At 74.4% G+C, this 57,671-nt stretch carries 47 protein-coding genes, 2 tRNA genes and 1 pseudogene (1 of these 50 running past the window's edge); 30 read left to right on the top strand and 20 right to left on the bottom strand.

All coding sequences use genetic code 11. The features are described 5' to 3' along the window. Both ACI79K_RS12255 and ACI79K_RS12250 read right to left on the bottom strand, forming a co-directional pair. Positions 1-528, bottom strand: partial view of a glycosyltransferase family 4 protein gene (locus ACI79K_RS12255; RefSeq protein WP_456599821.1) — the 5' portion only. 582 nt of this gene lie to the left of the window's left edge; 528 of the gene's 1,110 nt are visible here — the first part of the coding sequence; its start codon is at positions 526-528; its stop codon lies beyond the left edge, outside the window. A 10-nt stretch (positions 529-538) separates the two neighbouring features. Next, the gene (locus tag ACI79K_RS12250; RefSeq protein WP_456599820.1) at positions 539-1,432 is read right to left on the bottom strand and encodes an ATP-grasp fold amidoligase family protein; all 894 of its coding nucleotides are present in this window, start codon (positions 1,430-1,432) and stop codon (positions 539-541) included. A gap of 193 nt (positions 1,433-1,625) precedes the next feature. Between ACI79K_RS12250 and ACI79K_RS12245 the strand changes: the two genes are divergently transcribed. Further along, positions 1,626-2,432 carry an arsenate reductase/protein-tyrosine-phosphatase family protein gene (locus ACI79K_RS12245; RefSeq protein WP_456599819.1) on the top strand — a complete coding sequence of 269 codons (807 nt, stop codon included), beginning with the start codon at positions 1,626-1,628 and terminating at the stop codon, positions 2,430-2,432. On the opposite strand, the gene ACI79K_RS12240 is transcribed toward ACI79K_RS12245, so the two are convergent. Further along, positions 2,429-2,599: a hypothetical protein gene (locus ACI79K_RS12240; protein WP_456588369.1), complete on the bottom strand. Its 171-nt coding sequence runs from the start codon at positions 2,597-2,599 to the stop codon at positions 2,429-2,431. The genes ACI79K_RS12245 and ACI79K_RS12240 overlap by 4 nt on opposite strands. Before the next feature lie 205 nt (positions 2,600-2,804). Here ACI79K_RS12240 and ACI79K_RS12235 point away from each other — a divergent pair, with 205 nt between their 5' ends. After that, positions 2,805-4,067, top strand: a complete 1,263-nt coding sequence (locus ACI79K_RS12235; RefSeq protein WP_456599818.1) for a hypothetical protein — start codon at positions 2,805-2,807, stop codon at positions 4,065-4,067. Between the two features lie 57 nt (positions 4,068-4,124). Here the strand turns inward: ACI79K_RS12235 and ACI79K_RS12230 are convergent, their stop codons facing one another. Together ACI79K_RS12230 and ACI79K_RS12225 are read right to left on the bottom strand one after the other, a co-directional pair. Then, a complete protein-coding gene (locus ACI79K_RS12230; RefSeq protein ID WP_456599817.1) occupies positions 4,125-5,630 on the bottom strand; it encodes a sugar transferase in 1,506 nt (501 codons plus the stop codon). 149 nt (positions 5,631-5,779) lie between these two features. Next, entirely contained in the window at positions 5,780-7,072 is a 1,293-nt protein-coding gene (locus tag ACI79K_RS12225; RefSeq protein WP_456599816.1) for a hypothetical protein, read from the bottom strand. Between the two features lie 325 nt (positions 7,073-7,397). Between ACI79K_RS12225 and rfbB the strand changes: the two genes are divergently transcribed. The 3 genes from rfbB to ACI79K_RS12210 all read left to right on the top strand — a co-directional run bounded on the left by rfbB (position 7,398) and on the right by ACI79K_RS12210 (position 10,165). Next, on the top strand, positions 7,398-8,393 hold the full coding sequence (gene rfbB, locus ACI79K_RS12220; RefSeq protein ID WP_456599815.1) for a dTDP-glucose 4,6-dehydratase: 996 nt from the start codon (positions 7,398-7,400) through the stop codon (positions 8,391-8,393). Continuing rightward, positions 8,390-9,232, top strand: coding sequence for an SDR family oxidoreductase (locus ACI79K_RS12215; protein ID WP_456599814.1), 843 nt, complete (start codon positions 8,390-8,392; stop codon positions 9,230-9,232). The genes rfbB and ACI79K_RS12215 overlap by 4 nt, the downstream gene beginning before the upstream one ends. A gap of 75 nt (positions 9,233-9,307) precedes the next feature. Beyond that, positions 9,308-10,165: a hypothetical protein gene (locus ACI79K_RS12210; RefSeq protein WP_456599813.1), complete on the top strand. Its 858-nt coding sequence runs from the start codon at positions 9,308-9,310 to the stop codon at positions 10,163-10,165. A 16-nt stretch (positions 10,166-10,181) separates the two neighbouring features. Here the strand turns inward: ACI79K_RS12210 and ACI79K_RS12205 are convergent, their stop codons facing one another. Continuing rightward, the gene (locus ACI79K_RS12205; RefSeq protein WP_456588376.1) at positions 10,182-10,355 is read right to left on the bottom strand and encodes a hypothetical protein; all 174 of its coding nucleotides are present in this window, start codon (positions 10,353-10,355) and stop codon (positions 10,182-10,184) included. Positions 10,356-10,546: 191 nt separating this feature from the next. Beyond that, positions 10,547-10,744, bottom strand: a complete 198-nt coding sequence (locus ACI79K_RS12200; RefSeq protein WP_456599812.1) for a hypothetical protein — start codon at positions 10,742-10,744, stop codon at positions 10,547-10,549. A 243-nt stretch (positions 10,745-10,987) separates the two neighbouring features. Here ACI79K_RS12200 and galE point away from each other — a divergent pair, with 243 nt between their 5' ends. Continuing rightward, positions 10,988-11,980 carry a UDP-glucose 4-epimerase GalE gene (galE, locus tag ACI79K_RS12195; protein ID WP_456599811.1) on the top strand — a complete coding sequence of 331 codons (993 nt, stop codon included), beginning with the start codon at positions 10,988-10,990 and terminating at the stop codon, positions 11,978-11,980. A 3-nt stretch (positions 11,981-11,983) separates the two neighbouring features. Here galE and ACI79K_RS12190 read toward each other — a convergent pair whose 3' ends face one another. Both ACI79K_RS12190 and ACI79K_RS12185 read right to left on the bottom strand, forming a co-directional pair. Beyond that, entirely contained in the window at positions 11,984-13,234 is a 1,251-nt protein-coding gene (locus ACI79K_RS12190; protein ID WP_456588379.1) for a glycosyltransferase, read from the bottom strand. Further along, positions 13,231-14,334, bottom strand: a complete 1,104-nt coding sequence (locus ACI79K_RS12185; RefSeq protein ID WP_456588380.1) for an isocitrate/isopropylmalate dehydrogenase family protein — start codon at positions 14,332-14,334, stop codon at positions 13,231-13,233. The genes ACI79K_RS12190 and ACI79K_RS12185 overlap by 4 nt, the downstream gene beginning before the upstream one ends. A gap of 142 nt (positions 14,335-14,476) precedes the next feature. Between ACI79K_RS12185 and ACI79K_RS12180 the strand changes: the two genes are divergently transcribed. Continuing rightward, positions 14,477-15,211: an RraA family protein gene (locus ACI79K_RS12180; protein WP_456588381.1), complete on the top strand. Its 735-nt coding sequence runs from the start codon at positions 14,477-14,479 to the stop codon at positions 15,209-15,211. Next, positions 15,204-16,421: a carboxylate--amine ligase gene (locus ACI79K_RS12175; protein WP_456599810.1), complete on the top strand. Its 1,218-nt coding sequence runs from the start codon at positions 15,204-15,206 to the stop codon at positions 16,419-16,421. The genes ACI79K_RS12180 and ACI79K_RS12175 overlap by 8 nt, the downstream gene beginning before the upstream one ends. Before the next feature lie 30 nt (positions 16,422-16,451). Here the strand turns inward: ACI79K_RS12175 and ACI79K_RS12170 are convergent, their stop codons facing one another. Both ACI79K_RS12170 and ACI79K_RS12165 read right to left on the bottom strand, forming a co-directional pair. Continuing rightward, entirely contained in the window at positions 16,452-17,630 is a 1,179-nt protein-coding gene (locus ACI79K_RS12170) for a hypothetical protein (protein ID WP_456599809.1), read from the bottom strand. Further along, positions 17,627-19,075 (bottom strand): oligosaccharide flippase family protein, encoded by a 1,449-nt coding sequence (locus tag ACI79K_RS12165; RefSeq protein ID WP_456599808.1) that lies wholly within the window; start codon positions 19,073-19,075, stop codon positions 17,627-17,629. The genes ACI79K_RS12170 and ACI79K_RS12165 overlap by 4 nt, the downstream gene beginning before the upstream one ends. Before the next feature lie 643 nt (positions 19,076-19,718). On the opposite strand from ACI79K_RS12165, the gene ACI79K_RS12160 reads away from it, so the two are divergent. From ACI79K_RS12160 to ACI79K_RS12115, 10 genes and pseudogenes are all read left to right on the top strand, one after another. Continuing rightward, the gene (locus tag ACI79K_RS12160; RefSeq protein ID WP_456599807.1) at positions 19,719-21,182 is read left to right on the top strand and encodes a sugar transferase; all 1,464 of its coding nucleotides are present in this window, start codon (positions 19,719-19,721) and stop codon (positions 21,180-21,182) included. A 168-nt stretch (positions 21,183-21,350) separates the two neighbouring features. Next, positions 21,351-22,580: a glycosyltransferase family 4 protein gene (locus ACI79K_RS12155; RefSeq protein WP_456599806.1), complete on the top strand. Its 1,230-nt coding sequence runs from the start codon at positions 21,351-21,353 to the stop codon at positions 22,578-22,580. 2 nt (positions 22,581-22,582) lie between these two features. Continuing rightward, positions 22,583-23,785 carry a glycosyltransferase gene (locus tag ACI79K_RS12150; protein ID WP_456599805.1) on the top strand — a complete coding sequence of 401 codons (1,203 nt, stop codon included), beginning with the start codon at positions 22,583-22,585 and terminating at the stop codon, positions 23,783-23,785. After that, entirely contained in the window at positions 23,782-24,726 is a 945-nt protein-coding gene (locus ACI79K_RS12145; protein ID WP_456599804.1) for a polysaccharide deacetylase family protein, read from the top strand. Before ACI79K_RS12150 ends, ACI79K_RS12145 begins: the two co-directional genes overlap by 4 nt. A 471-nt stretch (positions 24,727-25,197) precedes the next feature. Then, positions 25,198-26,844 (top strand): malectin domain-containing carbohydrate-binding protein, encoded by a 1,647-nt coding sequence (locus tag ACI79K_RS12140; protein WP_456588389.1) that lies wholly within the window; start codon positions 25,198-25,200, stop codon positions 26,842-26,844. Between the two features lie 331 nt (positions 26,845-27,175). Further along, positions 27,176-28,432: pseudogene (locus tag ACI79K_RS12135) on the top strand (IS110 family transposase). A 178-nt stretch (positions 28,433-28,610) separates the two neighbouring features. Then, positions 28,611-29,711: a glycosyltransferase family 2 protein gene (locus ACI79K_RS12130; RefSeq protein WP_456588390.1), complete on the top strand. Its 1,101-nt coding sequence runs from the start codon at positions 28,611-28,613 to the stop codon at positions 29,709-29,711. A gap of 35 nt (positions 29,712-29,746) precedes the next feature. Beyond that, complete coding sequence (locus tag ACI79K_RS12125) at positions 29,747-30,718, top strand: hypothetical protein (protein ID WP_456588391.1); 972 nt, start codon at positions 29,747-29,749, stop codon at positions 30,716-30,718. A 248-nt stretch (positions 30,719-30,966) separates the two neighbouring features. Next, a complete protein-coding gene (locus tag ACI79K_RS12120; RefSeq protein WP_456599803.1) occupies positions 30,967-31,608 on the top strand; it encodes a hypothetical protein in 642 nt (213 codons plus the stop codon). Then, positions 31,605-33,815, top strand: coding sequence for an O-antigen ligase family protein (locus tag ACI79K_RS12115; protein ID WP_456599802.1), 2,211 nt, complete (start codon positions 31,605-31,607; stop codon positions 33,813-33,815). The genes ACI79K_RS12120 and ACI79K_RS12115 overlap by 4 nt, the downstream gene beginning before the upstream one ends. Positions 33,816-33,871: 56 nt before the next feature. Here ACI79K_RS12115 and ACI79K_RS12110 read toward each other — a convergent pair whose 3' ends face one another. The 4 genes from ACI79K_RS12110 to ACI79K_RS12095 all read right to left on the bottom strand — a co-directional run bounded on the left by ACI79K_RS12110 (position 33,872) and on the right by ACI79K_RS12095 (position 38,848). Beyond that, the gene (locus ACI79K_RS12110; RefSeq protein WP_456588394.1) at positions 33,872-35,068 is read right to left on the bottom strand and encodes a glycosyltransferase family 4 protein; all 1,197 of its coding nucleotides are present in this window, start codon (positions 35,066-35,068) and stop codon (positions 33,872-33,874) included. Between the two features lie 1,819 nt (positions 35,069-36,887). Further along, complete coding sequence (locus ACI79K_RS12105; protein WP_456599862.1) at positions 36,888-37,937, bottom strand: PHP domain-containing protein; 1,050 nt, start codon at positions 37,935-37,937, stop codon at positions 36,888-36,890. Further along, the gene (locus tag ACI79K_RS12100; RefSeq protein WP_456588395.1) at positions 37,934-38,506 is read right to left on the bottom strand and encodes a DoxX family protein; all 573 of its coding nucleotides are present in this window, start codon (positions 38,504-38,506) and stop codon (positions 37,934-37,936) included. The genes ACI79K_RS12105 and ACI79K_RS12100 overlap by 4 nt, the downstream gene beginning before the upstream one ends. A gap of 159 nt (positions 38,507-38,665) precedes the next feature. Then, complete coding sequence (locus ACI79K_RS12095; RefSeq protein ID WP_456588396.1) at positions 38,666-38,848, bottom strand: hypothetical protein; 183 nt, start codon at positions 38,846-38,848, stop codon at positions 38,666-38,668. A gap of 103 nt (positions 38,849-38,951) precedes the next feature. On the opposite strand from ACI79K_RS12095, the gene ACI79K_RS12090 reads away from it, so the two are divergent. Continuing rightward, on the top strand, positions 38,952-39,284 hold the full coding sequence (locus tag ACI79K_RS12090; RefSeq protein WP_456599801.1) for a hypothetical protein: 333 nt from the start codon (positions 38,952-38,954) through the stop codon (positions 39,282-39,284). Between the two features lie 9 nt (positions 39,285-39,293). Here ACI79K_RS12090 and ACI79K_RS12085 read toward each other — a convergent pair whose 3' ends face one another. The 4 genes from ACI79K_RS12085 to ACI79K_RS12070 form a co-directional block, all read right to left on the bottom strand. Continuing rightward, positions 39,294-39,956, bottom strand: a complete 663-nt coding sequence (locus ACI79K_RS12085; RefSeq protein ID WP_456588398.1) for a potassium channel family protein — start codon at positions 39,954-39,956, stop codon at positions 39,294-39,296. Beyond that, positions 39,949-41,319, bottom strand: coding sequence for a TrkH family potassium uptake protein (locus tag ACI79K_RS12080; RefSeq protein WP_456588399.1), 1,371 nt, complete (start codon positions 41,317-41,319; stop codon positions 39,949-39,951). Before ACI79K_RS12080 ends, ACI79K_RS12085 begins: the two co-directional genes overlap by 8 nt. Before the next feature lie 107 nt (positions 41,320-41,426). After that, on the bottom strand, positions 41,427-41,945 hold the full coding sequence (locus tag ACI79K_RS12075; protein ID WP_456599800.1) for a phosphatase PAP2 family protein: 519 nt from the start codon (positions 41,943-41,945) through the stop codon (positions 41,427-41,429). Between the two features lie 119 nt (positions 41,946-42,064). Continuing rightward, a complete protein-coding gene (locus ACI79K_RS12070) occupies positions 42,065-42,595 on the bottom strand; it encodes a CGNR zinc finger domain-containing protein (protein WP_456599799.1) in 531 nt (176 codons plus the stop codon). A gap of 103 nt (positions 42,596-42,698) precedes the next feature. Between ACI79K_RS12070 and ACI79K_RS12065 the strand changes: the two genes are divergently transcribed. The 6 genes from ACI79K_RS12065 to ACI79K_RS12040 all read left to right on the top strand — a co-directional run bounded on the left by ACI79K_RS12065 (position 42,699) and on the right by ACI79K_RS12040 (position 50,186). Beyond that, positions 42,699-43,898, top strand: a complete 1,200-nt coding sequence (locus tag ACI79K_RS12065) for an MFS transporter (protein ID WP_456588402.1) — start codon at positions 42,699-42,701, stop codon at positions 43,896-43,898. Positions 43,899-44,058: 160 nt separating this feature from the next. Beyond that, positions 44,059-44,147, top strand: a tRNA-Ser gene (locus ACI79K_RS12060). A 20-nt stretch (positions 44,148-44,167) separates the two neighbouring features. Beyond that, positions 44,168-44,240 (top strand) — tRNA-Arg (locus ACI79K_RS12055). Positions 44,241-44,396: 156 nt separating this feature from the next. Further along, entirely contained in the window at positions 44,397-44,876 is a 480-nt protein-coding gene (locus tag ACI79K_RS12050) for a hypothetical protein (protein WP_456588412.1), read from the top strand. Between the two features lie 168 nt (positions 44,877-45,044). Further along, on the top strand, positions 45,045-47,282 hold the full coding sequence (locus ACI79K_RS12045; protein ID WP_456599798.1) for an MMPL family transporter: 2,238 nt from the start codon (positions 45,045-45,047) through the stop codon (positions 47,280-47,282). A gap of 225 nt (positions 47,283-47,507) precedes the next feature. Continuing rightward, complete coding sequence (locus ACI79K_RS12040; RefSeq protein WP_456599797.1) at positions 47,508-50,186, top strand: transglycosylase domain-containing protein; 2,679 nt, start codon at positions 47,508-47,510, stop codon at positions 50,184-50,186. 149 nt (positions 50,187-50,335) lie between these two features. Here the strand turns inward: ACI79K_RS12040 and ACI79K_RS12035 are convergent, their stop codons facing one another. Beyond that, complete coding sequence (locus ACI79K_RS12035) at positions 50,336-51,616, bottom strand: alpha-hydroxy-acid oxidizing protein (protein WP_456599796.1); 1,281 nt, start codon at positions 51,614-51,616, stop codon at positions 50,336-50,338. Between the two features lie 320 nt (positions 51,617-51,936). On the opposite strand from ACI79K_RS12035, the gene ACI79K_RS12030 reads away from it, so the two are divergent. From ACI79K_RS12030 to ACI79K_RS12010, 5 genes are all read left to right on the top strand, one after another. Then, positions 51,937-53,100 carry a hypothetical protein gene (locus tag ACI79K_RS12030; RefSeq protein ID WP_456599795.1) on the top strand — a complete coding sequence of 388 codons (1,164 nt, stop codon included), beginning with the start codon at positions 51,937-51,939 and terminating at the stop codon, positions 53,098-53,100. Positions 53,101-53,239: 139 nt separating this feature from the next. After that, positions 53,240-53,641, top strand: coding sequence for a MarR family winged helix-turn-helix transcriptional regulator (locus ACI79K_RS12025; protein WP_456597043.1), 402 nt, complete (start codon positions 53,240-53,242; stop codon positions 53,639-53,641). 97 nt (positions 53,642-53,738) lie between these two features. Continuing rightward, a complete protein-coding gene (locus ACI79K_RS12020; RefSeq protein WP_456599794.1) occupies positions 53,739-55,289 on the top strand; it encodes an acetolactate synthase large subunit in 1,551 nt (516 codons plus the stop codon). A 124-nt stretch (positions 55,290-55,413) separates the two neighbouring features. Then, positions 55,414-56,403, top strand: coding sequence for a tripartite tricarboxylate transporter substrate binding protein (locus ACI79K_RS12015; protein WP_456599793.1), 990 nt, complete (start codon positions 55,414-55,416; stop codon positions 56,401-56,403). A gap of 42 nt (positions 56,404-56,445) precedes the next feature. After that, complete coding sequence (locus tag ACI79K_RS12010; RefSeq protein WP_456599792.1) at positions 56,446-57,450, top strand: tripartite tricarboxylate transporter substrate binding protein; 1,005 nt, start codon at positions 56,446-56,448, stop codon at positions 57,448-57,450. Positions 57,451-57,671: the final 221 nt, after the last annotated feature.

Here is a 57,671-nt window from a genome sequence, read left to right as displayed (position 1 = left end):
GTCCGCCACGCCGTTGTGCACGACGTGCACCCGCGCGGCGGGAACGCCCAGCTCCTCGGAGACCAGCCGGGCCCACGGCTTGCCCAGGACCACCACGAACGCCGCGCGCTGGAAGAACTGCCCGACCCGGCGCTTCGCGGCCGGCGAGAGCGTCGCGAGGAAGTCCCGGTACCCGGCGCCGTGCAGGTGGATGCCGTAGGGCAGGCCGCGCAGCGCGCACGCCCGCGCGATCGCCAGCTTGCGCCAGGTGCTGCCGCGGCTGGCCACGTGCAGGTGGACGACGTCGGCGCGCGCCGTGCCGGCCGTCAGCAGGCTGCGGGCGAACGCCACGGCCCGCCGCGGAGCGGGGCCGATCCCGCCGGAGTCCACGACCCGCAGCTGAACGGGGGTGGCACTGAGCCGGTTCTGGGTCTCCAGCTCGGCGACGACCGAGGCCATGCCGCCGGGCTGCCCGCCGGTCGGGCCGACGCTCAGGACCCGGAGCGCGCCGTCGTCGTGGTGGCCGGGGCCCGTCGTTCCGTTCCGCATCGTGCCCGGCTCACCGGCCCGAGACGTCGTCGAGGGCGGGCAGCGTCCACTGGTCCCCGAGCCAGGCGTCGAAGCTGGGCGGCTCGAACGGCAGCACACCCCCGCCCGGGTAGGGGGTGAACTCGCTGAACCAGATGGTGCCGTCGACGTTGTAGAGGTCGACCCGCATGAAGTCGAAGTCGCGGCCGAGCACCTCCGCCGCGTGGTTCAGCTCGTCCAGGTTCTCCGGCGGCGGGCCGGGCTCGCCGCTGCCCAGGGCGGTCGCCACGTGCAGTGGTTCCCAGTCGGCCGTGTAGAAGGTGCGCGAGTGCTGCTTGGTGAACCGGCCCGTATCGACCGACACCGCGGCGATCTTGCCGTCGAAGACCAGGTACTTGTAGTCGTCGGGCGGCGTCACGCCGTCGCCGATGGCCTCCTCGATGACGTACAGGGGGCGCGCCTCGCTGTACGCCCACTCGCCGAGCAGGACGCTCTGGTCGTCGCGCAGCCAGGTCCTCGTCTCCGCGATCGTCCGCGCGTCGACCGTTTCCTTCTCGCTGCCGAAGCGCACCAGGCCGCTGCGGTGGTTGGGCTTGAGCACCCAGGGTCGGTCGAACATCCGGCCGGCCACCTCGGTGAGATTCGTGCCCGACCAGAAGGTCTCGGGCACCGAGATGCCGGCCTCCTCCTGCACCTGGGCCGCGTGCTCCTTCATCGCCAGCTTGTCGCAGGTCCAGGCCAGCAGCGGGCGTCGGTCGTGGAGGATGCGCCAGTTGATCTTCTCGCCGAACGTCTGCGGATCGCGGAGCCGGGGCAGCCGCCCGTGCCCGGCCAGGTACAGGTATCGCCGCCGGAGAGGGAGGGGCAGGAGGCCGGCGACCCTGCGGTGAGCCGGCTGGAAAACGTGTCGGAGGCTCTCGTTCAAGCCGCTCCGGGGCATCCTGACCCCTTCTGGTGTGAGACGTGGGCACGCCGGCTGGTGTCGGTTCCCGGCGCGCCGTCCGACGTCCGGTGTCGCGGGCGAGCCTAGTACCCGGGGTTCCGGACGGACCTCCCGCGCAGCGCAACCACCCCATCGGAGGTGTCGGGGGACGGCCCGCACCGCCCACACTGGTGCCGTGCCCGACCAGCATCCGCCCGCGAACCCCGTCACCGTCCTGCTGGTGTGCACCGGGAACATCTGCCGGTCGGCCCTGGGGCAGGGGCTGGGGCGGGCCTACCTGCGCGAACTCCTCGGGCCGGAGGTGTCCGACCTCCGGCTGGTCAGCGCGGGTACGCGCGCGGTCGCCGGATCGCGGATGCACCCGCACAGCGCGCTGGTCCTGTCCGGGCTGGGTGGGGACCCCGAGGGGTTCGTGGCCCGTCAGCTGGAGCCCGGGATGGTCGCCGAGGCCGACCTGGTCCTCACCCTCACCCGCGACCACCGCCGCGACGTGCTGGGGCTCGTGCCCCGGGCCCTGGTGCGCACCTTCACCCTGCGGGAGGCCGCGGCGCTGCTCGACGCCCTCGACGACCGGCGGCCCGCGGGAGGCGGCTTCGCCGACCGGGTCCGCGCGCTGGTCGCCGCCCTGGCCGCGGCGCGCCCCGGGCGCAGCGGCGGGGAGGAAGACGACATCGCCGACCCGATCGGCCGCCCCCTGCAGGGTCACGAGGAGATGGGGCAGGCGGTGGCCGAGGCGCTGCTGCCGGTGCTGGCCGCGCTGGCCTCCCTGCACCCGTCCCTGCACGACGCGGCCGTGCCCGATCCCCGGGGGGGCGCCGCGCACGTCGACCGCGGCGGTGCCCATGCGGTCGACGGCCGGCCGTCCGGCGACGAGGGCCCGACCGCGGGCGGCTCCGCACCGGCGGCGGATCGGCCCGGGCGTCCCGTGCGGCGTTCGTTCGGCGTCCTGGGCTTCCGCCGGCGCGCCGGCTCCGGTTCCTAGCGCGGGGTGATCGGGGAGGTCGTCCACTCCGCGGGCACGAAGTCCGGCACCGGCGGGGTGCCCGGAGTCTGCCGGCGGTCGGCCACGCGGACCGCCCGGCCGATGACGAGCGCCAGGAGGCCGGCCAGCGTCATCCAGGCGGTCGCGAGGACCAGCAGCCATGTCATGGGACCTTCCTAGGCGGACCGCTGCGAGCGGGCCGGGTCCGACGCGGGCAGAACCTGCCGAAGATTCTTCTCGCCGCATGTGCGGGTGTCCGCGCAGGTCGGGCCGCGAGTCGCTTAGCAGAACCGGGGGCGGCTCGGCGCGAAGCCCGAGAAATTCACTCGAACGGGCTTGGCGTTACGTAATCGTGACGCTACCTTCTGTCGCGTGTCACGAACCGCTTACCGACAGTGGCGAAACCACCGGCCCCGCCGCAGGCGTCTCTCCCGACGTCGGCTGGCGCAGCTCTCCCTCGCCCTGGTCGGCATCCTCCCGCTCAGCTACCCACTCGTGCAGAACCAGGGGGCCGACGTCGTCGCGAGCCAGTCCCCGCAGCCCGCGGAGACCCGGGACTCCCGCCCCGCCGCACAGCCCCCCGTCGGTGCCCCGCCGGCCGTCGACACCCCCGCCCCCGCCGGCACCCAGGCGCAGGCTCCGGTCCCGAACGAGCAGCCGGCCCCGGTCGCCGATTCCCGGACCGGCACGCGGCCCACCGGCCCGACGACCACGGCTCCCACCGCGCCTGCCCCGGCTCCCGCGCCCACGCAGCCCGCGACCACCCCCGCGAAGCCCGTCGCCGCTCCCGCGAGCGGCGCCCTCAGCTGGGCCCCGCCGGCCGGCTGGCAGAACTACCCGGTCACCAACGTCACCCCGAGCAACTCGGTCACGACCATCGGGGCCCGGGGCGGCGACGTCCTGGTCAAGCTGCCCGCCGACCGCCCGGCCGGGCCGATCACCATCGCCAACTGCCGCAACGCCGTCATCATGGGCGGGCAGATCACCGTCGCGCCCACCGCCCGCTTCGGCAACGACGACCAGCGCGCCATCTACGTGCACAAGTGCACCGGCACCGTGCACATCGAGGGCGTCCTCATCAACGGCAACGTCCCGGGCTCCCAGGCGGACGGCATCGCCGTGAACGCCCCCGAGGCCACCGTGCAGATCCAGAACGTCCGCATGGAGGCCCTGCGCGGCACCTACTCGGTGAACCACGCCGACGTCTTCCAGCCGTGGGGCGGGGTGCGCGAGTACCGGATCGACCGGCTCAGCGGCACGACCAACTACCAGGGCATCCAGGTCCGCCAGGACCTCGGCGCCATCGGCAAGGGCACCATCCGGAACACCAACGTCGGCAGCTCCGAGGTGAACCCGATCGAGCGGGGCGGGCAGTTCATCCGCATCGACTGCAACACCTACCCGCTGGCCCTCGAGAACGTCTACCTCGACCCGCGCTCCGGCCGGGACATGGGCTACAGCGTGTGGCCGCAGACCGATGACCGCAGCTGCCCCGCGAAGATCAGCAACGGCGTCGTCTCGTGGCCGTCGATCGGGAACCTGACCGGCACCCTCACGCAGGGCAAGCCCGCGTCGGGTGACTTCGTCCCGGCCGGCTCCGTCGGCATCGGGTACGTCAGCCCCGGTTATCGCTGACCCGACGGTGGGGGGCGGGTGCCGCGCGAGACGCGCGGCGCCCGCCCCTTCGGCGTCTCAGTACGCACCGCGACCGGTGAGGACCGCCCCCACCGTCCTCCACAGGATCATCAGGTCCAGCATCAGGGACCAGTTCTCCACGTAGTGGATGTCCAGCCGCACCGAGTCGGTCCAGGACAGGTCGGACCTGCCGCTCACCTGCCACAGCCCGGTCAGGCCGGGCTTGACCACCAGCCGGCGGTGCATCTCCACCCCGTACCGCTCGACCTCCGAGGGCAGCGGCGGGCGGGGGCCGACCATCGACATCTCCCCGCGGAGGATGTTGATCAGCTGAGGCAGCTCGTCGACCGAGTACCGCCGCAGGACCCGGCCCACCCGCGTCACCCGCGGGTCGCGCCGCATCTTGAACAGCACGCCGTTGCCGTCGTTCACCGGGGCCAGGCGGGTGACCAGGCGGTCGGCCCCGACGTGCATGCTCCGGAACTTCAGCATCGGGAACCGGTGCCCGTCGCGGCCCACCCGCACCTGGCGGTAGAACACCGGCCCCGGGCTGTCGAGCTTGACGGCCAGGCCGGCGACGACGAGGACCGGGGCCAGCAGCAGCAGGAGCAGGACGGCGCAGAACCGGTCGAAGGACTCCTTCACCAGCCGGTGGAGGCCGCGCAGCTCGGGCCGCTCCATCTGCAGCAGCGAGAGCCCGCACACCGGGCGCACCCGGATGCGCGGACCGGCGACCTCGGAGACCGACGGCGCGAGCAGCAGGTCGGCCTGCGTCTTCTCCAGCTCCCAGCCCAGCCGGCGCAGCGCCGCACCGTCCAGCTCCGGGCACGGCAGGACGGCCACGGTGTCCACCTCGTACCGCTCGACGACGTCGACCACCTCGTCGAGGCCGCCGAGCACCGGCAGACCGACGGAGCCGCCGCGGGTGCCGGAGCGCGGGGGCAGGCAGCAGCCGATGACGGAGTAGCCCTGGTCGACCTCCCGGTGCAGCTGCTCCCGGAGCGCGGCCACGCCGTTGCGGTGGCCGACGAGCAGCGTCGTCTGCTGGAAGCGGCCGCGGGCCCGCTGCCGGCGCAGCCACGACCGGTGCGCCTGGCGGTGGGCGAGGGTGAGCGCGGTGGCCAGCGGCAGGGCGACGACGACGAAACCGCGGGCGACCTCCAGCTTCAGGCCCCACGAGACCGTGCCCACCAGGGCCAGCAGCAGCGCGGCGGCGAAGAAGACGCGGCGGAACTCCTCCGGCCCCTCCCACAGGTAGCGGCTCTCGTAGCTGCGGGCGACCACCATGGCGAACAGCCAGACGCCGGGCAGGGCGACGGCGATGGCCAGGGACGCGTTGGTGGCACCGATGTCCGGCGGGTGGAAGCGGGCGAGCAGACCGCTGCCGGCGGCGACGGACGCGCAGACGGCGTCCCACACGACCAGGCGGCGGACGTAGGGACCGCGCCAGGCGCGGCGGGCGGCGGTGCCCGCCCCGCGCAGCCGGTCGGCCCGCGTGAGCCGTAGAGGCGGCGCGGCACGGTGGTGGGTGAGGTGTTCGGACGGAATGGCTTCACTGCTCATCGGGCGAGTTCCCTGCGGTGCGAACGGCGATCCGGCACCCGGTGGGGAGAGAGGCACACCGGGGGCGGGACGCGCGTGCGGAGTCGTGGACTGTTCGACGAGCCGATCGACGGACCGGCGGGGCGGGCGAAGAGGGGAGCGTGCGCCCGTCAGTCGGGGCTGGCGCCCGGCTCCTCGACGCGGCCGAGGAGGGCGGCGTCGTTCCCGCGAGCGGTCCGGATCGAGCCGGCGAGAGATGCGGGGAAGCCCGCGTCGAGCACCGCGAGCACGCAGTCCGCGTGGTCGGTGTGGCCGGCGCCGAACCCACCGCTGCCGGACGCGGTGGCCGACGCAGGGCCGCCCGGGCCGCTCGCGGGCACCGGTGCGACCGGCGCCGCCGGAGGGCCGTGCTGGCCCGGCGGGCGCACCGGTGCCGGTGGCGGGGCCGGGGGCGGCGGGCCGGGGGGCTGCGGGGTCGCGGTGAGGGTCGGTGTGACCGGCTGGGTGGTGCCGGCCCCGCGCGCGGACGGGGACGCGGAGGCCGCCGCCCCCGTCGTGGTCGTCTCCGCGGCGGCGGGGAGGCACGGGGGCGCGGTGGCGTCCGGCGTCGGCGCGCCCTGCGGCAGCACCGGCCGCGGCTCCGCCGGCGAGGCGGCCGGGAGCGGGGTGTCGGCGGGCTCGGTGCGGGCGCGCTCCGTGCCGGGTCCGGCCTCGGTGGGCTCGGTGTCGCTGGGCTCGCTCTCGGTGCGTTCGCCCTCGGTGGGTCCGCCGGGCTCCCCGTCGGTCGGCGCGCCGTCGATGGGTTCGCTGTCCGGCGGCGCCTGGTCGGCGGGCGCGGGGTCGATGGGTTCGCTGTCCGGCGGCGCCTGGTCGGTGGGCGCGGGGTCGATGGGTTCGCTGTCCGGCGGCGCCTGGTCGGCGGGCGCGGGGTCGATGGGTTCGCTGTCCGGCGGCGCCTGGTCGGTGGGCGCGGGGTCGATGGGTTCGCTGTCCGGCGGCGCCTGGTCGATGGGCGCGGGGTCGGCGGGCGCGGGGTCGGCCGCAGGCGGGGTGACGTCCGGGTCCGCCGGTGGCGGCGTCGGCACCACGGGCGGGACGCCGGTGCCGTCGCCGTCGGTCGGGGTGGTCGGCGTCGGCCCGGGCACGGCTGGGGTCTCGGGAGTCGCCGGGGGCCCGGTCGGCGGGGGGTCCGCCGGGACGTCGGGCGGGGGGTCCGCGGGGACGTCGGGCTGCGGTCCCCCGGGGCCGGGCGGCGCGACCACAGAGGTGTCGCCCTCCGTGTGGCCGGCGGAGTCGGCCTGCGCCGCGTCGGCGGAGACGGCGAACAGCAGCCAGGCGCCCAGGAACAGCAGGGCGGCCATCAGCAGGCGGCGCGGCCACGCCCCGCGCCCGAGGAGGGCGGCGTGCGGTGCGCCGAGGGCGTGCGGCGCCGACAGCGCTCCCGCCGCCCGGCCGATGGACACGCGCCTCCCCCTGTTCCTCGTCTCGTAGGACACCTTCGGCCCAACACCGGGTGAGGGGAACCGGGATCGGGTGGCGCGCCGGTTAACAGCCATCGCGTGCGGCCCGGCCTCACTGTCGGTCACGTGACCGATCGGTATCGCGGTCACGGGCCGAGGTCCGGTGCGAGCGGGCGCCCCCCTCGATCGGGGTTGCCGAGGCCGGGAAGCGGCGATGCGCACCCCCCGGGCCGACTACCGTGATGGCCTGGACGACGGCCCGCGCGGCGCGGGCACCGGGCGGGGTCCTCGTCCGGCTCGCGGATCCACGGCGGAGGTTCAGCAGGCGATGCGCATGCTCGTCACCGGGGGTGCCGGCTTCATCGGCGCGAACTTCGTGCACCAGACGCTGCGCGAGCACCCCGAGTACGAGGTCACCGTGCTCGACGCGCTGACCTACGCGGGGAACGAGGCCTCCCTGGCGCCCGTCCGCGACGACATCGAGTTCGTCCACGGCTCGGTCGCCGACGCGGACCTGGTCGACCGGCTGGTGGCCCGCTGCGACGTCGTCGTCCACTTCGCGGCCGAGAGCCACAACGACAACTCGCTGCGCGACCCCTCGCCGTTCCTGCAGACCAACGTCGTCGGCACGTTCACGCTGCTCGAGGCGGTGCGCCGGCACGGCGTCCGCTACCACCACATCTCCACCGACGAGGTCTACGGCGACCTGGAGCTGGACGACCCGGCGAAATTCACGCCGGAGACGCCGTACAACCCGTCCAGCCCCTACTCGTCGACCAAGGCGGGCTCGGACCTGCTGGTGCGGGCCTGGGTGCGCTCCTTCGGCATCCACGCCACCATCTCCAACTGCTCCAACAACTACGGGCCCTACCAGCACGTCGAGAAGTTCATCCCGCGGCAGATCACCAACGTGCTCGCAGGCCTGCGCCCCAAGCTCTACGGCGCGGGCGAGAACGTGCGCGACTGGATCCACGTCGACGACCACAACTCCGCCGTCCACGCGGTGCTCGACCGGGGGCGCTCCGGCGAGACGTACCTGATCGGCGCCGACGGGGAGAAGAACAACCGCGAGGTGCTGGGCCTGATCCTGGAGCTGCTCGGCCGGCCGGCCGACGCCTTCGACTCGGTTCCCGACCGGGTCGGCCACGACCTGCGCTACGCCATCGACGCCACGAAGCTGCGCACCGAGCTCGGGTGGACGCCGCGCTACACCGACTTCCGCGATGGCCTGGCCGCCACCATCGACTGGTACCGGGAGAACACGGCCTGGTGGCGCCCGCTCAAGGACGGCGTCGAGGCGCAGTACGCGGCCCAGGGGCAGTGAACGCCGTCATCGTCGGCGCCGGGGGACAGCTCGGCCGCGCGCTGCGGGGTGCGTTCCCCGGCGCCGTGGCGCTGGACCGGGCCGCGCTCGACGTCACCGACGCCGCCGCCGTGCGGGCTTTCGACTGGACCGGCGTCGACGTCGTGCTCAACGCCGCCGCCTGGACCGCCGTCGACGCCGCGGAGGACCCGGCGAACCTGGCCGCGGTGCGCGCGGTCAACGTCGACGCCGTCGCGCACCTCGCGCGCGCCGCCGACCGGGCCGGCGCGGCGCTGGTGCACCTCTCCAGCGAGTACGTCTTCGACGGCACCCATGCCGGCCCGATCCCCGAGGACCTCCCGCCTTCGCCGTTGTCGGTCTACGGCCGTAGCAAGGCCGACGGTGACGCGTGTGCGACCGCGGTCGAGCGGCACTGGCTGGTGCGCACCACCTGGGTGGTGGGGGAGGGCGGCAACTTCGTGCACACCATGGCCGGCCTCGCCGACCGCGGGATCAGCCCCTCGGTCGTCGACGACCAGATCGGCCGGCCCACCACCGCCGCCGACCTCGCCGCCGGCATCCGCCACCTGGTCGGCACGGGGGCGTACGGCACCTACAACCTCACCGGCGACGGCGAGCCTGCGTCCTGGGCCGACGTCGCCGCGCTGGTCTTCACCGCCCGCGGCCGCTCTGCCGACGACGTGCAGCGCGTGAGCACCGCCGAGTACTTCGCCGGGCGCGCAGGCGTCGCGCCGAGACCGCTGAACTCCGTGCTGGACCTGGCGAAGATCCGCGCCGCCGGCTTCCGGCCGGTGCACTGGCGCGAGGGCCTGCGCGACCACCTCAGCCGCCTCAGCTGACCCCGGCGTCCCGGCACCCCCGACACGGGGGACAGGTCGGTCAAGTTCCGCCCCCGGCCTGCCGATGATCGCGGTGTGTGGTGGACGTGGATCATCGGCGGACTGGTCGTCTGGATGGCGATCGCCGTCGTGCTCGGCGTCGTGATCGGCCGGGCGATCCGGCACGCGGACGAGCGCGCGGCCGCCTCCTGGGTCGAGCCGGTTCGCGCGCCGCAGCCCGCCGCCGCGCGCACCCGCCGCCGCGCCGTCCCGCTGCCCCCGGTGGGCGTCGGGCTGGCCGCCGCCGCCGTGGCGCTCATGGCCACCGGCTTCCTGCTGCGCCTGACCGGGGCCACCGGCACAGCTGCCCGCGCCCTCTCCATGGACGCGCCCTTCTCCCTGCCCCGTCTCTTCGTGGCCGGGCTGTTCGCCGTCGCCGCCCTCGCCGCCGTCGCCGGCGCCGCCCGCAACCCCGGCCGCCGCACCTGGTGGCTGGCCGTCGGGCTGGTCGCGGCCGGCATCGCCTCGGTCAAGGCCGGGGGCACCGTGCACGCCGACGCGATGACCGCCCTGGACGCCGCCGCCGGCCGGCCCGCCGCCATCACCCTCAGCGCCCTCGTCGCCCTGGCCGTCGTCGGGGCGCTGTTCTTCCTCAGCCGCACCGAGCGCCGTGACCGGCGCCGCGTCCTCGGCAGCCTGGCCGGCTACGGCGTCGCCGCGGTCGGGCTCTCCGCCCTCTCCGTCGTCGCCCCCGACTCGCTCCGGGTCACCGCCACCTTCGTCGAGGAGTCCGGCGAGGCGCTGGCCGGGGTGGCGTTCCTGGTCGCCGTCCTCATCGGTGTCGCGCCGCGGCTGGTGCTCCCGGCCGACTGGGCGCTGCGCCGGACGGACGACGCCCACTCCCTCGAGCTGGCCCAGCCCGGCGTCCGGCCCGCCGGGGATCCGGCTCGCTGACGACCGGGCCCGCCGCTCAGAACCCGGCGCGCACCTCCCCGCAGCGGCACGCGTAGAGCGTCGCGCTGCTGAACGGGTCCTGGCCGACCCGGCGGAACCAGTGCACGTGCGCCGCCGCCACCCGCCGACCGGACGACGCGCCCCCGGTGCGGGGCCGGGAGCGGGCCGGCAAGCAGGGCTGATCGGCCATCTCGCGCTCCGCCCTCCCCGGGTCTGCCGCCTGCCCCGTCCCGATCACCGGGTCGCCGCAAGGCGCGGCCACCGCGATGTCTACCACCACGAGCCAGGGCGCGGGATACGTGCGCTCGCGGCGGCCGTCGTGGTCCTCGCCACAGCGGAGGACGCCCCGGGTGCTCCCGGCCACCGTACGGGCAGGGGCGGTCAGGCTGCGGCCGGTGACTCACCCTGCGCGGGGAACGAGCGCGGGTCCGACTGCTGGCGCAGGAACTTCTCGACCTCGTCGGTCCAGGCGGCGGGTGCGGCGGGCGTGTTCGCTGACCGGATGCCCCGCCCGACGACCACTGCGGCGCCCAGGGCGAGCAGCGTCCAAGAGAGACCGATCACCAACAGCCACGTCATGGCGCCATTCCTACGGGGCGGGCCGGAACCGACGGCGATCCGGCGCGGGCAGAACCTGCTGAAACGGAGTGCTGGGGACGGTGCCCGCGCACACTGGCCTCCAAACCGGGAGGCCGCGACTGTGGCCCCCGCGCCCGGCGTGGCATCGCGGGGGAGGCGCGCGACGTCACCCCTCCGGTGGAACGTGAGAGCACAGCCGCGCCTCCCGGCCCGGCGGCGGCCCCGGCTGGATAACCTCAACCCGTGACATGGCTGGTGACCGGGGGAGCCGGCTACATCGGGGCACACATCGTCCGCGCGATGCGGGGAGCCGGGCAGGACGTCGTCGTGCTCGACGACCTCTCCTCCGGCGACCGGAGCCGCATTCCCGGTATCCCCTTCGAGGGCGGCAGCGTCCTCGACGGAGACACCGTGAGCCGCGTGATCGCCGACCACGGGGTGACCGGCGTCGTCCACGTGGCCGCCAAGAAGCAGGTCGAGGAGTCCGTCCGCCGACCGCTGTACTACTACCGCGAGAACGTCGAGGGCCTGCGCACCCTGCTCGAGGCGGTGACCGCGGCCGGCGTCACCTCGTTCATCTTCTCCTCGAGCGCTGCCGTCTACGGGGCTCCGGATGTCGACGTCGTGCAGGAGTCGATCGGTTGTAGCCCCGTGAACCCCTACGGGACGACCAAGCTCGTGGGGGAGTGGATGGTCCAGGAGGTCGCCGCCGCCACCGGCCTGCGCTTCGTGAATCTCCGCTACTTCAACGTCGCGGGGAGCGCCGAGCCGGCGCTCACCGACCGGGGGGTCTCCAACCTCGTCCCGATGGTGTTCCAGCAGCTCGCCCAGCGGCGGCCGCCCCGCATCTTCGGTGACGACTACCCGACGCCCGACGGCACCTGCATCCGGGACTTCATCCACGTCGCGGACGTCGCCTCCGCGCACGTCGCCGCGGCGCGCGCGCTCGGCGACGGCGAAGTGACGGCCCTCACCGCCAACATCGGCCGCGGCGAGGGCGTCTCGGTGCGGGAGATGGTGGAGACCATCCGAGCGGTGTCGGGCACCGCGGACGGGGCCTGGGCGGAGCCGGTCGTCGAGCCCCGGCGGGCGGGTGACCCCGCGCGCGTGGTGGCCTCGGCCGACCTGATCCACGAGGCGCTGGGCTGGCGCGCGCAGTACGGGGTCACGGACATGGTGGCATCGGCGTGGGCCGGATGGACCGCCCGCGGCGAGACCCCCGCGTCGACCGGCTGACCCTCAGCCGCCCACCGGGCCGAGCGGCAGGCGGTCGAGCAGCTCGCTCCACCGCCGGGCCGCCGCCCGGCCGCTGAACGACTCCTCCACGACGGCGCGGGACCGTGCCCCGCGCTGCCGGCACTGCTCCGGGTCCTTCACCAGCTCGCGCACCAGCGCGGCCAGTTCCGCCGGGTCGTCCGCCTGGAGCCGGACGTCGGCGGGCAGCCCTAGCCCCTCGAAGGCGCCGGCGGTGCCCACGACCGGCAGCCCGTGGGCCATGCCGTCGAGCACCTTCAGCTTCACGCCGCCGCCGGCCACCAGGGGGGCGACCAGCGCCCGCCGACCGAGCGCGGCGTGCAGGTCGTCGACATAGCCGTGCAGGACGATCCCGGGCACGTCGAGCTGCGCGCGGACGGCGTCCGGGCAGTGGCCGACCACGTGCAGCACCTGCTGCGGGTCGCCCGGGTCGAGGTGGGGCAGCACCTCGTCCCGGTAGAAGCGCAGGGCCTGCACGTTGGGCAGGTAGTCCAGCCCACCCAGGAAGACCAGGCCGTCCCCGGGCTCGACGGGCTGGTCGGGAACCGGCACGGCGGGGGGCAGCCAGGCGACCTCCCGCCGGGTGCGCTCGGCGAGCAGCTCGGCCTCGGAGCGGGACACCAGGCTGACCGCGGCCACCGAGGCGGCGACCGTCCGCTCCCGCTGGGCGACCCGCCGTGATTCCCAGCCGAGCAACGCCACCGCGCTGCGCGCGGCCACGGGCCGCAGCGGGCCCGGCACCCGGGCCGCCGCGAACCCGAGGACCGCCGCCGGGTCGCTCCGGGCGGTCGTGCGCAGCCGGTCGTACCGGGTGCTGAGCAGGTCGTCGAGGTCGACCACGACCGGCGCCCGCACCCCGGCGACGGCGCCGAAAAGCCGCAACGAATCCGTCAGCAGCAGATCCGCGCCCAGCTCGCCGGCGAGGCGGGTCACCGCCCGGCGCACCGACCGGTCGGTGAACAGGCACTCGTTCAGGGACCGCCGACCCAGCGTCAGCGCGTGCGCCGCCGACGCCGCGACCACGGGGAGGCGTGGGGAGCGGATGTGCTCGGTGCGGAAACGCGTCGTCCAGGGGCCGGGCTCCGCGGGGCGCGGGGCGACGACGGCGACGGTCACCTCGTGCCCGAGGGCGGTCAGCGCCTCGGCGTGCGTGCGGAGCACGACGATCCGCCCGGTCACCCGGGTGCCGATGTCCCGGGTGGTCACCATGAGGATGCGCAGCGGCCGTCGCGTCATGCCGTCGCCCCGCCGTCCGCCGCGGTGAGCAGGTCCACGAGGGCGTCGGCCACCGCGGCGGTGCCGGAAGCGGCCGCCACCCGCTCCGGCGGCAGCAGGTCGTAGGTGCGGACCCGCCCCTCGGCGAGCAGGTCGGCCACCGCGGCGTCCAGATGGTCGGCCCGGTCGTCCTCTCCCAGGTGCCGCAGCAGGAGCGAGCCGGAACGGATCATGCCCAGGGGGTCGGCCCGGTCGGTGCCTGCATGCCGGGGCGCCGAGCCGTGCGCGGCCTCGAACACGGCCAGCCCCGGCCCGTAGTTGGCGCCCGGCGCGAGCCCGATGCCTCCCGCCATCGCGGCGACCAGGTCGGAGAGGATGTCGCCGTACTGGTTGGTGGTGACGACGACGTCGATGTCGCCGGGCCGCCGCACGAGGTGGGCGGCGAGGTTGTCGACCAGCACGTCGTCGAACTCCAGGCCGGGGTACCGGGCGGCGGTCTCGCGGCCGATCTCCAGGAAGAGGCCATCGGTCGCCCGCATCACCGTCGCCTTGTGGGCCACGGTGATCCGCCGGCGGCCGTGCCGGCTCGCCCAGTCGAAGGCGAATTCCACCGTCCGGCGGACGGCGGCCTCCGTCGCCGGCTTCAGCGCCACCGCCGAGCCGGGAGCGAGCCGTGCGCCGTGCCGGCGGGCCGCCTCGCCGACGGCCTCCGCTCCGGGTGTCCCCGCGGCGAACTCGATGCCGGCGTACAGGTCTTCCGTGGTCTCTCGAATGACGACGACGTCCAGTCCCCGGAACGGCGTCGGGACACCGGGCAGCACCCGGCTGGGCCGCACCTGCGCGAAGACGTCCAGCGCCCGGCGCAGCCCGGTGTTCGGCGACGGGAAGCCGTCGGTGCGGCTGGTGCTCACCGGCCCCTTCAGCGCCGCGCCGGTCCTCCTGACCGAGTCCAGCGCCGCCTCGGGCAGCGCGCTGCCGCATCCGGCGTCCAGGGCCGGTTGCCCGAGCAACTGGACGTCCCAGGAGATGGCGGCGCCGGTGGCGGCGAGCACGCGGCGCGTGGCGTCGACGATCTCCGGGCCGATGCCGTCGCCGGGGATCACGGTCACGTCGTGGGGCACGGGGGCAGGCTAGCCGGAACCCCATCAGGTGAACCGTGTGCTCAGCGACCGCTCCGGCTCGCAACGGCCCGCCGCGCCGGTAGCCTTCCCCCGGGCCCGGTCGGTGCAGGCCGGTGCGCCACCGGATGGACGTGGAGGACGGATGAGCTCTGGGAGTGCGCGCCCGCAGTCGGCGGAAATGACGCCGGGCCCGGGATTCCGGTACCGGCGCAACACGCGGCAGCCCTCGCCCGACCTGGTCCGGCGGCTGGGCGCGTTCGCGGGCGCCGACGTGTCCGACATGATGAACCGGCTCTACACGATGAACCCGTCGATCAAGCCGGTCACCCCGCGGGAGCTCCGCCTGGTCGGGCCGGCCTGCACGGTCAAGGTCTTCCCCGGCGACAACCTGATGGTGCACAAGAGCCTCGACCTGGCGAAGCCGGGCGACGTCCTGGTCATCGACGCCAGCAGCTCGATGATGACCGCCGTCATCGGTGACCTGGTCTCCACCAAGGCGCGGCACCGCGGCATCGCCGGCGTCGTCGTCGACGGCCTGGTCCGCGACCTCGACGGGATCCTGGCGCTCGGCGACTTCCCCGTCTTCGCCCGGGGGACGACCCCGCTGGGTCCGCTGCACCGCGGGCCCGGGGAGGTCAACTACCCGGTGAGCGTGGGGGGCATCGTGGTCAACCCCGGCGACGTCATCGTCGGGGACGCCGACGGCGTCGTGGTGGTTCCGCAGGACAGCTGCGAGGACCTGCTGCAGCGGCTGGACGCCCGGGCGGCCGCCGCCGCGGAGTACCAGAGCGCGGTGGCGCGGGGCGAGTTCTCCAACGCCTGGGTCGACACCATGCTCGACGCCGGCGGCCTCACCGCGGGGCCCGACCTTGGCTGACGCGCCGACCGCCCCCGCGATCATCCTCGGGGGTAGCTTCAACTCGCTGTCCGTAGCCCGCTCCCTGGGCCGCCAGGGCGTCCCCGTGCATGCGCTCGGGGACGGTGCCGGCGGCTCGCTGGTGCAGCGGTCCCGCTACCTGAGCAGCTACGTCCCGGTCACCTCCTCGGCCAGCGCCCCCGAGGAGTGGCAGCGGTGGCTGGAGACAGGGCCACGGGGCGGTGTCCTGCTGCCGTGCAGTGATGCGGCACTGGAGTTCCTCGCCCTGCACCGCGACGCGCTGACCGCCGACGGCTACTGCCCGGCCGCGGGAGCGGACGACGTCACGCTGGCCATGCTCGACAAGGAGCAGACCTACGCGCTGGCCCGGTCGGTCGGCGTGCCGGCGCCCCGGACGGCGGCCGTGCACACGCTGAACGAGCTGCGCGAGGCGGTCGCCGGCATGGAGTTTCCCCTGGCGCTCAAGCCCCGGCACTCCCATCTGTTCGCGCGGGCGTTCGGCACCAAGGCGATCGTCGCGGAGGACCGCGAGACCCTCGAGGCCGGCTTCCGGGCAACGCAGGAGCACGAGCTGGAGATGATCGTCACCGAGATCATCCCGGGGGACGACAGCCGCTACTGCTCCTACTACAGCTACCTGGACGACGACGGCACGCCGCTGTTCCACTTCACCAAGCGCAAGCCGCGCCAGAACCCGCCCGGGTTCGGCCTGGGCACCTTCCACATCACCGAGTGGGTGCCCGACGCCGCCGAGTTGGGCCTGAAGTTCTTCACCGGGATCGGCCTGCGGGGCATCGGCAACGTCGAGTTCAAGCGGGACAGCCGCACCGGGCAGCTGAAGATCATCGAATGCAACCCGCGCTTCACCGCGGCCGACAAGCTGGTGCAGCGCGCCGGGGTGGACATGGCGACGATCGCCTACCGCCGTGCCCTCAGTCTGCCGGTCACCCCGCCCGGCAGCTTTCGCAGCGGGGTGCGGCAGTGGCACCCGTTGGAGGACCTCCACGCCTTCCGCGCCTATCGCGCGAGCGGCGAGATGGGGACAGCGGAGTGGCTGGGCTCGCTGGCCCACCCCCGCACGCTCGGCCTGCCCATGCTCGACCTGGGGGACCCGGCACCCAGCGTCGAGTACACCGCGGGATTCCTGCGGCGTGCGGTCCGCGCGGTCGGCCGCCGCGTGGTGGCCCGGCTGCGCAACCGGGGGGGCTGACGCCGGAACGGGTTCCGGCGCCAGGTGGCGTCAGGTCGCCGGCATGGGGACCGGGAGCCGGTGGTCCCTGGTGGCCGGAGGTGCCGCGTTGCTCCCCGCAAGCAGTGTGGCGAGGATGTCCTCGGCCACCGGTCGGGCGGTCGAGCTGTCCCGGACGAGGTAGTGGTAGGTCAGCCCCGGCGTGCTGTTGACCTCGATGATGCCGCTGACCACGGGATCCCCGCCCGCCGACGGGAACTGCACGCTCAGCTCCACGCTGGCCAGCCGGAGGCCGAGGGCCCGGACGGCGGCCACGGCGTGGGCCGCGAGCTCGGGGTGTGGGTGCTCGCTCTCGCACTCGGCCGCCGAGCCGGCGTTGACCGCTCCCGCCACGACGACCGTGGCGTCCTTGACAGGCACCGATGCCGGGGTGAGGCCCTGCCGGTCCAGCGCCAGGCAGGCGTCGAATGTCAACCCGAGCAGGAGCAGCCCCTCCCGGCCCTCGGCCGCCAGCCTCCGGCGGTTCTCCGCCGCGATCAGCTCTGCCACGGTGGAGCGGCCGTCCCCGGTGACCGAGGGCCGGCGCCGCCGGACGCTGCCGATGACCTCGCCGTCCAGGACGAGGAGGCGGTGCTCGTTCCCGCTCAGCTGCCGCTCGATGACCAGCTCGGGGCAGTAGCGGACCGCCGCGAGCGCGGCGCGCGCCAGCTCGCCGACGGTGCGGACGTCACAGGTCACCCCCGCCCCGGCTCCCGTCCCGTAGGCCGGCTTCACCACGCAGGCCCCGTGCCGGCGGAGGAACCGGAATGCCGGCGCGGGGTCGGCCAGCGTGAACGACTCCTGGTCGGTCGTCGGCAGGCCCGCCTCGGAGAGGCGGGCGGCGGAAGCCACCCGGTCCCCGGCGAGTGCCAGCGTCACCGGGGAGTCCAGCTCCACCAGGTTCTCGCGGACCACGGTGACGGCGTCGTCGCACCGGATCGACATGAACCCCGACACCGACTCGGTCACCTCTGCGCCGGCCCGTGCGGCGGCGTCCAGCCACAGCCGGCGGTAGACGTCGGCGCGGGCGTCCTCGACGGCCTGCTCCGAGCCGGTGAGCTGCGTCCGGATCCGCCGCGAGTCACCCGCTCCGACCATGCCCCACATCGCGACGAACGGGGCCAGGAATCGGGCCGGGCGCCCGCCCCGTCCGGTCAGCCGCAGCGCCCTGGTGGCGATCCGCTCGTTCACGTCGCCGCCCTGGAGCGCCGCATCGCGGTCGCCAGGTGCTGGAGCTCTCGCAGGAATGGCCGGCAGAAGAGGAAGAGAGGCGTCATGGCGCCCAGGATGCCTGCGGGGACGGCCAGCAGGAGCGCTTCGACGCCTGGCTCGACGAGCAGTACCACCGGAAGCGCCCCCGCGGTGGCGCCGACCGCCGCGAGCAGCCCCGGCACCATGGCGCGCAGGCTCTCCACTGCCCGTACGTCGAGCAGCCGGTTGGCCACGGCCAGCCGGACGGCGGAGAACGCGACGCTCATGCCGAAGAGCGTGGCGGCCATCGCGGTGAGGCCGTGCGGGGCAGCCAGCGCCAGCCCGACCACCTTCACCACGACCATGGGGGCCACGATCTTGATCAGCAGGCCCGGGCGACCGACCGCCGGGAACACGTCGCCGGATGCATAGCCGATCGACGAGGCCGCCATGGACAACGCGACGAACAGCATCGGCCCCGCCGCCTGCTCCCACTGCCAGCCGAGCAGCGTCACCGTCAGGGGCAGCGACACGACGGCCATGCCCGCGCCTGCCGGGAAGGCGAACAGCGTGATCACCTGTAGCGCGCGCGTGGCCACCGCGCTCAGTTCGCTCGCCTCGGACGACCGGGCCCGGGAGTAGATGGAGAACGCGACGCTGGAGAAGATCCAGAACACGTTGGCGAGGACGATCTCGGGCACCCGGAAGGCAAGGGTGTAGATGCCGAGCGCGTACGTGCCCAGTTCGGCGCCGACGATGTAGTAGTCGGCGTTCTCGAGGACGGCGCCGAGGATCTTCAACGTCAGGACGGCCGAGCCGAACCCGAGCAACCTGCGGGCGACCCGCCGGTCGAGCGAGAACGTCGGCAGGAACCCGACCGCCCACCAGGTCAGCACCACACCGAGCGCCTCGCTGGCGAGGATGCCCGCCACCAGTGCCCACGGGCCGGCCCCGGCCATCGCCAGCGGGATGGACACCGCACCGCGGCCGAAGGCGCGGCAGACCTCGACCAGCGCCCGCCGCTTGAACAGCAGGTCCCGCCGGAGCACCGCGTCGGGCACCTGCACCAGGCCCCGGACCAGGAAGTAGAGGAAGAGGACGCGCAGGAGGTTCACGTCGTCCACGTCGAAGACGGCGGCGACCGCCGGCGCGGCCAGCACACCGACGGTCGTGCAGACCGCGGCAATGCCCAGGTTCAGGGTGAACGCGGTCTGGACGCGGGGGGTGATCCCGCGCTCCTGCTCGTACACCAGTGCGGAGCCGACTCCGAGGTCGAGGGCGACCTCGAGGAACGCCACGATCGCCAGTCCCACGGCCACGACGCCGAAGTCCTCGGGGACGAGCAACCGGGCCATCACCAGGGTCACGAGGAAGACGAGGAGCTTGCTCGCGGTGAAGGAGACCGCCGACCACAGGAAGCTCGACCCCGCGGTCCGGGCGTCCACCCGGGGGGACTCCTCCGGGCCGGCCTCGGGGGCCTCCACGGGGGCCGAGGCCTCGAGGGGGCCGTGCGAGCCGGTGGCCGGCTCGGATGACGCGCCTCTGGTCGGTCCGCCCATGTCTCCCGGTTTCTCGTCACTGGCATGCCGGAGCCGGTCGGTCGGCCCTCGCCCGCGGCCGCAGCGCCGGACCCGCACGGTTCTACCAGAGTGTGCGCTGGGCGAGGCCGGTCGCAGGCCCTTCTCGACCTTCCGGGTGACCTGGTCCCGACCCAGCGTCGGGCCACCCGTACGACGGTGACCTCGCACACGGAACGAGCGCGCCCGTTCTCGTAGCGCGATGAAACCCCGACGACCGGGTGAACTTCGGGTGCGCGGTGGCCGGGGTTGACGCGCGAGGCGCAACGTCTGACAACCTTCCGACGTCTGACTACCTTCCGCGATAGACCCGACCTATACGGCCGTCCACGTGCGCGAGCGGGGGAACTCGCGCACGACCGGTCGGGAACCGGTGACGGGCGGGGGCTCCACGGGCCGCGAGGTCCGGGAGCCACGGCGACCAGCATGGCTGACACGGGGAGAGGCGATCGCCCTGAGCGTGCGCGACGATGAACGAGCCGTCCGTCCTGCGCAGGCGGACCTGCGGTCCGTGCAGGGGCACGGTGCCGGCGAGGTTCCGGCCGGCGGGCATACCGCCGGCAGCGGGGGTGCGCGGCCTGGCTCCCGTGCGTGGCTCGGCCGGCGGCTCCTGGGCTCCGGGATCGGGCCGCTGCTGGCCGCGGCGGACCTGCTCGCCGTCGGCGCCGGGGTGATCGGGATCGAGGTCCTCAGCCGGCAGGTCGGCGTCGACTCCCCGCTGCGGAAGACGGTGGCCTTCGGCGCCATCCTGCTGCTGATGTTCGCGCTGGGCGGGCTCTACCGGTCCCGGCTGTCGCTGTCGGTCCTCGACGACCTCCCGGTCCTCGCGGGCCGCTGGCTCGCCGCCGTCGCCCTCGCCGTGCTGGGCCAGATCGCGTGGTCGCGCGCGGTCTGGCAGGACTACGTCATCGACTGGCAGTTCATGTGGGGGGCGGTCGCCGCGGGGGTGGCCGTCGTGCTCGCCCGGATCGGCAGCTACGGGGCGATCCGCTCACTGCGCGGGAGCGGCGCCGTGGCCCGGCCCACGCTGATCCTGGGAGCCGGCCGGGTCGGCAACCAGATCGCCGACATCCTGCGCGCGCACCCGGAGTACGGGCTGCGGCCGGTCGGGTTCCTCGACAAGGACCCCGTCGCGCACGGCAGTGCCGAGGTCCCGGTCCTGGGGGGCCCGAAGAACCTCACCGCCCTGCTCTCGCAGCACGATATCCGGGACGTCGTGGTCGCCTTCTCCTCGATGAAGGAGTCGGAGATGGTGTCCCTGATCCGCACCTGCGACCGGCTGAGCTGCGAGCTCTTCGTGGTGCCCCGGCTGTTCGAGCTGCACCAGGTGGACGGCGAGATGGACAACGCGTGGGGGTTGCCCCTGGTGCGGCTCCGCCGCGCGACCTACCGCAGCCGGGCCTGGCGGGTGAAGCGGTTCATCGACGTCGCCGTCTCCGGCGTGGGCCTGCTCCTCCTCGCCCCGGCGATGCTGCTGATCGCGCTCGCCGTCCGGGTGGACGGCGGTCCGGGAGTTCTCTTCCGGCAGGAGCGGGTCGGTGTCGACGGGCGGCACTTCGACGTGCTCAAGTTCCGTTCCCTGCGCCCGGCCGGAGAGAACGAGTCGGCGACGACGTGGAACATCGCCCACGACGACCGGCTCACCCCGCTCGGCCGATTCCTGCGCCGGGGCTCGCTCGACGAGCTCCCCCAGCTGATCAACATCCTGCGCGGGGACATGAGCCTGGTCGGCCCCCGTCCGGAGCGACCGCACTTCGTTCACCAGTTCCGTGACGCCTATCCCAGCTACGAGGCCCGGCACCGGGTCCCCTCCGGGCTCACCGGCTGGGCGCAGGTGCACGGGCTGCGCGGGGACACCTCCATCGCCGACCGCGCCCGGCTCGACAACTACTACATCGAGAACTGGTCGCTGTGGCTCGATATCAAGATCATGCTGCGCACGGTGGGCTCGATGCTGCGCGGTGCCGGCAGCTGATCGGGGCGGCGCGCCGGCCGGGTGTCCACGATCCGGTGAGCAAGCTGCCACGCGCACGGAGACCCTGACAAGATCGACGTACCACTAGCCTGGTCGGCGCCGGAGCCGGAGGACCGCGCCCGGAGCGGAAGCGGACGGGCGCCCCGGCGCGGAGGAGGGTGCACGGCCATGACCGGCCTGAAGGTGACGCTCGTCGAGTTCAGCCCCTCGGGCGGGCTGTTCCAGTTCGCCGTCCAGCTCGGGGAGGCGCTGGCCGACCGCGGCCACGACGTCGAACTGCTCACCGGGCCGGATCCGGAGCTCCCGTCGCGTCATCCGGGGCTGCGCGTCGTCCCCGGCCTGCCGACGTGGCACGCCGCCGAGGGTGCCAGCGACCCGCCGCTGCGGCGGCGGCTGCGCCGTGTCGTGCGGGCGGGCAAGTACCACCTCGCCTGGGTCGCGCTCCTCCGCCACGTGGCCCGCACCCGCCCGGACGTCGTCCAGTTCTCCGGGGGGCGGTTCCCCGTCGACGGCGCCGCCATCGCCTGGCTGGCCCGCCGGCGCCGGAACGGCCGGCCCCTGCTGGTCACGCTGGCCCACTCACCCCTGCCGTTCAACGAGCAGAAGCCCAACGGAGAGGTGCTGCGTGCCAACAAGCTGCTCAACGCCTCGTTCGGGCTGGGCTACCGCAGCGTGGACGCGCTGATCGTGCTCGGCGAGCAGTCGGCGGCGGACCTGCGCTCGGGGTGGCCCGAGGTCGGGGAGATCTCGGTGATCCCGCACGGTGACGAGGGGGTCTTCGTGCGGGAGGCCCCCGGGCCCGCCGGCGCCACGGACCCCGTCGTCCTCTTCTTCGGCACCATGCAGGCCTACAAGGGCCTGGACCTCCTGCTGGAGGCGTTCGAGCGCATCCGCGCCCAGCGGCCCGAGGCGAAGCTCGTCATCGCCGGGGCGCCGTCGGGGGATACCGACCTCGGGGGGCTCCGGCGCACCGCCGCACGGATCGGCGGGGTGGAGGTGCGGGCCGCGTACATCCCGATGGAGGACGTCCCAGCGCTGTTCGAGCAGGCGCGCGTCGTGGTGGCGCCGTACCGGTACGCCAACGCCAGCGGCGTCGTGGAACTGGCTCGCACGTTCCGCCGGGCGGTCGTCGGCACCGCGGTGGGTGACCTGCCTGCGGTCATCGATCACGACGAGACGGGTCTGCTCGTCCCGCCCGGTGACGTCGAGGGGCTGGCCGCCGGACTGCTGCGCCTGCTCGACGACTCCACGGCCGCCGAGCGCATGGGCGACGCCGCGCAGGAGCGGTCGGCGAAGGGGGCGTCATGGTCGACGGTCGCCGAGCGCACCGAGCAGGTCTACCGACGGGCGCTGGACCGGACCGCCTCGGGGGCGGGCGAGGGGGCTCCCAGGCCGTGAAGGTGCTCGTCGTCATTGACTCGTTGAACTTCGGTGGCGCGGAGAACGTGCTGGTGACGCTCGCCGCGGAGGCGCCGCGCCTGGGCCTGGAGCTCCAGGTCCTGTCTCTCGCCCCGCCCACCCGTGGCCGGGCCGCCTGGCTACCCCGGCTGCGGGCCGCCGGCCTGGAGCCGCGCTTCGTCGGCGTCGACCGCCTCGCCGAACCGGGGGCGGTGCCCCGCTTGGCGCGGGCGATCCGCGACTCCGGCTGCGAGGTGGTGCACGCCCATCTGGAGGACGCCAGCACGCTGGCGCCGATCGCGGGCCTGCTGGCCCGCCGCCCAGTGCTCTGCACCCTCCACCACGTGCCCGTCCCGCTCAGTGGCCGGGAGGCGCTGCGCGAGCGGCTGGCGGTCTCGGTGAGCGGACGCTCGTCCGGCTTGCTTCTGGTCTCGCAGGCCTCGCATGACGGGTTCGCCGCCCGGTACCCCCGTAGCTTCCGCCCGGCCCGCTGGCGGGTCGTGCACAACGGCGTGGACATCGAACGGTTCCGCCCGTTGGGGACGGGCGAGGCGCCGGAGCTGCCCACGGAGCTGGGCATCCCGGCCGGGGTTCCGGTCGTCGCGCTCGTTGGCCACATGCGGATCGGGAAGGGGCAGGACGTCGCCGTGCGCGCCTGGCCCGAGGTGGTGGCAGCGGTCCCCGACGCCAGGCTGCTGCTGATCGGCAACGGGCCGCTGGAGGACGATCTTCGGCAGACCGCTGCCCGCCTGGGGGTGGCCGACCGCGTGGTCTTCGCCGGAGCGCGTGACGATGTGCACGAACTCCTGCCGCGGACGTCGCTGGTCGTGCTGCCCACGCGCATGGAGGCGCTCCCCACTGCGTTGCTCGAGGCGGCCGCCGCAGGTGTGCCGAGCGTGGCGACCGACGTGGGTGGGGTGCCGGAGGTGGTCGTCGACGGGGAGACCGGCTGGCTCGTCGACGCGCCGGAGCCCGTCCTGTTCGCAGCCGCGCTGCGCGCGGCGCTGACCGACCCCGCCGAGCGTCGGCGGCGCGCCGTCCTCGCGCGCGAGCGGGCGGAGCGGCACTTCGGCGCGGGCACGTGGGCGGAACGTCTGGTGGAGTGCTACGCGACGGTGGCGCAGGGGCGGCCCGTCGGGGAGGCGGACCTGGACTTCGGTCCCGCGACAGCCCCCTCCCGGCACGGACGGGAAGGTGCGGCGTGAGCCACCGGCTGCTGGTTCTCGGCTACCACAACATCGAACCCACCTGGGCGTTCTCGGGCACGTCGCCGGAAGCCGGTCGGCGTGGGTTCGAGCGCCAGGTGCGCTTCCTCCGCCGCTGGGCCAACGTCGTGCCCCTGCGGCCGGCGCTCGACGACCTCGCCGCCGGCCGCTCGCTCCCGCCCCGGGCCGTCGCGCTTACGTTCGACGACGGATACCTGGACAACGTCACGGTGGCCGCGCCGGTGCTGCGGTCCGCCGGGTTGCCGGCCAGCTTCTTCCTCGTGCCCGGCTTCCTGTCGGGGGTGCGGTCGGCGTGGTGGGAGCAGCTCGGCTGGGCGTTCGTCCACGCCACCGCCCGCAGTCTCAGCTGGGCCGGGCAGGAGTACGACACCTCACGGCCGGCGGCCCGGGAGTCGACTTTGGCCGCGGTCTCCGACGGCCTGAAACTGGTCGACAGCGACGCCCGGGAGGAGGCGGTGGCCGAGATTCGCGGCCGGCTGGCTCCGGACGGCCCAGAGCTCGGGCGCATGTTCATGGACTGGGACGAGGCCGGTGAGCTGCTGCGGCTCGGTCACGAGATCGAGTCGCACACCTGCGGGCACCCTATCCTCAGCCGAGAGGCGCCGGCCGCCCAGTCCCGGGAGCTCGGGGACTCCCGCCAGCAGCTCGCCTCGTACTTCGACAGGCCGGTCGACGTGTTGGCCTTTCCCAACGGTCGCGCCCAGGACTACACCGACGACACACTGCGGATCGCGCGCGAGGCCGGCTACGCCTACGCGCTGACGACGCAGACGGCGGTCGCCGGTTCCGGCACCTCGCCGTACGAGGTGCCCCGTGTCCTGGTCGACGCCGAGACCGACCTCCGTGAGGTGCTGCGCAAGGGTGCCCGGGTGGGTGCTCGGCTGGCGCGGCGCGTCCTCTCCCGGTCCTCGGGGGCCTGACCTCCGCACGTGCAGCAACTGGCCGCCGACCGATCCCGGTCGGCGGCCAGTTGCTGCGCGCCCCTCGGCAGACCGCGGCGGAACTCAAGGCGAGCGCTCACGAAAATCACCCGAAAGCTTGACAGCCCGTGATCAGTCCGTAACCTTACGTCCGCCTGAATAGCTCAATGTGTTCGGGCAATGACAGTAAGTCAGTCAGTTGCCCGGGCAGCCGGTCCGGACGGTGGCTGCTGCGGCAGGAGGCCCGGCGCCTCCCCGTCTTCCCCTCCGGCGCGTGTCGGCGTGCCCGCCCCTGGCTGAGCCATGCCCGGGCGCGGCTCGTCGGCCGTTCGCCGGTACGCACCGAACCACCACGAGGAACCACACATGTCGCGTCACGCACGGCCTCTCCGGATGCCGCTCACCCGCCGGCTCATGAGGCGGGGGACCACCCCGATCCTCGGCCTCGCTGCGCTCACCCTCGCCACTGTCGTGGCCCCCGTCTCTAGCGAGTTGCTGACCGCGGGCTCGGCCCAGTGCCCGTCAGGGACCACGAACAGCAGCCCGGTGGCGCGGGTCAATCTCGGCGGCCCGGCGATCACGGCGGGAGGCCGGGCGTGGTCGGCCGACCCGGCGGTCGCGCCGGAGAGTGCGTCCCTCATCGCGGACACCGTGGACATCCGGGGCACCCGCGCCGACGTTCTCTACCGCAGCGCCTTCACCGGTGAATTCAACTACACCGTGGCGGTCCCGGAGTCGGGCACCTACGTGACCCGGTTGCACCTTGCAGAGCCCGCCTCGGGTGCCGACGGGCGCGTGGCCGCGCGTGGCAGTCGCGTCTTCTCGGTCAACCTCGAGGCCGGCCGTGCGGAGCTCCGCCGGGTCGACATCGTGGCCTCCGCCCGCGGGTCGCAGCGGGCCGTGGTCAAGACGGCGAAGGCCCGGGTCACCGACGGTCAGCTGACCATCGAGGGCCGGGGTATCGTGGGCACCCCGCTGATCAGCGGTATCGAGGTGCTCCGGCAGCACCCGCGCGGCACCTGCATGCCCGTCGCCGCGACGGCTCCGGCGCCCGAGCAGTCGCCCAGCGCCGAGCAGACCGCCGAGGCGCAGTCGGCCCCGGAAGCCACCACCGCTCCTGCGGCGACGACGGAGCCGGAGGCCGGTGAGCAGTTGCCGTCCGCCTCGGCCGAGGCGAAGATCCCGGCCCCGGCCGAGACGCCGGCACCGTCCGCCGGGGCGCAGTCGGCCGGGCCTGCAGCGGCGGCGCCTGCCAGCGCCGCCATCGGTGCGCTCACCGCCACCAGCGGGCGCCCGTTCTCGGCCAGCAGTGCCTACAACACCCCCATCCCCGCCAACCCCTCCCTGGACCCAGGGAGCGCCGCGATGATCCGCAGTGTCACGGCGAGCAACCGGGCCACCGCCAACCTGTACGCCTACGGCGACCCGGTGTTCACGGCGGACGCCGGCAGCCCGACGGCCACCGTGGATTGCACCGAGAACTGGGGGAGCTGCGACCTGGAGGGGCGGCCGATCCGCATCCCGGCCGACGCCCAGCCCACCAGCGGGTCGGACGGGCGCATGATCATCGTGGACATCGCCGCGGGCACCTCCTGCGACTTCTGGCAGGCTCGCAAGGCCGGTCCCGGCCAATGGACCGTTGGCTGGGGCACGTGCGCCCCGCTCACCGGCGACGGCCGCGGCCCCAACGGCGGTGCCACCGGGGGTGGCATCAACACGCTGGCCGGGGTGGTCCGCACCTTCGAGATGCGCAACCTGAACATCCCGCACGCGATCTCGATCGCCACGAACAACTCCTGCGCCGGCGTGTTCCGCGCCCCGGCGACGAAGACGGACGGGCAGTCGTCCCGGTCCGACTGCATCCCCGAGGGTGCCCGGCTCCAGCTCGACCCCTCGATCGACGTCGACGCCATCCCCGGCATCACGCCGGGGGAGCGCGCGGTGGCCAAGGCGTTGCAGACCTACGGGGCGATCAACCGGGACAACTGCGGGGCCAACATCTGCGTGGCCTTCGAGGCGCCCATCGGGGAGGCTGACCCCTACCCGGCGGTCGGGTTCACCGGCGACTACTACTCGATGCCGCACATTCCGTGGAACCGGATGCGTGTGGTCCGGTAGCACTCGCCCGTCGGCTCACGAGGCCGGACCGGTGCCGCACGGCGCCGGTCCGGCCTCGTCCGTGTGCCGGGACCGACACGACTAATGGGGCTTACCGAGCCCGCTGCTGTCTGGCAGGTTCGGCGCCGGTAGCGGCCGGTGGGGCAGCACTTGCAACGACTGGAACGGTTTGGATTTCTAGCGTCAGATCGTGCACGCACCGGTCGTGAGGGGGCCTGACCGCTGATGGGATGACGTGCCCCGGGTCGTCCGGTGAGCGCTGGACCATTAGTCCGCTGGCTGTCTCCCTCCACGCTGCCGACCGCAGGAACTCAGGCAAAGGAGGGCACGGATGCTGGTCGTGGGCGATGACTGGGCCGAGGGCCACCACGACATCGAGGTGCAAGACGAGCAGGGGCGCCGGCTGGCGCGGGCCCGGCTGCCCGAGGGCATCGCTGGGCCGACCCGGCTGCACGAGCTGCTCGCCGAGCACCTCGCCGAGGACGACGTCGACCCCGACACCGGGTTCGTCGTGCACAACGTCGTTGTCGGGATCGAGACCGACCGCGGGACCCGGGTCTCGGCGCTGGTCGCGGCCGGCTACGAGGTGTTCCCGCTCAATCCGGTGCAGGTGGCCCGCCATCGGGAGCGACACGGCAGCTCGGGCGCGAAGTCCCACCGCGGGATGCGCACATGCTGGCCGCGATCGTCCGCCTGGATCGGGCCCACCACCGGCCTATGGCCGGGCACAGCCCCGAAGTCGAGGGCTCAAGCTGGTCGCCCGCTCGCGTCAGGCGTTCATCTGGGACCGCACCCGCCACTTTCAGCGGCTGCGCAGCGCGCTGCGCGATCTCTTTCCCGCCGCGCTCGAGGCCTTTCCCGACCTGATGGCCTCTGAGGCGCTCGAGCTGCTCGAGCGAGCTCCGGACCCGGCGCGGGCGGCACGGCTGTCGAGGTCGAAGATCACCGCGGCACTGCCCCGCGCCCACCGGCGCGACCCGGAGACCCGGGCCGAGGTCATCCAGGCAGTGCTCCGCGTGCCCGCGCTTCGCCAGGCCCCGCCCATCGAGGCCGCCTACGCGGTCATCGTGGCCAGCGCGGTCTAGCTGAACACGCAGATCGCCGAGCTGCAGGCGGTGGTGGCCGAGGGTTTTGGCCGACACCCGGACACTGACATCGTGACCAGCCAGCCAGCCAGCCAGCCAGCCAGCCAGCCAGCCAGCCCGGGCTGGGACCGGTCCTCGGCGCCCGGGTGCTCGCCGACTTCGGCGACGACCACACCCCCTACGCCGACGCCAACGCCCGCAAGAACTACGCCGGCACCTCACCGAGCACCCGCGCCTCCGGCACCCGCCACGTGGTGCTGGCCCGCTACGCCCGCAACAACCACCTCGCCGACGCCACCCACCGATGGGCCTTCTGCGCGCTCACCGCCTCACCCGGCGCCCGCGCCTACGACGACACCATCCGCGCCCGCGGAGTCGGACACCACGCCCCCCTCCGCCAGCTGGGCAACCGCCTCGTCGGCCTCCTGCACGGCTGCCTCAAGAGCCGAACCCTCTACCGCGAGGAAGCTGCCTGGCCTCAACTCACCGCTAACGCGGCTTGACGTCCCACACCATGGGATGTCGTAATCGGGCTTATCGAGCCCGCTGCTGTCTGGCAGGTGCGGCCCAGTGGTGGTGTTCCAGCGTGCGGAACTCCACACCCGGTCGACACGTTACCGTGGGTGACACAACCGGCTGGCGCCTCGGTCGCCGCTCGGCTCGCCTACCTGCGGGAAGTCCATGCCTACCCCCACCATCAGCGTCGTCGTCATCAGCTACAACTACGCCGAGTACCTGCCGGCGGCGATCGATAGCGCACTTGCGCAGACCTATCCCGTGGACGTGCTGGTGGTCGACGACGGCTCCACCGACGGGTCGCGGGAGATCATCGAGGGGTATGGTGACCGGCTGCGGTCGATCTTCAAGCCCAACGGCGGCAACTCCTCGGTCATGAACACCGCCGTGCCGGCGACCTCTGGCGAGGTGGTGATGTTCCTCGACGCCGACGACCTGCTCGATCCCGAGGCGGCCGCGGCCGTCGCCGAGGCCTGGACGGACGACTGCAGCAAGGTGCAGTTCCGGTTGTCGCTGATCGACGGTGACGGCCAGCGTCGGGGTGTCGACCCACCGGCCGACGTCCCCATGCCGACCGGCGACGTGGTGCCGGAACTGGTGGCCACGGGCCACTACGTGACGCCCGTGACGACCGGCAACGCCTTCCGGCGGGTGGTGCTGGAGAAGGTGCTGCCCATCCCGGAGGCCGACTTCAGGAACACGAACGACGGTTACCTCAACCTGGCCAGCGTCTTCGAGGGGCCGGTCGTGTCGGTCGACCGTGAGCTCGGCTCCTACCGGTTGCACGGCGGGAACCTGTGGGCCTACTCCGGCGAGGTCGATCTCGCCGGCATCCGGCAGCGGATCTCCTACGACCTCACCCGGCAGCGCTACCTCGAGCGCATCGCCGCCGAGCACGGCCGCGCGGCCGGTGTCGACCTCCCCCTCCGCAATCCCGAGCACGTGCTGCAGCGCCTGCTGTCGCTTCGTCTCGACCCGGCCGGCCACCCGGGGCCCGCCGGCGAGTGCGTGGGGCACCTGCTGCGCGCCGGCATCGGCGGCGTCCTGCGCCCCGGCCCGGACGTCGACACCGTCCAGCGCGCCACGCTGGCAGTGGGGCTGCCGCTGGCCGCCGTCCTGCCGGCCCGCCTCCTGCAGCGCCTCGCGGAGGCGCTGCTAGCCAGCCGTCCGCGGGGCCCGCTGCTGCGTGCCGCGGGGCGGGTCGTGCGGCAGCTGTCCCGGGCCCTGGCGCGGCTGAGGTCTCGGCCACCGGAGGGGCGGGTATGAACCGTCGTCGCCCCGCGCGCGCCCCCCGGTGCCGGATGACCCACCGAGTCGCCGGTGCGCTCGCCCTCGCGCTCCTCGTCCTCGCCGCGGCCTGCTCGTCGCCCAGCGAGCCGGACGACGCCGGCCCGGACGAGCTGACCGGGCAGCTGTTCGGCGAGGACAGCCCGTGGAACACCCCCGTCCCCGACGACCCGGCCCTCGACGAGGACAGCGAGGAGATGATCGCCGCGCTGGTGGAGGACGGCGGCGCGGTCGCACTCCTCGACGAGTACGCCGTCCCGGTCTACGAGGCCACCGAGGACACCCCGTTCGTGGAGGTCCGCTGCACGCAGGACTGGGGTGACTGCCCGCTGGAGGACCAGCCGGTGCCCATCCCGGCGGACGCGGAGGCGAGCTCGGGCAGCGACGGAGCCATGGTGGTGATCGACCACGAGGCGGGCCGGGTGTACGACTTCTGGCAGGCGGAGCGTGCCGATGACGGGGCGTGGACGGCATCCTGGGGCACCCACGCGTCGCTGGACGGCGACGGGATCGGGGGGGAGTCCGGCGGTGCGGCCGGCGGATCGACCGGTGCCGGGATCAATCTGCTCGCCGGGCTGGTCCGCCTCGAGGAGATCCGCGAGGGCGAGATCGCGCACGCCCTGGCTTTCGCCTCCGACCTGAGCTGCCCGGGCGAGTACCGCTACCCGGCGACCAAGACCGACGGGCACGCCGAGAGCGGCACCTGCCTTCCGCAGGGGGCGCGGCTGCAGCTGGACCCCTCCATCGACGTCGAGTCGATCCCCGGGATCACCGCCGGAGAGGTCGCGGTGGCCAAGGCGCTGCAGACCTACGGTGGCTACCTGCGCGACAGCTCCGAGGCGGCCCTGGCAGTGGCCTTCGAGCGGGCGCCCGAGGGCGAGGAGGCTTACGCGGAGATCGCCGAGTTCCCCTGGGACTTTTACCGCATGGCGCACATCCCCTGGGACCGCCTGCGGGTGCTGGAGACCTGGGACGGGACGCAGTGACCGATCGCGCATGCGAGGGACGCGCGGCTACCCGATCAGGTGACTGCAGGACATGAGAACTTCTCGCGTGGGCCGGCGCACCGAGTTGTGCGGACTCGGCGGTTAGCCTGAGCCCTGTGACGTCTACCCACCTGCCGTCGTCCGGAAGTCGCGCCCCCCGGCCCCGCCGCTGGGTCGCGATACTGACTGGGCTAGTCGTCGCCGCGCTCGTCGGACTCGCGGGAGCCGCCTTCTGGCAGGCCCGCCCGGTGGAGTATCGGGCGACCACCACCCTCGTCGTCCTCCCGGCGCCCGGCGCCGACGAGGCCGCCGCCTACTACGACACCCTCAGCCGTGGCCAGGTCGCCACCACGTTCGCCGAGATCCTGGCGCTGCGGGCCGACCCGGAGGCCGCGACCGAGGGCGCCGTGGAGGCCGGAGTGTCCGTCGAGGTCGTCCCCGACACGTCGCTGATCCAGGTGGCCGTCACCTCCGAGGACGCCGCAGCCGCCGAGACCGGCGCGGATGCGGTGCTCGGCCAAGTGGAGCCCTACTTCGGCCAGCTGGGGGCCCCGTACGAGGTTTCCGTGGTGGACGAGGCGGACGGCTCCGCCGAGCGCATCGGCTTCTCGCCCGGCGTGCTCGCCGCCGTGGTCGGCGCCGTCGCCGTCATCGCCGGGCTGGCCGCGTACCTGGCGATCCGCTCGCTGCAAAACGCCCGTCGGCGCACCGTGCCGATGGGCTCGCTGCCGCCCGTCCCGGCCACCGTCGACGGCCACGCGGACGGTACCCGGTCCCTGCGCACCGACGGACCGCCCACGGAGACCGCCGAGCCGGTGCAGGCCGACGGCGCAGGGGTCTCCGAGGCGCGGAAGATGGACGACCCGTTGACCGCTCCCTCGGTTCGGTGAGCTCGGCCACCCGCCTCCCGGAGACAGCTCCGCGGGTGCAGCCGGCCTCCTCGCCGGTCCGCACCGGCCTGCTGTCCACGGCCCTCGCCCTGGGCTGCGTCGTACTGGGCGTGGCCGTGCTCGTCGCGACGGCGCTGGTGGGGTTGCCGCTGACGGCCCCGGTGGTGGCGGCAGGCATGTTCGCCGTGCCGTTCCTGCTCGTCCGCCCGGTGCCGTTCCTCGTGTTCGTCACGGTGGCGGAGTTCGCCAACCTCTCCGGGGTCGCGGCGGCCAACGGGATCCCGCGGCTCGAGACGCTCCTCCTCGGCGCGGCTCTCGTCGCCGCCGGGCTGGCCTACACGCGCGGACAGCTCCGGCCGGGCTGGTCCGCCCTCGCCGCCGCAGCGGTGCTCTACCTGGTCGTCCAGACCCTCTCCGCGCTCACCGGCCAGGACGTGCCCGCGGATGCGTCCCCCATCGCCGACGCGGCAGTCGGGCTCTCCGCCGTCGCCGAGCAGGCCAAGGCGTTGCTGTGGCCACTGGCCGTCGGCGCCCTCCTGCTGGTCCCGGGCCACGCTCCCCGGCGGATGGCCCAGGCCATCGCGCTGACGCTGGCGGTCCTGTCCGGGCTCACCGCCATCCAGGAGTTCGTGATCGGCAACGACATGACCTTCGCCGGGCTCGCCAACGTGCCCTTGATGGCCGACCTAGGCGGTGCCACGGCCCGGCACGCGGGGCCGCAGGCGGACGCCAACTTTTGGGGCCGCGTGCTCGTGCTCGGGCTGCCCTTCGCGCTGTCGGTGGCGCAGCTGGCGACGACCTGGCCGCGCCGGGCCGGGTGGCTCCTCGCCGCGGGGTCGATCCTGCTGGGGATCGTGCTCACCGGCTCGCGGGGTGCTCTGCTCGCGGCTTTCCTGGTCACCTGCCTCTGGGCGGTGCTGGCCGGTGGCCGGATCGCGAAGACCGTGCTGCTGGCCCCCCTGGCCGCCGGCATGGCCCTCTTCGTGCCCGGCATCGGGAGCCGGCTGCTCACCCTGGGTGCGATCGGCGCCGGTTCGGGCCTGGAGGTCGCCGACCCCTCGCTCGAGGGGCGCGTGGCCGCGCAGCGCGTGGCACTGGAGATGATCGTCGACCACCCGGTGCTGGGGGTGGGGCCGGGGAACTTCCTGGCCGTGGAGCCGGAGTACCTGCGGCGGCTCGCCCTGGACAGCCCGCCGTTGGCCCCCCACAACCAGTACCTGGAGGCGGCGGCCGAAGGCGGGTTGCTGGGCCTGACGGCCTGGCTGTTGCTCATCGGGACCGCCGCGTTCGTGGCCGTGCGCGCGCGCTTGGTGGCCCGTCGGGGCGGCCCGACCGTGCAGGCCGCGGCGCCCGTCCCGCTGTCGAACGCGGTCCTAGCCGCGCTGGCCGGGTGGGCCGTCGCCAGCCTCTTCCTCCACCTGGCCACCTTCCGCACGTTCCTGTTCGTCGCGGCGCTCGGAGCGGCGCTCGACATCCGGGCGCGCCGCGAGGTGGACCGGCAACGCGGAGCGGAGCCGGGCGGTTGGATCGCCGCGGAACCTGCTGGGGGGGAGCCGTTCTCGAAGTGGCTCCGCGCCGGCCTGCGGGCCTCCATGGCCGTCGTCGTCCTCGGGCTGCTGGTGCTGGCGGCGGCGCTCTGGACGCTGCCCGGGCGGCAGACCCCCATGTGGACGGCGACCTCGAGCATGCAGCTCGTGGTCCGTTACGAGCTGGGGTCGGAGTCCCCCTCCTACGACCTGGACACGTTGAGCCGCACCGGCCTGGTCCGGACGCTCGCCGGGATCGCCACAAACCCGCGGTTTGTGGAGGAAGGCCTGCGGGCGAACGGGAGCCGGCCCGAGGACGTCGACGTCGAGGTGAACGGGTCGGTCCGCTCGGCCCTTGTCGTGGTCAGGGCGCGAGCCGAGGATCCGCAGGAGGCCTCCGAGGTGGCGCTTGCCGTGCGGACCGCGGCGGTCGACGCGCTCAACGAGTTCAGCCCGCTGTACGGGGCGCTCGGCCTCCCCGGAGCACCGATCCTCTCGCCGCCGGAGGAGCCGCTGGACCGGCGGGTGGCGTTCATCCCCCTGGCGCTCGCCGTGGTCGGCGGTGGCGTCCCGGTCGCCGGCTTCGTCTCCGACTCGCGGCACCGCAGGCGCGACCGACGGACGTCATCCCCCGACCCGGCTCCTGCGCAGGAGCTCACCGGGGCGGGCGTGCCGCGGTGATCGCTGGCCGGTGAGCACTTCGGGGGCCCGCGCCCATCGAGTGCTCACCGGCCGGATCAGCCGGCGGCGCGGTCGCCCTGGGAGGTGTGCTCGGCCAGCACCGTGTCGTAGAGGGCCCGCAGCCGGTCCGCCCACACGGTGGAGGCGAAGTTCTCGGCGAACCGCCGGCGACCGGCCGCCCCCATGGCGGCGGCGGCGGAGCGGTCACCCAGGACCCGGACCACGGCCTCGGCGATCCGCTCGGCCTCCGTGGGCACGAGCACCCCGGCGTCCTCGCCGACGATGTCGGGGATCCCCCCGACATCGGTGGCCACCACCGGTACCCCGACGGCGAGGGCCTGCATCACCGTCGTCGGAAGGGCGTCCGCGAGGCTGGTGTGCAGCACCAGGTCGCTGGCCCGGAGCAGGGCGGGGACGTCGTCCCGGTAGCCGAGGAACCGGACGAGGTCCCGCAGGCGGGGGCCATCGGCGACCCGGGCCTCGAGCACCGGGCGGAGCTCGCCGTCGCCGGCCAGCGCCACGACCGGTCGCAGCGCGGGAGGCAGCAGGGCGACGGCGTCCAGGAGCAGATCGTGGCCCTTCTCGGGCCGCATGAGCGACGCGGAAACGATGAGCGGGCGGGTGGGGCCGGCGCCCAGCTCGGCCCGGATCCGGTCGCGGACGGCGCCGTCCTGCGGACCGGGGTCGGCGACCCCGTTCGGCAGCACGACGAGGGCGTCGTCGTTCCCGGCCAGTTCCCGGTACCACTCGCGCTGCCGGCTGCTGAGGGCGATCGTCCGGGCCGCCGTGCGGCGCCGGGCGACCAGGCCGGCCGTCCGCTTGTACCGGCCGAGCCGGCCGGTCGGGGCGTCTTCGACGATGTGCAGGGTGGAGACCACCGGCAGGCGGAGCAGGGAGCCGACCACACCGCCGACCAGGTCCGCGTGCTTCAGGTGGGTGTGGACCAGGTGCGGATGGAAGTCCCGGATCGCGGCCATCGTGCCCGGGATCGCCCGCGCGTCCCACCGGCCGCGACCGAGCTCCACGACCGGCACACCGCGGGCGCGCAGCGCCTCGGCGTGGACCGGCCGCGGGACGGGCGACAGCGCGATGACCTGGAGATCGATCCCGGCCGCGTCCGCCACGTCGGCCAGCTCGACCAGGACGTTTTCGGCGCCACCCGGGCCCAGCGAGTGGATGACGTGGGTGACCCGGAGACGGGCCGACGGCGGAGCGCCGCCTCCGGTCGCGTCGCTCGGCGCGCTGGAGAGCACTTCTCATCCCATCCGACCCGGCGTGGGTCACACGTGGAGGGCATGGTGGCCGCCGTCGGGAGCCACCGGGAACGGCCCGGGGCCGCGTGCCGGTCGCGCGAGCAGCGGACGTCGACGGTTGCCGAGCTTAGTGGGACCGACCCCGGCGGACGCCTACACGTACGGGTGATCCGGCGGGGTGCCGCGGCGGCTAGGGACGCCGGTGCCGGGGGGACCGGGTCCGGCAGGGCGGCCGTGCGGCCGTGTCCTCGGCCTCCGCGAGCCGCTCGGCCGGTGATGGCTGCGTCACCGGATCGGGACCCGGCGTGCCCGCCGTTCCGCGGGCCGGCCGCTGGCCCGGACCGGTCTGTCCGGAGCCGGGTGGGTGCACCGACCGGGCCAGCGTCGGCGACGGACCGGACCGACGCGGCCGGTCACCGGGTCGTTGCTCGTGGGAGCCCCCCCATGGGCCCGAGCGGCAACCGGTGGTGCAGGTGTGACCGCCGCAGGTAGCGGCCGGTCAGCAGGGCGAGCGGACAGGCGAGCGCCAGCCAGGTGAGGGCTGCCGTCCACACCCAGTCCATAGGTCGCCCGATCGTCCAGGGGGTCGGGAGGTGCCACCACCGACGCCCGATCCGGATGCCCGGGTCTCATACCTCCGCGGTATCTCCGCCCGGTCACGTGGCCAGCGCGCATGCGATCGCGGACAGTACGAGCGCAACATCGACGTCCGGTTGCTCTGGGCCAGCACGTCGCGGGCGGAGTCCTGACCCACCTCGGTGGAGCCACGGGGATCACCGGCACCTGGAGCGGAGCGGCAGGTCACCCCGCACGACGTCGAGCAGGCCGGGGAGCGCGTCGAGGTAGAGGGGTGCGCAGCAGCCGGCCTACCGCGGTGGACCGGTCGCCGGGCAGGGCCGGGGCCGTCGTCCGGAAGCGCAGGCACGTGGAGGGTCGCGGGCTCTGTCGGCTGCGCCGTCCCGCCGTCCGCCGTGTCGGGCCCGGCCGATGGCGCCGGCCAGGCCGGTGCTTCCACGGCGGGCGGCGCGGTCCCGGCGGGTGCGGGTATGGGTAGCGAGGGTGGGGGCGCGGGCCCGGCCGGGACGGGGACGTCCGCACCGGGCGGCAGTTCGACGACGGGCGGTGGGGTGGGCGACGTCTCGCCGGTGCCCGGGGGGCGTCGCCGCGGGCAGCGCGGGCGGTGGTTCGACGGTGGAGGTGGCCTGCCCGGGGGGTGTCGTGCCGGTGTCGCGGTCCGCACCGGGGGGCGGTACCTCCGCGCCGGTGGACGGCTCGACGGGGTCGTCGAGGGGCGGCAGACCGGCAACCGGGTCCGCGGCACCCGGGGCGGCAGGTGGAACCGGAGCGGTGAGCTCGTCGTCAGCGTGCGCAGCACCGGCCGCGATGACGAGGAGCGCCCAACCGCAGGCTAGCAGCAGCAGAAGCAGCCCAGGATGGACGGAGACTCGCTCCCCGCGCTTCCCGCGCTTCCCGCGCTCCCCGAGCCCCCGCAGCGGACCCGTGGAAGCGGGCGCGGCGACGGGAACCCTGGAGCCCGCGCCCACACCGCCGACCACCAGGACCCCCTCTCCGCAGGTGAGAACCCACGTGCCCGGACCCCGACCACGCTTCCGGCACCAGGGACCCTTCCGCTGGGGAGGAGAGGGCGCAACCCATCGCCCCCCGGGGCAAGGGAACGCGCGGCCCGACCCACCGTGCGTGAGTGGGCGTACAGACCACGTCGTCCCCGCGAACGATGCGGGTGGGTGCCGATCAGGCCGTCGGCGCGGGCAGCGGCCCGGTACCCGGGCCCGGCGCGCCGGAGGCCGCTTCGGTGCGCTCAGGCCCGTGCCCAGGCCAGCAGGTCGTCGGCGCTGCGGGTGTTGACCACCCGCTCGACGGGGACGCCGCACTCGACCGCCCGCTCGCAGCCGTTGTACTGCCAGTCCAGCTGGCCGGGGGCGTGCGCGTCGGTGTCCACGGCGAACTCGCAGCCCAGCTCCACCGCCAGGCTCAGCAGCCGCCGCGGTGGGTCCAGCCGCTCGGGGCGGGAGTTGATCTCCACCGCGGTGCCGTGCTCGATGCAGGCGGAGAACACCGCCTCGGCGTCGAACTGGCTCTCCGGCCGCGGCTTCTGCGTCCCGTCGCGTTGCCTCCGGCCGATGACCAGCCGACCGGTGCAGTGACCGAGGACGTCGGTGTGCGGGTTGGCGACGGCGGCGAGCATCCGCTCGGTCATCGCCGAGCGCTCGGCCCGCAGGTCGGAGTGCACGCTCGCGACGACGACGTCCAGGCGGCCCAGCAGCTCCTCGGTCTGGTCCAGCGAGCCGTCGACGTTGATGTCGCACTCGATGCCGGTGAGGATCCGGAAGGGCGCGAGCTCCTCGTTCAGCGCGGCGACGACGTCGAGCTGCTGCTCCAGGCGTTCGGGGGAGAGCCCGTTGGCCACCGTGAGCCGGGGCGAGTGGTCGGTCAGCGCCAGGTACTCGTGGCCCAGCGCGATCGCGGCCTCGGACATCTCGCGGATCGGGCTGCCACCGTCGGACCAGTCGGAGTGGGCGTGCAGGTCGCCCTTGAGCGCGGCGCGGAAGGCGGCGACGTCCTCGGCTGCCGGCAGCTCCCCGGCGTAGGTCTCCTCCAGCGCGGCCAGGTACTCGGGCACCTCGCCCCGGTGGGCCTGGGCGACCGCCGTCGCCGTCTTCGGGCCGATGCCCTTGAGGTCCTTCAGCGTGTTGGTGCGGATGCGGCGGTCCAGCTCGGCCTCGTCCAGGCCGTCGACCACCGCCGCGGCGGTGCGGTACGCACCCACGCGGTAGCTGGCCTCGCGGGCGCGCTCCAGGAGGAAGGCGATCCTCCGGAGCGCGGCCGCGGGCGGGAGCGGAGCGCTCAGCGAAGCGCCTTGAGGGCGCCCTTGCCGGTCTTCTTGCCGGCCTTGCGGGAGGCCTTCTTCTGCGCCTTGACGGCGCGCTTGGAGGCCTTCTCGTAGTTCTTCTCGGTCGCGTCGGCGGCCCGCTTCGCCGCCCGCCTGGCGCGGTAGCCCACCGACGGCTTGCCCTCGGTGTCGACGGCGGCCAGCAGCAGCCCGCCGAACAGGCCGGTGTTCTTGAGGAAGTTCGAGAGCTGCCCGAACTTCTCCTTCGGGTCGTCGTGCTCCCAGAACCGGTGCCCGGCCAGCGTCGTCGGGACGACCGACGCCGACAGCGCGATGGCGGTCAGCCGCGGGAACTTGTTCAGGGCGAACAACGAACCGGCGGCCACCTTGATGGCGGCGTCGACCTTGACCCACTGCTCGACGTCACGGGGCAGCTCCACCGGGAGCTGCTTGTCGGCGGTCTCGGCGATCTTCTCCACCACGGGGGTGGCGCCCGGCACGCGGTCCTGCGGCTGGCGCAGCGTGCTGATCCCCCCGTAGATGAAGGGCGCGGCGAGCAGGGGCCGGGCGATCCGGCGAACGAGCATGGTGACCTCTTTCCTCGATGCCACTGGGCAGTCGCAGCGTGCACTGCCCGGAAGATCCATCCGGCAATCACGCGGCGCAACTCGGGCGTCCCGTCTCCACCTGCCGCGACGTGCCCGGCTACCCCTCGGCCCGGGTCGACCGGGCGTCACCGCAGCGGATCAGTCCCGCGTCCTCCGCCGCATGGCGGCGTCGATCGCGACGCCGACGGCCAGGCCGATGCCCGCGCCGACGCCCGGGTTCTCGAACAGCGACAGCCCGAGCCCCGCGCCCAGGGCCAGCCCCAGGGCCAGGCCGGTGCCCTGCTGCCAGTCCTTCTCCGGGGGCTTCGTCGGCTCCGCCATGGTGCGGACCGTACCGGTGCCCCGGGGTGCACGGGCTGCTCGTCGGCGGCGCGCGGGGACTCTGCGGTGCCGGAAATCCGGATCGCTGCCCTAGGGTCACCTGGTGCCCGTCGCCGCCGCGATCCGCCAGGTCGTCGCCATGCTCGCGGTCGCGGGCCTGACCGCGGCCCTCGCCGGCGGGGTGTGGGCGGTGGTGGCCGACGAGGGGTTCCGCAGCCGCTTCGCGCTCTCGCTGATGGTGGTCGCCGGCCTGCTGGCGCTCGTCGGTGGCACGCTCGCGCCTCGCCTGGCCACCGCCGAGGCGCGCGCCTTCCTCGGCCAGGGGCCGGGCCAGGAGGAGTCCGGCGGCGACGAGCCGCTGACGGCGCTCGGGGTCTTCCTCTTCGTGGCGCTGCCGCTGTTCGCCGTCGGCCTGATCACCTACGGCAGCGGCTGACCCGGGGGTTCACTGGAGGTCGACGAACCGCTCGACGTCCCGCGGCCGGCCGGCGATCACGATCGTCGAGCCGTAGGTGAGCACCGTGTCGACGGCGGCGTGCGTGTAGGCCTCGTCGCCCTCCGGCTTGACCGACACCACGGTGACCCGGTGCCGCCTGCGCAGCCCGGTCTCCCCGAGCGGCACCCCGACGATCTCCCGCGGCGGCTTCGTCTTGGCGAACACCCACTGCGGGTCCAGCTCCACCCAGTCCAGCAGCCGGCCGGAGACCAGGTGCGCGACGCGCTCGCCCATCTCGTGCTCGGGGAACACCACGTGGTGGGCGCCGATCCGCTCCAGGATCTTGCCGTGCTGGCTGCTCAGGGCCTTGGCCCAGATGTCGGCGATCTCCAGCTCGACCAGCAGCGACGTCGTCAGGATGCTGGCCTCCAGGTCGGTGCCGATGGCCACGACCACCCGGCGGAACTCGCCCACACCGAGTTGCCGCAGTGCGTCCAGGTCGGTGCCGTCGGCGACGACCACCTGCCCCAGCTGGCCGGAGAGCCGCTGGACGATCTCCGGCCGGTGGTCGATCGCCAGCACCTCGGTGCCGCCGCCGGCCAGCTCCGTGGCCAGGGCGGTGCCGAACCGGCCCAGCCCGATCACGGCGACCGGGTCCCTGTGACTAGCCAACGATGGTCCTCTCCTCGGGGAGCTGGTAGGGCCGGGCGCGGTCCCGCAGGGCCAGGCCAGAGGCCAGTGTGAGCGGGCCGATCCGGCCGACGAACATGAGCAGGACGACGAGCAGCTGGGCGCCCGGCGGCAGGGCCGCGGTGATGCCCGTGGAGAGGCCGACGGTGGAGAACGCCGAGACGGTCTCGAACAGCACCTGCTCGAAGGAGAAGTCGGTCAGCGCCTCCATCGCGAACGTGGCGACGGTGACCACCCCGATGCCGAGCAGCGCCACCGCCAGCGCCTGCCGCTGGTTCGTCGGGGGCACCCGGCGGCGGCCCACCTCGACGTCGACGTCCCCGCGCAGCTCCGCCCAGAGCACGTAGGCCAGCAACCCGAACGTCGTCACCTTGATCCCGCCAGCGGTGCCGGCGCTGCCCCCGCCGATGAACATCAGCGCGTCGGTGAGCAGCAGCGTCTCCGGCTGCAGCGCGGCGATGTCGAGGTTGTTGAACCCCGCCGTGCGCGGCATCACCCCGGCGACGAAGGCCGCCATGACGGTGTCGCCGAACCCGAGCGGACCGAGCGTCCGGGGGTTCCGCCACTCGGCGAGCAGGTAGCCGGCCGTGCCGACGACGAGCAGCGCGGCCGTGACGATCACCGTGATCCGGGTGAGCACCGACCAGGTCCGCGGCCGGCGCCATGACCGGACCAGCTCGAACACGACCGGGAAGCCCAAGCCGCCGACGATGACCGCCGCCGCGATCGTCAGGCTCACCCAGGGGTCGCCGACGTAGCGCACCAGGCTGTCCGCGTGGAGTCCGAAGCCGGCGTTGTTGAATGCCGAGATCGCGTGGAACACCCCGCTGTACAGGGCTGCGGGGGCCGGCTGGTCGTAGCCGAGGGCGAACCGGGTGGTCAGCACCGCCGCCGCCACCGCCTCGCAGGCGAGGCTGAACAGCACGACCCGGACGATCACCCGGCGCACGTCGGCCGCCGACAACGACTTGGTCTCGGCCTGCGCGATCAGGCGTGCGCGGAGACCCAGCCGCCGGGAGAGCAGCAGCGCGACCAGGCTGGCCAGGGTCATGATCCCCAGCCCACCCGCCTGGATGAGCCCCAGGATGACGGCCTGCCCGAAGCCGGACCAGTAGGTGCCGGTGTCCACGGTCACCAGCCCGGTGACGCAGACGGCGGAGGTCGCGTGGAAGAGCGCGGTGAGGAGGTCGGCGCGGCCGGGCCCCGGCGTCGCCAGCGGCAGCGACAGCAGCGCGGTGCCCACGGCGATCGCGAGCAGGAACGCTCCGGCGATGACCCGCCCCGGGTGCCGGAAGCCCCGGGCGATGGCCCGCTGGGGCACCGGTGCGCGGTAGCCCTGCGTCACCGCGGTCCTCCCGTCAGCGCCTCCGACGGTCGGTGGGCGAGCCACCTTCGCACACCGCCCGTGGGCTTCTCACGCAGCCGGTCCGGCGGGTCATCCGGCCCGGCCGCTCAGCGCCGGACGCGCCGGCCGGCCGCGGCGACCGCGCCGCCCACCGCGAGCCCGGCCAGCACGTCCCCGGGGTAGTGCACGCCGACGTGCACCCGCGAGTAGCCGATGGCCAGCGCCAGCGGGGCGAGCCCGGCTCCGGCCGCGGGTGCTTCCAGGGCCAGCCCGGTGACGAAGGCAGCGGCCGAGCCCGAGTGCCCGCTGGGGAAGGACAGGCTCCCCGGTTCGCGGCGCAGCCGGCGTTCGGTGCGCAGGTTCGCCAGATCCGGGCGCACCCGGCCGAACGCCGGCTTGAGGACGGCGTTGACCACCGCGCTGGTGACCAGCATCGACCCCACCCCGCGGAGGGCGCCGCGCCGCAGCCGGCCGGGGCGGCCGCCCAGCGCGAGCGCGAGCAGCAGCCACAGCTTTCCGTGGTCGGCCGCGGCCGAGAGGTGGCGCAGCCAGCGGTCGGCCGGGGTGGTCGGGAACCCGCCGATCCAGGCGTGCAGCCGCGCGTCGACGTCGCGGGGGATGGGCACGACCGGACGCTAGCCGCCGCGTCGATGATCAGCCCACCTGATCGTTCCGGGTCCTGGCTCGGTGTCGATGGTGAGCCAGGACCCCGAATGACCAGGTCACCTGATCATTCGGGGCGGGGTCAGGACTTCTGGCGGGCCCGGTAGGCGGCCACGGTCGAGCGGCTGGCGCAGGTGTTGGAGCAGTAGCGGCGGCTGGCGTTGCGCGAGGTGTCGACGTAGACGTCGTCGCAGCCCTCGGCCGAGCACACGCCCAGGCGCTGCCAGCCGTGCTGCACCACCACCTGCGACAGGCCCATCGCGACCGTCGTCGTCAGCTGCTCGAGGGCCGGGGCGTCGGGGCGGGCGTAGTGCAGGTGCAGGTCGCCGTCGTGGTCGGTGGCGTAGGGACGGGGCCGGGCCAGCGCCAGCAGCTCGTTGAGCCGGGCGAGGACGTCGGGCTGCGACTCGGCCAGCGCGACGGCGCGCACCAGCTGCGCCGTGGCGGCGGCCTTCTGGGCGTCGGTCGGCGTGAGGTCCAGCGAGGTGCCGGGCGTGAACCACTCGTCGTGGGCCGCCAGGAAGCGCGCCATCCCGTCCTCGGGCGCCAGGTCGGCGTTGGCCAGGGCGATGGCCAGCTCGACCGCGGTCGACCCGTAGGTGTCGTAGTCCAATTGACTCCCTACTCATCTGTCCCTAGTCTCGGGACTGCGTAGGCGGTCAACGCTCTTTGACCGCCTACTCTTCCTTCCCCTGCAGTGCGAAACGAGTGCAAGCGTGCGTGCCTACCTCGCCGTCTGGCGGCTTCCCTCCGCCAAGGTGCTCCTCCTCGCCGGCTTCGCCGGCCGTCTGCCGTCGTCCATGGTGCCGCTCGCGCTGCTGCTCATGGTGCAGCAGCAGACCGGTTCCTACGCGATCGCCGGCCTGGCCGCGGCCACCCTCGGCATCGCGTCGGCCGTGATGGCGCCGGTCCTCGGCCGCCTCGCCGACCGGAAGGGACCCCGCCGCATCCTGCTCGCGCAGTCGGCGCTCTACCCGCTGCTGCTCGCCCTGCTGGTGGCGGTGACCCTCGGCGGCGCGCCGGACACCGCCGTCGTGGCCGCCTCCGCCCTGGCCGGCGCCAGCACGCCGCTGGTCTCCGGCACCGTCCGCGCCTTGTGGTCGCGCACCGACCCGCGCGTCCGCTCCACCGCCTACGCCCTCGACGCCACGGCCACCGAGCTGGTGTTCGTCGTCGGCCCGACGCTGGTCGCCGCGCTGGCGGTGCTGGCCGCGCCGGCGTGGGCCGTGGGGCTCGCCGGCGCGCTGGCCGTCGTCGGCGCGCTCGGCGTCGCCCGTGCCGCCCGGTCGTGGGTGCCCGCGGCGGCGCCCACCGCCGGCCTCTTCAGCACCGTGCTCGCCCCCGGCATGCCCCGGGTGCTGCTCAGCGGATCGGCCGTGATGCTGGGGTTCGGGGCGCTGGAGGTCGCGATCCCGGCGTTCGCCGGCTCCACGGGCTCCCCGGGCCTCTCGGGGGTCCTGTTGGCGGTCTGGTCGCTGGGATCGGTCGCCGGTGGCCTGTGGTTCGGGGCGCGGGTGATGAGTGCGTCGCTGCCCCGGCAGTACCGCTGGCTGCTCTTCGGCGTCACGATCGGCCTCGCGCCGCTGGCCTGGGTGTCCAGCCCGTGGGCGCTGGGCGTGCTGCTGTTCCTCGGGGGGACGGCGATCGCGCCGACCCTGACGGTGCAGAACTCGCTGGTCGGCTCGCTCGCGCCGGTGCACGCCACCACCGAGGCGTTCACCTGGCTCTCCACGATCACCGTCGGCGCCTCGGCCATCGGCGCGGCCCTGGGTGGTGCGCTGATCGAGACGTCGTCCGGGGTGCCGGGGGCGCTCCTGCTGGCCTGCGCCGGGGCGGCCGCCGCCGTCGTCGTCACCCTCGTGCCCGGCCGCAGCCCGCTGGCCCCGACCCGCTCGCGGGAGACGGTCGCCGCCTGACTGCTGCGTCGAGTGCGACGAACTCGTGGTGCTCGCGGCCTGGTGGCCACGAGCTCGTCGCACTCGTCCGTGCGGCCTGGCGCGGCACCCCCCGGGAGACCCGGGCCCGGCGGCGCTGGTAGTCTCTCTCCTCGGTGGTTACGAGGTGACTCGAGCCCCGGGAGGCTTCGCCTAGTCCGGTCTATGGCGCCGCACTGCTAATGCGGTTTGGGTTAATCCCCATCCCGGGTTCAAATCCCGGAGCCTCCGCGCACGACAACTGAACACAGGCACCCGTAGCTCAACGGATAGAGCATCTGACTACGGATCAGAAGGTTAGGGGTTCGAATCCCTTCGGGTGCACGTCTGGTTGAGACACCGATCTGCCGCGCCGCCCCGACGGGGGAGGCGCGGCAGATTCGTTTTCCGCCCGCCGCCGCGGCGCTCCGGGATGCGCTCAAGCCAGCCCGGCGCGGTGCCGACGCATGCCTCGTGACTAGTTCCCGCCGCCGTCTGCGCGTGACCGATCCCCTCGTCGTCGGCCTGCTCGTCCTGCTGGCACTCGTCGGCCGGCGGGCCGAGCCCCGGGGTCACGTCGACGTCCCTCCGGGTCCGACGGTCGACCACCGGGCGGCGCCCCGATGGCTGTACCCGGTGCTGGGCGCGGGTGTCGTCGGCGCGGTCGCCGTCGCCGCGCTGGTCGCAGCCCAGGACCCCGAGCAGGGGGTGAGCATCTTCGGCACCGTCGTGCTCGGGGCCATGGCTGCCTGGAGCGCGTTCGGTCTGTACGTCACCAGCACCCCCGCGCCGCCCGGCAAGGGCTGGCTCGTGTGGGCGATGCGGGGCGCGATCCTCACGGCGAGCGCGGTGCTCGCCGTGGGCCTCTGGCGAGAGCTGGACGCCGGATCGCGCTCGGACCGGGTGTCGATCGTGGTCTTCGGCGTCGGCATCGTGGTCGCGGTCGTCATCGACGTCGTCCAGGCCCGCCGGAACCGCTGACCCGCGACCCGGGACCAAGATCAGGGAGCGGTTCAGGGGTTTCCCTGATGTTCGCTCCTGCCTCCTCCGGAAGTCTCTCCGCCGGCGGGCCGCGCCCCCATGGTTGGGCCGCCCCGGCCCCGTGACCAGCAGGTTGGCCTGCGGACACCCGTACTCGGACAGGAGACGATGATGGATGGATCCCGCAACCTCGCGGGGCGGGTCGGACGCTGGAGCGCCCGGCACCGGAAGACGGCGGTGCTCGGCTGGCTGGCCTTCGTGCTGGCCGCCGTCGCGGTCGGCGCGGTGGTGCCGCAGAGCCAGCTGACCGCCGCCGAGCAGACGCTCGGCGCGCCGGCCCAGGCCCGCCAGATCCTCGACGACCACGGCTGGGAGGAGCCGGCCGCGGAGATGGTGCTGGTGCAGCGCGACGCCGACGTGCCCGAGGCCGCGGCCACCGCAGCGCTCACCGACCTCGTCGACCGGCTGCGGGGCACCCCCGAGGTCACGAAGCTGGTCAGCCCGCTCGACGGCGCCCCGCTGGTCTCCGCCGACGGCCGCTCCGCGCTGGTCACCTTCGACATCGCGGGGGACCCGGACGACGCCGCCGAGCGGATCGCCCCCGTGCAGGACGCGGTCGCCGCGGTGGCCGCGCAGCACGACGACGTCCGCGTCGAGCAGTTCGGTGGCACCAGCGCCGACGTCGCGCTGAACGAGACCCTGGACGCCGACTTCCAGCGCGCCGAGCTGCTCTCCATCCCGATCACGCTGGCGGTGCTGCTGCTGACCTTCGGTGCGCTGGTCGCCGCCCTCCTCCCGCTGGTGTTCGCGCTGACGGCTTTCGTCGGCGCCCTCGGGCTGCTCAGCCTCACCAGCCAGATCTGGCACGTCGACCAGACTGCGCAGATCGTCATGCTGCTGATCGGCCTGGCCGTCGGCGTGGACTACTCGCTCTTCTACCTCAAGCGGGAGCGCGAGGAGCGGGCCAAGGGCGCCGGCCCGGTGAACGCCCTCGACATCGCCGCCGCGACCTCCGGGCACTCGGTGCTCATCTCCGGCATCACCGTCATGGTCGCGATGGCCGGCATGTTCCTCACCGGCTTCTCGGTCTTCACCGGCGTCGCCTCCGCCACCATCCTGGTCGTCGCCTGCTCGGTGCTCGGCTCGCTCACCGTGCTGCCGGCGATGATGGCGTGGCTCGGTGACCGGGTGGAGAAGGGCCGCCTGCCGTTCCTGCGCCGGCGCGCCGCCGACCGGCCCGGCCGCTTCTGGCCCGTCGTCCTCGGGGCGGTGCTCCGCCGGCCGCTGGTCGCCGCCGGCGTCGCCGGTGGTGTCCTCGTCGGGCTGGCCGTCCCGGCGGCGTCGATGGACCTCCGTGCCGAGGGCGTCCAGGACCTGCCGCAGGACCTCGCGGTGATCCAGACCTACAACCGGATCACCGAGGCGTTCCCCGGCGGACCCTCACCGGCCGAGGTGGTCATCGAGGCGCCCGACGTCGCCGCCCCGCAGGTGCAGGCCGCGATCGCCGAGCTGCGCGAGCGCGCCCTGGCCAGCGGGGAGATGAACGAGCCGATCGCCGTCGAGACCAACGAGGCCGGCACGGTCGCCGTCGTAGGGGTGCCGCTCACCGGCGACGGCGAGGAGCAGGCCTCCCGCGACGCCCTCGCGACCCTCGCCGACGAGATCGTGCCCGAGACCGTCGGCGCGCTGGACGGCGTGACCGCGGTCGTCAGCGGCGGCACGGCCTACTCGGTGGCCTTCGACGAGCTCATGGCCGAGCGCACCCCGTGGGTGTTCGGCTTCGTCCTGGTGCTGGCCTTCCTCCTGCTGCTGGTCTCGTTCCGCTCGGTGACCGTCGCGATCACCGCGATCGTGCTCAACCTGCTGAGCGTGGCCGCTGCCTACGGCGTGATGGTGCTCGTCTTCGAGGAGGGCATCGGCGCCGGTCTCATCGACCTCGACCGGACCGGGGCCATCGTGAACTGGATCCCGCTGTTCCTGTTCGTCATCCTCTTCGGCCTGTCGATGGACTACCACGTGTTCATCCTCAGCCGGATCCGCGAGGCCCGGGACCGGGGGCTCGCCACCCGGGACGCCGTCGCGCAGGGCATCACGTCCTCGGCCGGGGTCGTCACCAGCGCCGCGGTGATCATGGTGTTCGTCTTCCTGACCTTCGTGACGCTGTCGATGACGAGCATGAAGCAGATCGGGCTGGGCCTGGCGGTGGCGGTGCTGCTGGACGCCACCGTGGTCCGGGCGCTGCTGCTGCCCGCGGTGATGCAGCTGCTCGGCGAGCGCAACTGGTACCTGCCGCGGTGGATGGGGTGGCTGCCGACCGTCCGGCACGAGCCGGCCGGCGGGCTGCCGGCCGTGGTGCCGGTCCCGCGGCCGGCGCCTGCGGCGCCGCTGGTGCCGGCGGGGGACTGACCGCGTTCGCTCCCCGCTCTGGGGGTCGAGCACGCGCTCCGTGGGTCCTGCAGGGCCCGCAGCTCGCGAACTCGGCCCCCAGAGCTGCGTTCGGGGCGGAGGCGGCTCTTTGCGATTGTGTGACAGATCGGTCCGCCGGCTGGCACTTCGCACCTCGCGGGGTACCGAGGAACACGGGTCCGCTCCGCGTGGGCGCCGCCGTTGTCGCCTGTGCCGAGGAGTTCCGTGTCGCCCCGTCCCGTCTCCGGAGGTCTGCCCCTGCCCGGGGTCGAGGAAGCGCCCGCCCGGCGCCCTCGCCGGTGGCGCGCGCTGCTGGGCCTGGCGATGGCGGTCGTGCTGGCCGGTGCGCTGCTCGCCGGCTTCGCCCTGCCGCTCGTGGGCGGCGCCACTCTCGCCACCCGCGCCGGCACCGACCTGATGCGCCCCGTCGACGACGAACTGCTGGACCGCACGCCGGCCGGCAACACCCGCATGCTCGCCGCGGACGGGTCCCTCATCGCCGAGTTCTACCGGCGCAACCGCACGGTGGTGCCCTCCGAGGCGATCGCCCCGGTGATGAAGGACGCGCTCGTCGCGATCGAGGACAGCCGGTTCTTCGACCACAGTGGCGTCGACGGCAAGGGGCTCGCCCGTGCGCTGGTCCGCAACATCTCCGCCGGCGAGGTGGTCGAGGGCGGCTCGACGCTGACCCAGCAGCTGGTCAAGCAGATCCGCCTGCAGTCGGCCACCGACCCCGACAGCCGGCAGGCCGCCACCGACGAGAGCGTGGCCCGCAAGCTCCGGGAGGCCCAGCTGGCCCTCGCCCTGGAGCAGGACTACACCAAGGACGAGATCCTCACCCGGTACCTCAACCGGGTCTACTTCGGCGCCGGTGCCTACGGGGTCGCCGCCGCGGCCGAGACCTACTTCGGCGTGGCGCCGGACGCACTGACCCTCGCCCAGGCGGCCACGCTCGCCGGCCTGGTGCAGAGCCCCGCGCAGTACGACCCGTTCGTGGCCCCCGACCGGGCCACCCAGCGCCGCGACGTCGTCCTCGCGCGCATGGCGGAGCTCGGGATGGCCGATCCCGCCGCGGTCGAGGAGGCCCGGAGCGAACCGGTGGTCCCCACGCCCGGCGAGGGGCCACCGCGGGGCTGCCAGGAGGCCCGGATCGGCGGCTTCTTCTGCGACTACGCCATGAGCTACCTGACCGGCACGCTCGGGCTCGACGAGGAGGCGATCGAGACCGGCGGGCTCACCATCGAGACGACGCTGGACCCCGCCGTGCAACAGGCCGGGGACGCCGCCGTCCTGGCGACCCTGGCGCCCGACGACCCGCGCGCGGGCATCTACACGGCCGTGGAGCCGGGCACCGGCCGGGTGCTGGCGATGTCGGTCAACCGGACCTACGGCGCCGACGAGGGCGACCCCACCCAGACGATGGTCAACCTCAACGTCGCGGCCGGGCAGGGCACCGGGTCGACGTACAAGGTCTTCACCGCCGCCGCCGCGCTCGAGCAGGGTCTCGGCCTGGAGCACCGCATCACCACCTCCGACCCCTACGAGTCGACGGTCTACCGGGACGGCGACGGCCCCTACGACGTCGAGAACGCCGGCCGCTACCGGGCGACGCTGGACATGGAGCAGGCGCTCTACATGTCCTCCAACACCTACTTCCTCGCGTTGTCCGACCAGCTCGGCAGCGTGGAGGCGCCGGTGCGCATGGCCCAGCGCCTGGGCCTGCGCTCCCTCGACCCCGTCGCCGACCAGATCGTCGCCGAGAACCGCGGGTCGTTCACCTTCGGCGCCGAGGCCACCAGCCCGCTGGACCTGGCGAACGCCTACGCCACGCTGGCCGCGAGCGGTACCCGCTGCGAGCCGATGCCGGTGCAGCGCGTGCTCGACCGCTCCGGGGAGCCGGTGCTGGGCGAGGACGGGCAGCCGCTCGGTGGCCCGCGCTGCGAGGAGGTCGTCGCCCCCGGGCTGGCGAACACGCTGAACCAGGCGCTGCGCAAGGACGTCGAGCCGGGCCACCCCGGGCAGACCGGCCGCCGCGCGTACGTGCCGGGCCACCAGATCGCCGGCAAGACCGGGACGACGCAGGACAACTTCTCCATCGCGTTCGTCGGCTACACGCCCCAGGTCTCGGCCAGCGTGATGGTCTACAACCCGGTGGAGAACCAGGACGTCGGCGGCTTCGGCGGCGGCAAGGGTGCCCAGATCTGGCACGACGCCATGCAGCCGGTCCTGAGCACCCGGGAGCCGGTGCCCTTCCCGCCGGCCGACCCGCAGTTCGTGGAGGGGACCCGGGCCGGGGTGCCCGCCGGCTGCCCCGGCCGGTCCGCCGCCGGCTGCCGCCAGCTGCTCGCCGCCCGGGACCTCGGTGCCTCGTTCGTCCGCGTCAGCAGCGCGCTCCGCCCGGGCACCGTCGTCGGCGTCGACCCCGCGCCGGGCACGCTCCTCCAGCGCGGTGACACGGTGACGGTGCTGGTCAGCAACGGCGCCCGCTGGAACCCGCCGCGCCCCACGCCGACCCCGGCGCCGCGGCCCGCGCCCGAGCCGTCCCCGGCCCCCGCTCCGCCGCCGCCACCCGCGCCGAGCCCGGAGCCGCCGCCTCCGCCGCCGAGCCCGGAGCCGCCGCCTCCGCCGCCGAGCCCGGAGCCGCCGCCTCCGCCGCCGAGCCCGGAGCCGCCGCCTCCGCCGCCGAGCCCGGAGCCGCCGCCTCCGCCGCCGACGAGGCCGGAGCCGCCGCCTCCGCCGCCGACGAGGCCGGAGCCGCCGCCTCCGCCGCCGACGAGGCCGGAGCCGCCGCCTCCGCCGCCGAGCGAGCCCGACCCGCCGACGGAGCCGGAGACGCCGACGGAGCCGCCCGCGGAACCGCCGACCCCGGAGACGGCGGACCCCCCGCCGGACGCGGTGCAGTAGGAGTGGGGGCGGGGGGCCGGTCCTGACGGTCTGGCCGCGTTGGTCGGTCTACCCAGCAGTGGGTAGCCACTGTTTCCCGGCTGCCCCCGCCCGGTTCCCACTGTGACCCAGGCCACAGGCGGCGTCAACCCGCGGCGCCGGAGCGTCCGTCAGCCGACGCGGCGCAGGACCTCCGGCGTCAGCTGGTCGACGGCGGTGTGCCCGGTCAGCCCCAGCGTCAGGTCGAACTCGCCGACGACGTCCTCGACGACCTGCTGCACACCCGCCTCGCCGGCCAGCGCGAGACCCCAGGCGAACGGCCGGCCCAGCAGCACCGCGCGGGCACCCAGGGCGACGGCGGTGAAGACGTCGGCGCCGCTGCGGATGCCGCTGTCGAGCAGCACCGGCGCCCGGTCGCCCACGGCCGCGACGACGTCGGGCAGCGCGTCGAGCGCGGCGATCGACCGGTCGACCTGGCGCCCGCCGTGCGTGCTCACGACCACGCCGTCCATGCCCTCGTCCAGCGCGCGCCGCGCGTCGTCGGGGTGCAGCACGCCCTTGAGCAGGATCGGCAGCTTCGTGCGGGAGCGCAGCCAGGCCAGGTCGGCCCAGCTGATCGACGGCCGCGAGTAGATGGCCAGGAAGGTCTCCACGGCCGCGCGGGGCAGCGGTGAGCGCAGGTTGTCGCGGAACGACCCGGGCCAGGCCCGCGCCATCGTCACCAGCGCCTTGACCGCCGCCGGGGTGGGCCGGGGCTGTGGTTCGCGGGGGCCGGCGGCCGCGGCGCGCTCCTCGACCAGGCGGCGGAACACCGGGTCGGAGGTGTACTGCGCGATGCCCTTGCCCAGGGCGAACGGCAGGTGCCCGAGGTCGAGGTCGCGCGGGCGCCAGCCGAGCATCGTCGTGTCGAGGGTGACCACCAGGGCCTCGCAGCCGGCGGTCTCCGCCCGGTGGACCAGGCTCTCCACGAGCTCGTCGGACGTCGACCAGTACAGCTGGAACCACCGCGGCGACCCGCCCATCGCGGCCGCGCACTCCTCCATCGACCGCGAGCCCTGGTTGGAGAAGACCATCGGCACGCCGGTGGTGGCGGCGGCGCGGGCGACGGCCAGGTCGGCCTCCGGGTGCACCAGCTCCAGCGCGCCCACCGGGCCGAGCAGCAGCGGGGCGGGGAGCCGGCGCCCGAACAGCTCCACCGAGGTGTCGCGGACGCTCGCGTCGCGCAGCACCCGCGGCACCACGGCCCACCGGTCGAACGCTGCCCGGTTGGCCCGCTGGGTCACCTCGTCGCCCGCTCCGCCCGCGACGTAGGCGTAGGCGCGGGCGTCCAGGACCCGCTTGGCGCGCTCCTGCAGCCGCCGGACGCCGACCGGCACCCGCGGGGAGCGGCCGTACACCCCGGCCCGGTACACCTCGTTCTGCCGCCGTCGGCCCGCACCCGCTTCGTCCACGCGGTCACCGTAGTGACCATGCTCACGGCGGCAGGAGGAGGGGCGCGGTCGCGCCGGGGCTCGTTGCCTGGTCCGCACCCGGTCCTGGCCGACCGGAGGCCCGGGGCGCGTGGTGGCGGGCGCCGGGGTGGCGAAGTCCCGTGGGTGAGGAGCGGGGGATCCGGGTAGTGCGCGTGCTCGCCGGGGATGACGAACGGGCGTCCGGCGGTTCCCCCGAACGGGTGGACGGCGGGTCGATCCAGACACGCCGCACGACACGCCCGACACGCGCGTAACGGGCTAGCAACGAAGCGTCACTTCCGTCATCATCTGGAACTCGAGTGCATCGCAAAGGGGAGAGCGGGCTGAACGGCAGCTTCGAGCGGATCACCGGGCAGACGCGGACGACGTCGGCCCGGGTGGTCCGCGGCGCCCTCCCCGCCGGTGTCGTGACCGGCCTCCTCGTCGTCCTGCTCGGCCTCGCCGTCTCCACGGCTGCCCCCGCGCAGGCGCTCGACGACCCCACCCGGCCCGACGCCCGCGTCACCCACGGCCCCAGCTGCCACCCGGGCGGGATCGTGGTGGAGGTCGTCGCCGGCACCGCTCCCTACAGTGTGCGCCTGGCCACCACCCGGACGCCGTCCGGTGAGGACGAGGCCACGCTCGCGCCCCTGGGCAGCGTGGTGCTGCGCACCGACGACGTCGCCCCCGGCGAGACGATCGACCCGCGGCTGGAGTTCACCGCGCGCGACGGGTCGGGCCGGACCTACGTCGACGAGCTGGCGGACTACACGCTCACCCGGCCCACGGTCGAGGACTGCCAGGTCGCCCTGTCTCCGCCGCCGCCCCCACCGGCGCCGCCGACGGCCACGGTCGAGCCGTCCGAACCGGCGCCCACGACCAGCGGCGCCCCGACCACCGGCGGCCCGACCACGGGATTCACCCTTCCGGGGACCACCGCGCCGGGGACCCCCGGCACCACGACGACGCCCGGTTCCCCGCCGAGCACGGGCACCCCGACGGGCTCCGGGACCACGACCACGGGCACCCCGACGCGCACCTCCGGCGACGTCGGGGCGTTCGCGGCGGGCGGACCGGGCGGCGGCCTTCCCCAGGTCCAGCCCGGTGGCACGGTGGTGCTGCGCGGCGCCGGCTTCAACCCCGGGGAGCAGGTGAGCATCGTGTTCCACGGCGGCGAGACCGTGCTGGCCACGGCGACCGCGAACCTCGCCGGCGAGGTCCGCGTCGACGTGCGCATCCCCGAGGGCGCCGCGGCGGGCCCCGCCACCCTCGACCTGGTGGGCGCCGACTCCGCGGTGCGGGCCGGCGTCGCCCTGCAGGTCGCCGCCGCCGTGGAGGAGGCCGCGCCCGCCCGGGGCGTGGTGTCGCTGGCCTCCCTGGCGGTCGCCGCGGTGGCGCTCGTGGCCACCGCCGGCGGGCTGGTCTCGGTCGCCGGGCGCCAGCACGCCGGGCGGCGCGCCGTGGGCTCGATCTCCGCCGTCTGAGTTCGGTTTCACCGGCGCGTGATCCGGGGAGTCTGAGCGGGTGCCACGGTCCGAGGACGCGCTCGCGCGCGGTGTCCCCCGGGATGCTGCCGCTCTTCCCGGAGTCGCTCCCCGCCCCGCCGAGACGTGGTTGCGCATCGTGCAGGTGCACGACCGCATCACCCGGCGGGTCGACTCGGCGCTCCACCGCCACCACGACCTCTCCCTCACCGGCTTCGAGGCGCTGCGCCGCATCGCCGAGTCGCCGGGGGAGCGGGCCTCCATGGGAGAGGTGGCCGAAGCGGTCGGCCTCTCCCGGCCCGGGGTCACCAGCACCATCAACCGGCTGGTCGCCCAGGGGCTGGTCATCCGCGAACGGGTGGAGGCCGACAAGCGCCTGCTGCACGCCCGGCTGACCACCGCGGGGCGGGAACGGGTGGCCGCGGCCCGCACCACGCACGACGAGCTCGTCGCGCACCTGCTGAGCCTGCTGGGTGACGACGCCGCCGTCGTCACCGATGCCCTCGCACGGGTCTCGGCCGCCACCCGCACCCGCCGCTGACCCGTCCGTCCGCGCGCTGCCGGCCCGCGTACGGTGCCCCCATGGATGCCCAGCGTGATCCAGCCCACGTCCGCACCGGCCGCGCGGGGGTGGTGGCGTGAACGGCGCCCGCGCCCTCATCCGCACGCTCGTGGACGGCGGGGTCGACGTCTGCTTCGCCAACCCGGGCACCTCGGAGATGCACTTCGTCGCCGCGCTCGACGCCGTTCCCGAGATGCGGGGCGTGCTCTGCCTGTTCGAGGGCGTGGCCACCGGGGCCGCGGACGGCTACGGCCGGATGACCGACCGGCCGGCCGGCGTCCTGCTGCACCTCGGCCCGGGTCTCGCCAACGGCCTGGCCAACCTGCACAACGCCCGCCGCGCGGCGACGCCGATGGTCACCGTCGTCGGCGACCACGCCGGGTACCACAAGGAGTACGACTCCCCGCTGGAGTCGGACATCGACGCGCTCGCCGGCACGGTGTCGGCGTGGATGCGCCGGTCCGGCCGGGCGGCGGACGTCGGAGCCGACGCGGCGGAGGCGATCGCCGCCGCCCGCACGGCCCCCGGCGGGATCGCGACGCTCGTCCTGCCCGCCGACGTCTCCTGGTCCGAGGGCGCCGAGCCCGCCGCGGCCCCGGAGCCGGGCAGGCCGCGGGCGGTGCCGGACGACGTCGTCACCCGGCTCGCGGGGCTGCTGACCTCCGGTGAGCCCTGCGCGGTCCTCGTGGGCGGAGCGGCGACGCGGGCACCGGGGCTGCGGGCGGCGAGCCGGGTCGCCCGTGCGACCGGCGCCCGGCTGCACTGCGAGACCTTCCCGGCCAGGCTGGAGCGCGGGGCGGGCCTGCCGCCGGTCGAGCGCCTGCCCCGGGCCGGGCAGCAGGTCGCCCAGCGGCTGGCCGGCGTCCGGCACCTCGTGCTCGCCGGCGCCCGGCCGCCGGTGGAGTTCTTCGCCTACCCCGACCGGCCCAGCAGCCTGGTCCCCGAGGGGTGCCAGGTGCACGTGCTCGCCGAGGGCGCGGACGACGTGGTCGACGCCCTGGCCCGGCTCGCCGACCTCGTCGGCCCGGCGGAGGAGCCGGAGGAGCAGCCCCTGGAGCGGCCCGACCTCCCCACCGGCGCGCTGACCCCCGACACCGTGGGCGCGGTGCTCGGCGCCCTCCTGCCGGAGGGGGCGATCGTCGTCGACGAGGGGGTGACGTCGAGCCGGCAGATGCCGGTGCCGACCACCGGGGCACCGCGCCACGACTGGCTCACCCTCACCGGCGGCGCGATCGGGCAGGGGCTCCCGGTCGCCACGGGTGCGGCGATCGCCCGCCCCGGGCAACGCGTCGTCTGCCTGGAGGGCGACGGCAGTGCCATGTACACCATCTCGGCGCTGTGGACGCAGGCCCGGGAGTCGCTCGACGTGACGACGGTCGTGTTCAGCAACCGCTCCTACCGGATCCTCGAGGGGGAGCTGCGCAACGTGGGGGCGGAGGCCTCCGGGCCGCGGTCGAGGGACCTGCTGGAGCTGGCCCGGCCGGACCTCGACTTCGTCGCGCTGGCCGCCGGGATGGGCGTGCCCGGCGGCCGGGCGACGACCGCGGAGGAGTTCGCCGCGCAGTTCCGCCGGGCGATCACCGAGCCCGGACCGTACCTGATCGACGTCGTCCTCCCGGTGCCCTGACCGAGTCCGGATCGTTGTCTTTTCGGGGCGCTGGCCACCCACCCCTGTGCTTGTATCCAGGTGATCCGGACCACCGCCAGGCGTGTCCGGCGGAGCGATCAACGGCGATCGTTGGGGGAGAGACATGCGCATCTCGTCAGGCATCGCGGCCGTCGCGCTGGTCGGACTCGTCGCCGCGTGCGGCGGGGACGACGGCGGCTCCGGCACCACCGGCGAGGACGGCGGTGGCGCGGCGTCCTACCCGACCGAGTCGATCCGGATGCTGGTGCCGTACGGCGCCGGTGGGCCCACCGACCTGACCACCCGCACCGTCGGGACCTGCCTCGAGCAGGAGTTCGGGCAGACCGTGGTGGTCGAGAACCTGCCGGGCGGCTCCGGCGCCCTCGCCACGACCGAGCTCATCGCCGCCGAGCCCGACGGGCACACCCTCTCGCTGGTCACCGCGGGCACCATGGTGCTGACCCCGCTGGCCAACGAGGTGGGCTACACCAAGGACGACATCACCCCGGTGGGGGTCATGGCCGAGGTGCCGTCGGTCCTCGCGGTCGGGCAGAACTCGCCGTACGGCTCCGCGGAGGACTTCTTCGCCGCGGTCGAGGCCCAGCCCGGCACGGTCACCGTGGGCACGCCGGGCGCCTCGACCCCCCAGGCCATCGAGCTGCAGCGGCTGGCCGACGAGCACGGGGTGCAGGTCACCGCCGTCCCCTTCAACGGCAACGCCGAGATGACCACGGCCCTCCTCGGCGGCAACGTGGACGCCGTGCTGATCAACGCCTCGATCGACGTGGTCGAGAACATCGAGTCGGGCGACTTCGTCCCGCTCGTCGCCTCGCCCGAGGAGCGGCTCTCCTGGCTGCCCGACACCCCCACCTTCGCCGAGCTCGGCTACGACGGCCTGACCCTCTCCGGCTCGACCTTCGGCCTGGCCGGCCCGGCCGGGCTCCCGGACGACGTCGTCTCGACGCTCGAGGAGACCCTGCAGACCTGCCTGGAGAAGCCGGAGGTGCAGGAGCGGATCGGCGAGCAGTACGTCCCGGAGGAGTTCGCCGGCGCCGAGGAGCTCGCCGAGGTCCTCGACCGCACCCAGGAGGTCTACGAGCCGATCCTCGGCTGACCCGATCCCCGCACGACCCACCCCCGACCACCGGAGGAACCCATGCGCCGTACCCGCTCGACCTGGCCCGCGCTGATCGCCGCGTCCGTGCTCACCCTCGCCGCCTGTGGTGGTGACGACGGGGGCGACACCGGCGGAGGGGGCGGTGGCGGCGACGCCGCCGCGTCGGACTACCCGACGGAGAACATCACCCTGATCGTCCCCTACGCCGCCGGAGGCCCGACCGACCTCGCCGGGCGCACCATCGGCAGCTGCATCGAGGATGAGCTGGGCCAGACCGTCGTCGTGGAGAACCGCGAGGGCGCCTCCGGCTCCGTCGGGATGCAGGCGATGCTCGCCGGTGGGAACGACGGGCACACGCTGTCGCTGATCGCGGTGCCGGCCTCGGCCACCAACCCGCTGCAGCAGGACGTCGGCTACACCAACGACGACTACGTCCCGATCGCCGCCGTCACCGAGATCCCCTCGGCGCTCGTCGTGGGGCCGGACTCCCAGTTCTCCACCGCCGAGGAGTTCTTCAGCTACGCCGAGGAGAACCCCGGCGAGCTCAACGTCGGCGTCCCCGGGACGACGACGTCGCAGGCGATGGAGCTGCGGCGGCTCGCGGAGGAGTACGGCGTCGAGGTCACCGCGGTGCCGTTCACCGGCAACGCGGAGATGACCACGGCGATCCGCGGCGGCAACGTCGACGCCGTCTTCATCAACTCCTCGCAGGATGTCCTGGAGAACATCGACGCGGGCGACTTCGTCCCGCTGGCGGTCAGCCCGCCCGAGCCGGTCGACTACATCGACGCGCCGACGCTGGCCGAGTCCGGGTACCCGGAGCTCACCAACAGCGTGTCGGTCTTCGGCCTGGCCGCCCCGGCGGGCGTCCCGGACGACGTGGTTTCGACCCTCGAGGACACGGTCGACACGTGCCTGCAGAAGGACCAGGTGCGTGAGCAGCTCGGCGAGCAGTACGTGCCCGACGAGTTCATCGGCAGCGACGCCTTCTCCCAGCGGATCGACGAGATCGTCGAGGCCTACGGGCCGATCCTGCAGGAGTGAGCCATCCTGTCGGGGGGGGGGGGGGGGGGGGGGGGGGCGCCCCCCCCCCCCCCCCCCCCCCCCCCCCCCCCCCCCCCCCCCCCCCCCCCCCCCCCCGCCGCACGATCAGCGGAGCCCGCCGCCGCCCCGGTGCGGCTGCGCATCGCCACAGCGGAGATCGACGCCCCGCTGGTCGCGGCCGGGCTCGACGGCTCCGGCGCGCTCGTCCCTCCGGCTGACCC

This window comes from Blastococcus sp. SYSU DS0616, assembly GCF_054051015.1.
The sequence above is the reverse complement of the archived record's forward strand: the minus strand, read 5'-3'. Positions and strand labels throughout refer to the sequence as shown.

Bases quoted from the DNA above. Each gene is read 5' to 3' on its own strand.
- ACI79K_RS12240 (WP_456588369.1), bottom strand. From the start codon at position 2,599: ATGACATGGCTGCTGGTCCTCGCGACCGCCTGGATGACGCTGGCCGGC.
- ACI79K_RS12230 (WP_456599817.1), bottom strand. From the start codon at position 5,630: ATGAGCAGTGAAGCCATTCCGTCCGAACACCTCACCCACCACCGTGCC.
- rfbB (WP_456599815.1), top strand. From the start codon at position 7,398: ATGCGCATGCTCGTCACCGGGGGTGCCGGCTTCATCGGCGCGAACTTC.
- ACI79K_RS12205 (WP_456588376.1), bottom strand. From the start codon at position 10,355: ATGGCCGATCAGCCCTGCTTGCCGGCCCGCTCCCGGCCCCGCACCGGG.
- ACI79K_RS12200 (WP_456599812.1), bottom strand. From the start codon at position 10,744: ATGACGTGGCTGTTGGTGATCGGTCTCTCTTGGACGCTGCTCGCCCTG.
- ACI79K_RS12190 (WP_456588379.1), bottom strand. From the start codon at position 13,234: ATGACGCGACGGCCGCTGCGCATCCTCATGGTGACCACCCGGGACATC.
- ACI79K_RS12180 (WP_456588381.1), top strand. From the start codon at position 14,477: ATGAGCTCTGGGAGTGCGCGCCCGCAGTCGGCGGAAATGACGCCGGGC.
- ACI79K_RS12155 (WP_456599806.1), top strand. From the start codon at position 21,351: ATGACCGGCCTGAAGGTGACGCTCGTCGAGTTCAGCCCCTCGGGCGGG.
- ACI79K_RS12130 (WP_456588390.1), top strand. From the start codon at position 28,611: ATGCCTACCCCCACCATCAGCGTCGTCGTCATCAGCTACAACTACGCC.
- ACI79K_RS12125 (WP_456588391.1), top strand. From the start codon at position 29,747: ATGACCCACCGAGTCGCCGGTGCGCTCGCCCTCGCGCTCCTCGTCCTC.
- ACI79K_RS12100 (WP_456588395.1), bottom strand. From the start codon at position 38,506: ATGCTCGTTCGCCGGATCGCCCGGCCCCTGCTCGCCGCGCCCTTCATC.
- ACI79K_RS12095 (WP_456588396.1), bottom strand. From the start codon at position 38,848: ATGGCGGAGCCGACGAAGCCCCCGGAGAAGGACTGGCAGCAGGGCACC.
- ACI79K_RS12045 (WP_456599798.1), top strand. From the start codon at position 45,045: ATGATGGATGGATCCCGCAACCTCGCGGGGCGGGTCGGACGCTGGAGC.
- ACI79K_RS12015 (WP_456599793.1), top strand. From the start codon at position 55,414: ATGCGCATCTCGTCAGGCATCGCGGCCGTCGCGCTGGTCGGACTCGTC.
- ACI79K_RS12010 (WP_456599792.1), top strand. From the start codon at position 56,446: ATGCGCCGTACCCGCTCGACCTGGCCCGCGCTGATCGCCGCGTCCGTG.